We start from the raw sequence: 56,452 nt of genomic DNA, 5'->3' as shown, positions 1-56,452 counted from the left end.
GCGCACCCGGGGCTTCGGTCATGCAGTGAAAAGGTTCACCGGGCACCATGCGGCTGTGCCGCTGCAGCGGGAACGTCAGCGCCGGCAAGGCTGGCGCCAGCGCTTCATAGATCTTGTCGATGCAGCGCTCGCGGAACAGCGATTGATAGGCCGCGCGCGTTTCGGGGCGAGTGGAAAACAAAACCAGCCCCGCCGTCAGCCGATCCAGCCGATGCAACGGCACCAGATCCCGGTTACCGGTGCGCGCCACCAGCCGCGTCAGCAGCGTTTCGCGCACATGTCGCCCGGCTGGCATGACCGGCAGAAAGTGCGGCTTGTCTGCTACCAGCAGGTCCGCATCCCGATGGAGGATGGCTTCCTTGAAGGGAATTTCCGGTTCGTCAGCCACTTCGCGGAAATAGCGGATTTCCAGCCCCACCTGCCAAGGCTGCCCGGGCAGCAACGCCCTGCCCTGCGCATCCTGCACCCGGCCGCGCGCGAAACGGTCCAGCCACCGTTCGCGGGTGATGCGCGGAAACCGGGCGCAAAGCCCGTCCAGCAGGCAGGCCCAGTCACCAGGCGGCAATTGCAGGCGACTGGGAGCCGCTGCGTCAGTGGTCGATTCAAACGTGGTCATGACGCAACCATTATCATGGTGCTCTTTGTTTCTGGTGTACCCATGGCCCTCACCGCCACCATCCGCAAGGCCGAACTGCAGATCAGCGACATGGACCGCGGCTACTACGCGACCCACAACCTGACCCTGGCCCAGCATCCTTCCGAAACCGACGAGCGCCTGATGGTGCGCCTGCTGGCCTTCGCCCTGAATGCCGGTGACCGCCTGGAGTTCGGCCGCGGCCTGAGCACCGACGATGAGCCGGACCTGTGGGAACACGACTACACCGGCGACATCGCGCAGTGGATCGACCTGGGCCACCCGGACGAATCGCGCATCCGCAAGGCATGCAACCGCAGCGGCCGCGTGCAGGTCATCAACTACGGCGGCAATGCTTCCGATATCTGGTGGCAGAAGCAGAGCAAGCACCTCACCCGCTTCAACAATCTGTCGGTCCTCGACCTGCCCGGCGCGTTCGTCGAGTTGTGGAGCACCCAGATCCAGCGGGCAATGCGCTGGAGCGTGTTGATCCAGGACGGCGAGGTGCAGCTGATCAACGACCAGATGCAGCTGGATGTGATTCCGACCTGGCGCAAGCCGAAGGCGGAGTAAGCAGTCCGTGGCAAGTACGACGATCCGCTGTGACGTATTGGTCATCGGCGCCGGCGCGGCCGGGCTGATGTGTGCGCTTACCGCAGGCCAACGCGGGCGGCTGGTGCAGGTGATCGACCACGCCAACAAGCCGGGCAAGAAGATCCTGATGTCTGGTGGCGGCCGCTGCAACTTCACCAACACCGGCACCACGCCGGCCAACTTCCTGTCGGCCAATCCGCATTTCTGCAAATCGGCACTGGCGCGCTATACGCCGGGCGATTTCATCGACATGGTGGAACGCCACGGCATCGCCTATCACGAGAAGGAACTGGGCCAGCTGTTCTGCGACATCTCCTCCAAGCAGATCGTGAAGATGTTGCTGGACGAATGCACCAACGCCGGCGTGCAGGTGCGTACCGACTGCGGCGTGCAGGACATCGAGCGTGGCGCCGACGGTTTTCGCGTACAGACCGCGCACGGCCTGTTCCATTGCGCCTCATTGGTGATCGCCACCGGCGGTCTGTCCATCCCCAGCATGGGTGCCAGCGGCTTCGGCTACGAGGTGGCACGCCGCTTCGGCCATGAGGTGCTGCCGACCCGCGCCGGACTGGTGCCGCTGACGCTCAGCGGCAAGCACCAGGAACGTTTCGCCGACCTCAGCGGCGTCGCCCTGCCGGTGGAAGCGCGCTGCAATGGACAGAGCTTCCGCAACTTCATGCTGCTCACCCACCGTGGCGTCAGCGGGCCCGCGATCCTGCAGATCTCCTCGTACTGGCAACCCGGTGACGACCTGCGGCTGGACCTGCTGCCCGGGCAGGATGCCAGCGAATGGCTGCGCACGATGAAGCGCGAGCGCGGCGCCTCGGAGCTGCGCACGGTGCTTTCGGAAGTAATGCCACGCCGCTTGGCATTGCGCCTGTGCGAACAGTGGCTGGACGACAGACCGGTGCGCCAGCTCGACGAGCGCGCCCTGAAAACCACCGCCGACCTGCTCAACAACTTCCCGCTGGTGGCCAGCGGCAGCGAGGGCTACCGCACCGCCGAAGTCACCCTGGGCGGCGTGGACACCCGCAAGGTGTCCTCTTCGACCATGGAGTCCCAAGTGGTGCCCGGGCTGCATTTCATCGGTGAAGTGCTGGACGTGACCGGCTGGCTCGGTGGCTACAACTTCCAATGGGCGTGGGCCTCCGGGCATGCGGCCGGACTAGCAGTTTGAGACTGCGATCCGGTATTGCGTCGGAATTCCGGCACATCAACCGGTTCGCGCATAGACGCCACGCCCGCCCTTCGTGTATTAAACCCCGTCTCCCGGGAGTACTGAATGCAGAACGCCAAAGACATCACCTTGCGCCTGCTGATCGTTGACGACAGCGCCGAGAGCGCCGAAGCCATCGTCAGCGCGCTGCGCAACAGTGGCATCGCGGTGCGTCCTTTCCGGCCGCAGAATCCGGCGGAACTGGCCCAGGCCGTTGCCACCCAACCCATCGATCTGGTCTTGGCGGCCGCCTCCTACAGCATTCCGCAGCTGCTGCTGACCCAGCAGATCGCCGCCAGCGGCAAGGACATTCCGATGATCCTGCTGGCCGACCAGGTCGACGCCCAGAAGCTGCTGGAATCCGCCGCCAACGGCATCCGCGCCATCGCCCTGCGCCAGCAGCCGGATCATCTGCTGTCGGTGGTACGCAATGAATGGATCGACCTGCAGGCACGCCGGGGGCTGCGCCGCATCGAAGTACAGATGCGCGAGACCGAGCGCCGCTGCGATGCACTGATCTCCTCCTCGCGCGACCCCATCGCCTACATCCACGAGGGCATGCACATCCGCGCCAACGAGGCCTACCTGGACATGTTCGGGTACGAGGCGTTCGAGGACGTGGAAGGCATCTCGCTGCTGGACATGGTGGCGCCGCAGCACGTCGAGGATTTCAAGAACCTGCTCAAATCGCTGAGCAAGGGCGAAACACCGCCGCCGCAGTACGAAGCACATGCGCGCAACCAGGACGGCGACACCTTCCCGGCGACAATGGAATTCACCGCCGCCACTTATGAAGGCGAGGCCTGCTTCCAGGTCGTGTTCCGCCGCCGCGAGGAGTACGACCCCGAACTGGCGCGCGAAGTGGAAGAACTGCGCCAGCGTGACCAGGTCACCGGACTGCTCAACCGCCCGACCTTCATGGTGCACCTGGAAAACGCGGTGGCGCAGGTCAGCCGCAGCGATGGCCAGTACGGCTTCCTGCTGGTCGAGCCGGACCATTACGCGCGACTGCTGCCGGACATCGGCCTGGATTCGGCCGATGCGCTGATCGCCGCGATGGGACAGCATCTGGCGTCCACGCTGGGCGATGACGCACAGCTGGCGCGCTTCGGCGAGCACAGCTTCGCCCTGCTCACCCAGGGCCAGTACACACACACCACCGACATGGCCGAGCGCGTACGCAAAGCGTTTGCCTCGCATGTGTTCAGCATTGGCGAACGCTCGGCCACGGTCACCGTCAGCATTGGCGGTGTGCAGGTCGGGGAGAAGATCGCCAGCGTCGGCCAGGTGTTGAACCGCGCCAACGACTGCACCCGTGCGGCGGTGGAACTGGGCGGCAACACGGTCAAGGTGTTCGATCCGGGTGCGGCTGACCGCGTCGAGGAAGAACGCATCCAACGCTGGGTGCAGCGCATCCGCGAAGCCATCAGCGGTGACGGTTTCCAGCTGCGCTTCCGTCCGGTACTGAACCTGATGGGCGAGCCGCTGCAGCTGTACGACACCTCGTTGCTGATGGAAAACAACGGCGAGCTGATCGGTCCGAGTACGTTCCTGCCCATCGCCCAGGACCATGAGCTGCTGGCGCCGATCAACCGTTGGGTGGTGGCGAACGCCATCCGTGCACTGGGCGAGCGTCGCCGCGCCGGACATACGACGCACCTGATGCTGCGCATCACCCCGGAGTCGTTCTCCGATGCCGCGCTGCTGCAGGTCATCCGCGATGGCCTGCAGGCCGAGGGCGTCGATGGCGGCCAGCTATGGCTGCAGATTCCCGAGGCCAAGGTGTTCACCCATCTGCGCAACGCGCAGCAGTTCCTGGCGGCGGTGGCGGCGATGGGCTGCAAGGTGGGTCTGGAGCAGTTTGGTTCGGGGCTGGATTCATTCCAGCTGCTGGCCCACTTCCAACCGGCCTTCCTCAAGCTGGACAGCAGCTTCACCGCTGACCCGGCACTGGCCAAGGAGCAGCTGGAGAAGACGCAGGAAATCACCGCCCGGGCACAGTCGGCCGACATCCGCACCATCGCCGAGTTCGTGACCGATGCGGCGACGATGAGCTTGTTGTTCAGTGCCGGGGTCGATTACGTGGAAGGTGATTTCGTCGGGCCGCCGACGGCGCAGATGGATTTTGAGTTCAATTGAGGAGGGGTTGGTGGTTTGGTGGCTCGCTGATTTGTTGGTTTTCAGATTCGCGGATTCGCTGGCGGGAAGCTTGCCCTCCACACGGAAAACAACTCTCAGCACTGAAAGCAGCTCCAACTCCTGAAGCCCCAAACAAGAAGGCCGCGCAATGCGCGGCCTTCTTGTTTCCAGCAAAACCCGACGATCAGACCTCGACGATCCCCGGGATCGCCACATCCGGATTCACGTCGGCGTCGTAATCCACGCCGTCGATACCAAACCCGAACAAGCGCAGGAAATCCGCCTTGTAGCCGGCAAGGTCGCTGATCTCGTACAGGTTTTCGTTGGTCACCTGCGGCCACAGCTCCAGCACCTTGGACTGCACTTCCGGCGCCATTTCCTTGTAGTCCGCACGCAGGCGACCTTCGCCGTCCACCAGTGCGATCTCACGCCCCTTGCCGTCGACCAGTGCGTGGCGGATGTGGTCAGCTGCATTGCTGCTGCCCTGCGCGCCGTTGTAAAGGATGTCGTACAAGGTATCCAGCTGCTCGATGCAGCCTTCATGCGTGCCCTGCTCTTTCATCACCTTGAACAGCAGCGACAGATACAACGGCATGGTCGGGATGGCCGAGCTGGCCTGGGTCACCACGGCCTTGAGCACAGACACGCGTGCGTCACCGCCGATGGCCTGCAGCTTGCTGCGGATATCCAGCACCTTGTTGTCCAGGTCCTTCTTGGCTGCGCCGATGGAGCCGTTCCAATAAATGGCCTGGGTGATCTCTTCGCCGACATAGGTGAACGCGGTGGTGGTCGCGCCCGGGGCCAGCACGCCGGCTTCCAGCAGCGCGTCGATCCACATCTGCCAGTCTTCGCCACCCATCACCTGCACGGTGCCGGCGATCTCTTCGGCAGTGGCCGGCTGCAGCGTGGTCTCGGTCAGCACTTCCTTGTCCGTATCCAGACCACGCAGGGTGATCGGCGCGCCGATCGGCTTGAGCGTGGAGGTGATGATTTCACCGGTCTTCGGATGTTTGCGACGCGGCGCGGCCAGGCTGTAAACCACCTGATCCACCTGGCCGAGGTCGGCCTTGATGATCTCGATGACTTTCTGCTTCACCTCATCGGAGAACGCATCGCCGTTGACGCTGCGTGCGTACAGGCCGGCCTGGTGTGCGTACTTCTCGAACGCAGCCGAGTTGTACCAGCCTGCAGTACCCGGCTTGGTCTCGCTGCCCGGGCGTTCGAAGAACACGCCCAGCGTGGCGGCGTCGCTACCGAAAGCGGCCTTGATACGTGCAGCCAGGCCATAGCCGGTCGATGCCCCCAGTACCAGCACCTTCTTAGGGCCGTTGGTCAGCTTGGGCTGGGCAGCGATGTAGTCGATCTGCTCCTTGACCGCCGCGTCGCAACCGGTCGGATGGGTGGTGACGCAGATGAAGCCGCGCACACGCGGTTTGATGACCATGAAAACCTCAACTAGGTAAGCAGGAAAACAACGACGCCTGACGGCAGCAGGGATCACCGGCAGACGCTGAACCGGGAGGATCGTAGTGTGCGCCCGCAGCGAACACAACCGACGCCACCGCATGGAATTCTTCGCCGGGCCGGCTGGGCCCGGCAAAAGAAAAGCCGCGCTGGGCGCGGCTTTTCTGCGTATCGAGGGCTGAACCGTCAGGGACGACGGGCCAGCTCTTCCTCGTCGCGGGCCTTGGGCAGCAGGTCCTGCTTGCTGACCTTGAACGGGCCGATGCTCAACAACGGCACCGCCACGATGACCGAGGAAATAACCACGATCACCGCACCCACCATGTGGGTTTCGGCCAGGCCTTCCATCGACTCGCCGCCATAGATGTACAGCGCCAGTGCCGACAGGAAGAACAGCACCGCGGTGATCACCGTACGCGACAGCGTCTGGTTGATCGAGCGGTTCAGCACTTCCAGCGAATCCACGCGCAGGCTGCGGAAGTTCTCACGCACGCGATCGAACACCACGATGATGTCGTTGATGGCAAAGCCCATCACCGACAACATACCGGCCAACACGGTCAGGTCGAACTCGCGGCCGACCAACGACATGTACGCCACGGTCAGGATCAGGTCGAAGAACGCGGTGATGCTGGCCACCATCGCGAACTTCCACTCAAAGCGCGCGGCGATGTAGATCAGGAAGCCGATCACCATGAACAACGTGGCGTACACGCCGTTCATCGCCAGGTCCTTGCCCACCTGCGGGCCAACGAACTCGCCGGGCTGCACCGTGGCCACATTGTCGGCCGTGGTCACTGCCTGACGGACTTTCTCAGCCACCTGCTGCGCGGCATCGGCGGCGTTGTTGTGTTCGCCGTCCGGCTGCAGACGGATCATCACGTCGTTGCCGCCACCCACGCTCTGCACCTGCGCGTTCTCAAAGCCGGCCTTGGCCAGGCTTTCACGCACGTCATCGGCGTTGATGGTCTTTTCAAAGTGGGTACGCACCACGGTGCCGCCGGTGAACTCCAGCGCGTAGTTGAAACCCTTGAAACCAATGATCGCGACCGAAACCAGCAACAGGAACACCATCAGCGCAAGCACGGGCTTGCGGTGACGCATGAAGTCGATGTTGGTGTCGTTCGGGACGATATGAAGCGGAAACAGTTTCATGCAAGGATTTTCCTTAAAAAACCCGCACACGGATGTGCGGGCTTTTGCGAAGGGATTCGCTTTAGATCGCTACGGACTGGAGCTTCTTGCGGCGACCATAGATCAGCACCGCCAGTGCACGCGACACGGTGATCGCAGTGAACATCGAGGCGAAAATACCGATGATCATGGTCAACGCGAAGCCCTTCAGCGGGCCGGTACCAAACGCGTACAGCGCGACGCCGACGATCAGGCCGGTAAGGTTGGCGTCGAGGATGGTGCCCGAGGCCTTCTCATAACCGGCGGCAATGGCGGCCTTGGCCGGCATGCCCAACCGCAGCTCTTCACGGATACGCTCGTTGATCAGCACGTTGGCATCCACCGACAGGCCCACCGACAACGCCAAGCCGGCGAAGCCAGGCAGGGTCATCGTTGCGCCGAACATCGACATCACCGCGACCACGATCAGCAGGTTGAACAGCAGCGCCACCGAGGTGATCGCGCCGAACATGCGGTAGTAGATGGTGAAGAACACCAGGGTGAACACGAACGAGAACACCACCGCCTTGACGCCGCGATCCACGTTCTCCTTACCCAGGCTCGGGCCAATCACGTATTCCTCGACGAAGTCCATCGGTGCGGCCAGTGAACCGGCGCGCAGCAGCTTGGACAGGCTGTCGGCCTCGGTCTTCTCCAGGCCAGTGGTCTGGAACTCCTTGCCGAACACACCATTGATGTTGGCCACCGAGATCACTTCTTCCTTGACGCGGAAGCTGCGCTGCTCTTCGCCATTGACCACGGTCACCTGCGGAATGCGCTCGGTGTACACCACCGCCATCGGCTTGCCGACATTGCCGCTGGTGAAATCGAACATGCGCTGGCCGCCGACACTGTTCAGCTTGACGCTGACGGCCGGCATGCCGTTCTGATCAGTGCTGGTCGTGGCCGAAACCATCTGGTCACCGGTAACGATGGTGCGCTTGTTCAACAGCACCGGGTTGCCGTTACGGTCGCGGTACAGCTTGGCTTCCGGCGGGATGCGACCACTGGTGACGGCGTCCTGCGCATTGCCATCCACCACCGCACGGTATTCGAGCGTGGCGGTCGCACCGATCATGCGCTTGGCTTCGGCCGTGTCCTGCACGCCCGGCAGTTCGACCACGATGCGGTCTTCGCCCTGGCGCTGGATGATCGGCTCGGCAACACCCAGCTCGTTGACGCGGTTGCGCAACGTGGTCAGGTTCTGCTCGATGGCACCGGAGGCGATCTGGGTCATCTCCGTCTGCGGCACGCTGATGGTGATGCGGTCACCGTTCACCGAGTAGGTGAAGGTCGGCTGCGCCTTGGCCAGCGCAGCCCTGGCCTTGTCGGCATCGGCGGCATTGGCCAGGGCGACCTGGATGTCGCTCTCGCCGCGACGCTCCACCGAGCGGTAAGACACACGGTTGTCACGCAGCGTGGTGCGCACGTCTTCGGTGAACGCCTCGAAGCGCTTGTCCACCGCGGCTTTCTGGTCGACCTGCAGGGCGAAGTGAACACCGCCCACCAGGTCCAGGCCCAGCACCATCGGCTTGCCGCCCAGATTGGACAGCCAATCCGGCACGGTCGAAGCAAGGTTCAGGGCAACCGAGTAGTTCTCACCGGTCGTATCACGCAGCACCTGGGCGGCCTTGGACTGCGCGTCAAGCGAGGACAGGCGGACGATCAGGTTGTTCTCGCCCTCCTCTTCCACCGACTTGGGCACAACGCCAGCTTCGGTCAGTGCAGCGGTGACGCGCTGCTTGAGTGCGTCATCGACCTGCCCGCCACGGCTGGCGGTGATCTGTACGGACGGATCCTTCTGATAGATGTTTGGCAGCGCGTACAGCGTGCTGACCGCCAGGACGATCAGGATCAGGAAGTACTTCCAGCGTGGAAATTCGAGCATTGCGGATTCCTGCGTGACGCCTTCCCCGGCGTCACGACATGACGGAAAGGAAACTCAGTCTCAGGCAGCAGACTTCAGCGTGCCCTTGGGCAGGACGTTGCCGACGGAAGCCTTCTGCACGCGGATGCGGACGTTGTCGGCCACTTCCACGGTGATGAAGTTGTCGCCGATGTCGGTGACCACGCCAGCGATGCCGCCGGAGGTCAGCACTTCGTCGCCCTTGGAGATCTTTTCCAGCATCGCCTTGTGTTCCTTCTGGCGCTTCATCTGCGGGCGGATCATCAGGAAGTACATCACTGCGATCAGCGCGATCGGCAGCAGGAAGGTGCCCATGCCCGGGGCCGGAGCGGCCTGTGCGACGGGGAGGAAGATAGCCATCAGATTCATCTTGTGTCCTTGGTGTTGGGCGGCAACCGGCCCGGCCTGGGGCCGGAAGTCACCACGAAACGGGGGTCAGCCGTGAAGTATGCCACGCCCCCGGGACATCGTCCCGGGCGGCGTGAACGCGCTGCTACTCCCCCGACAACGCCGGGACGCTGGCGCCCCGGGCTGCATAGAAGGACTCGCGGAAGGCCAGGAAGGTTCCCGACTCGATGGCCGCGCGCATGTCGGCCATCAGTTTTTCGTAGTAGAACAGGTTGTGCATCGTGCCCAGCATCGGCGCCAGCATCTCGTTGCAGCGGTCCAGATGACGCAGATAGGAGCGCGTGTAACCGCTGGTGCAGGCATGGCAGCCGCAGCCCGGCTCGATCGGGTTCATGTCCCGCTCGTACTTGGCGTTGCGGATGCGGACCGTGCCGAACGAGGTGAAATAGTGGCCATTGCGGGCGTTGCGGGTGGGCATGACGCAGTCGAACATGTCCACGCCACGGGCCACGCCTTCGACCAGATCCTCCGGGCGACCCACGCCCATCAGGTAACGCGGGCGGTCGGCCGGCAGGATCGGATGCATGTGGTCGAGCATGGCGTTGCGCTCATGCTCGGGCTCGCCCACCGCCAGGCCGCCGATGGCATAGCCGTCGAAGCCGATCTGCTGTAGGCCTTCGGCCGAGCGGCTGCGCAGGTCGGTATGCACGCCGCCCTGGACGATGCCGAACAGCGCGGCGTCGTTGCCCAGCGCCTCGTGCGCGTTGCGGCTGCGCTGCGCCCAACGCAGGCTCAGTTCCATCGAGGTGCGCGCCACCGGCTCGGTGGCCGGGTACGGGGTGCACTCGTCGAAGATCATGACGATGTCCGAATCCAGCACCTTCTGGATCTTCATGCTCTCTTCCGGCCCCAGGAACACCCGGGCGCCGTCGGTCGGCGAAGCGAAGGTGACGCCTTCTTCGGTGATCTTGCGGCGATGCGCCAGCGAGAACACCTGGAAGCCACCCGAGTCCGTGAGAATCGGCCCATCCCAACGGCAGAAGCCATGCAGGCCGCCGTGGTCGGCAATGACATCCAGGCCCGGGCGCAGATACAGGTGGAAGGTGTTGCCAAGGATGATCTCGGCGCCGAGCGCGCGGACCTGCTCCGGCAGGATGCCCTTCACCGAGCCGTAGGTGCCGACCGGCATGAACGCTGGGGTCTGCACGGTGCCACGCGGGAAGGACAACTGGCCACGGCGGGCGCGGCCATCGGTGTTCTGGAGCTTGAACTGCAGTCTGGACATTGAGGTGGATAGCTATCGGATACGTGCAATTGTCGCGGATATGCGGCGCCGGGGCGAATCGCGCCCACGGCACCTAGCCCGCGAAGCGTACCGGTGCGGAATTCGTCCACCGCAGGGCAATGCTCTCCCCCGCCACCGGGGCGGTCGCCCCATTGAAATCCAGCGCCAACCGTTGCCCCCCGGGCAGGCGGACCCAACCGCTGTAGCCCGGGCCGCGGAACACCACCGACTCCAGCACGCCACGCAGGCTGCCGGCCGGATCAGGCTGCAGGTCTTCGGGCCGGACCAGCACACTGCCTTCACCCATTTCAAGCAGCGCCGCCGGCAGCACCACGCCCCGCCCGATGAAACCGGCGACGAACGCATCGCCCGGCGCCCGATACAGCTGCGGCGCCGCGTCCCACTGCAGCAGGCGCCCACCCTGCATCACGCCAATACGGTCAGCCATGGCAAAGGCCTCCGACTGGTCATGGGTGACCATCAGCACCGTCGTGCCGGTGGCCTTGAGCAGTTGCCGCAGCTCCTCGGCCAGCCGTTGCCGGGTACTTGTATCCAGATTGGAGAACGGCTCGTCGAGCAACAGCAGCTCCGGCATCGGTGCCAGTGCACGGGCCAACGCCACCCGCTGCTGCTGGCCGCCGGAAAGCTCATGCGGATAGCGGCCAGCCAGCCCTTCCAGCCCGACCTGCAGCAACAGTGCAGCGACCCGTTGCTGCCGCTTCGCCCGCACGACCCCGCGCAAACCGAAGCCAACGTTGGCGGCGACATCCAGATGCGGAAACAGCGCGTAATCCTGGAACATCATCCCGACCCGGCGCTTCTGTGCGGCCACACTGCCGGCCGGGCCATCCAGTTCACGCCCGCCAAGCACGATGCGCCCCTGCTGCAACGGCTCGAAGCCACTGATGGCGCGCAGCACCGTGGTTTTTCCACAGCCCGAAGCGCCGAGCAGGCAACCGATTTCCCCGCGCGCCAGCTGCAGCGTCAGACCATCGACCACCGGCTTGAAGCCATCGGCACCGGCATAGCCGACCTGCACCGCCTGCAACTGCAATTGCGGCAAGCCGGTCATGACCGCACTCCGTGGGCGGCACCGGCACGGGCCAGCAGAATCACCGGCAGCAGACCACTCAATACGATCAACAAGGCCGCCACCGCACCCTCCTCATAGGTTCCCCGCGCAGCCTCGGCATACAGCCAGGTCGCCAGGGTTTCAAAATTCATGGGCCGCAGCACCAGCGTGGCCGGCAGCTCCTTCATGGTGTCCACAAACACCAACAACGCCGCCGCGGCAAATGCCGGCCGCAGCAGCGGCAGGTGAACGCGTCGCAGCATGCCACCGGCACTTTCGCCCAGATTGGCCGCCGCCTGGTCCAGCGATTGCGGCACGCGCGCCAGGCCCGCCTCGATGCCGCCCACCGATATCGCCAGAAAGCGCAGGCTGTAGGCCACCACCAGCGCTATCGTCGATCCCATCAACAGCATCTGCGCCCGGCCACCGTCGATGACGGAGCGCAGTTCCGCGAACACCGCATCCAGCGCCCCCATTGGCACCAGCAAGCCGATCGCCAGCACGGTGCCGGGAATGGCGTAACCCAGCGACGTGATGCGGCTGCAGGCCGACGCCAGTCGCCCCCCTCGGCGCACCTGCGCAAGCCGCAAAGCCCAGGCCACCGCCAATCCCACGACCATCACCACCGCGGTTGCCGCCAGCGCGATGCCCAGCGTGTTCTGCAAGGCCCCCAACAACTGGGGGGAGACACCGGCATCCCGCACACGCTGCATCGCCTCCCAGGCCAGGTAGGCCGCAGGCACCACAAAACCCACCAGCACCGGCAGGGCGCCCAGTGCGAACGCCAGCGCAGCGCGGGCGCCACGCAATGTCTGCGGCTGCATGGGTCGTGGCCGCAAGGTGCTGGCATAACGTTGACGGCGCCGACCATGCTTTTCGAGCATCAACAGCACCGCCACCAGCAGCAGCATCGCCAATGCGATCTGTGCCGCCCCCGGCAGATCACCCCGACTGACCCAGGTGGTGTAGATGGCGACAGTCAGGGTCTGTACGCCCAGAAACTCGGACGCACCAATGTCGTTGAGCGCTTCCAGCAGCGCCAATGCCACGCCGACCGCAATGGCCGGGCGAGCGAGCGGCAGCGCCACCTGCCGGAACAGCTGTGCCGGCGTCGCCCCCAGGGTCCGCGCCGCTTCCAGCAGACCTGCAGCCTGGGTCATGAACAAGGCGCGGGTGGTCAGGTAGACGTAGGGGTACAACACGAAACCCAGCAGCACGATGCAGCCGGCCAGGTGGCGGATGTCCGGCAGGCGGAATTCACGTGGACTGCTGTAACCCAGCAGTTCGCGGATCAGGCCCTGCACCGGCCCCAGCGGATGCAGCACATCCAGGTAGGCATAGGCAGCGATATAGGTCGGCACCGCCAAGGGCAGCAACAGCGCCCAGCTCAACAGGCGCTGGCCGGGAAAACGGTATGCCGTCACCAACCAGGCGCTGCCGGTACCCAGCACGGTGACCAGCACGCCAACCCCCAGCAGCAGCATTACGGTATTGCGCAGCGCCACCGGCAACACATTCGCCCACAGGTGCTCCCACAAGCCCGCACTGCCCTGCAGTGCCGAGAACGCCAGGGCAACCACCGGCGCAAGCATGACCAGGGACGCCAGCACAGCCGTGACCAGCCATGGATTCCATCGACGCATCATCACGCGGCCACTCCGGAAAAAACGACGCCGATGCCCCGCTCAGGGACATCGGCTGATCGCATCACCGGGCAGCCCTCAGTTGTCGAAACCAACCTTGTCCACCAGCTCGCTGGCAAGCTTGCGATTGGCGACCACCTCGGTCAGTGGCAGCGGATCAATCTTCATCGGCCCGAAGCTGGCGACTACCGGATCCAGTTCAACGCCAGGCTTGACCGGGTACTCGTAGTTGGCGCGCGCATACAGGCTCTGCGAACCATCGCTGACCAGGTATTCCAGCAGCTTGACCGCGTTGTCGCGGTTCGGCGCATGCTTGGCCACGGCCGCGCCGGAAATATTGACGTGGGTACCGCCATCGGCACCGGCAAACACCGGGCGTACCACCTGGATGGCTTCGCCCCAGGCGCGCTGCTCGGAGCCTTCCTCGGCATTTTTCATGCGGCCGACGTAATAGGCATTGGCGATGCCGATGTCACAGATGCCTGCCAGGATGTCGCGGGCCACGTCACGATCGCCACCTGCTGCCTTGCGTGCCAGGTTGTTCTTCACCCCACGCAGCCAGGCTTCGGTTTTCTCGGCACCGTCGTGGGCAATCATCGCTGCGAACAGGCTGGTGTTGTACGGGTGCTGACCCGAACGGATGCATACCCGTCCTTTCCACTTCGGGTCGGCCAGATCCTGATAGGTGAAGCCGTCCAGCTTCAGGTCCTTGTCCGCGTACAACACGCGATCCCGCAGCGACAGCGCAAACCATTGACCATCGGCGCCACGCAGGTTGGCCGGGATGGCCGCGTTGAGAACCTCCGAAGCCACCACCTGGGTGTGGCCCGCTTCCACCACATCCAGCAGGCGGCCTGTATCCACGGTCATCAGGACATCGGCGGCGGAGCGCTCGCCTTCTGCGGCCAGACGCTCGGTCAGGCCGTCCTTGAGCAGCACGGTATTGACCTTGATGCCGGTGTCGGCGGTGAAAGCATCCAGCAGCGGCTGGATCAGGCCCGGCTCGCGTGTGGTGTAAAGATTGACCTCACCTGCTGCCGCGACGGCAGGCGTACCGCCCGCAGCAGCGGGCGCGGTGTCGGTCTTGGCGCAGGCGCCCAGAAGAATGAGGGAACACAGGGCAGCCAGATGGCCGGCGGCGCGCTTCGGATGACGCATTTGATTCTCCAGAAGTGGTCGTCGGAACCGGCTTGGTGGCCGGCAACGGTTTCAAATGAGAATTTATCTCATTTTGATTGCCACTCCTACTGCGTCAAACCGCCGCACCCTCCTGCGCGGGAAACAGCAGCATCGCGTCGCCGTAGCTGAAGAAGCGGTAGCGCTGCTCGATGGCATGCGCGTAAGCCTCGAATACCCGCTGCTTGCCGGCGAACGCACTGATCATCATCAGCAGCGTGCTCTCCGGCAGATGGAAGTTGGTGACCATGGCATCAACGCTGCGGATGCGGTAACCGGGGGTGATGAAGATCTGGGTCTCGCCGGCATAGGGATGCAGCTCGCCGTCCCGCATCGCGCTCTCCAGCGCCCGCACCACCGTGGTACCCACGCCGATCACGCGGCCACCGGCAGCACGGGTGCGCCGCACCTTGTCCACCAGTTCGGCACCGACGTTGAGCCATTCGCGGTGCATCACATGATGCGTGAGGTCATCCACGCGCACCGGCTGGAAGGTGCCGGCACCCACATGCAGGGTGATATGACCGAACTGCACGTCGCGCTCGCGCAACTGCGCCAGCAAGGCTTCGTCGAAATGCAGGCCTGCGGTCGGCGCTGCCACCGCGCCCACCTGCCTGGCGAATACGGTCTGGTAGCGCTCGCGGTCGTCGGCACCCGGTTCACGGTGGATGTACGGCGGCAACGGCAGCCGCCCTTCGTGCACCAGCCAGGATTCGAGCGGCTCGGGGATATCGAAACGCAGCACGTAGAACTCGCCATCGCGCCCCAGCACCTCGGCTTCGCCGCCCGCGTCGAGCTGAATGCGGCTGCCCGGCTTGGGCGACTTGCTGGCGCCGATCTGGGCGCGGGCCTGCTGGCCGCCGAGCAGGCGCTCGATCAGGATCTCGACCCGGCCACCGGTCGCCTTCTGCCCGAACAGACGCGCCGGGATGACCCGCGTGTCATTGAAGATCAGCAGGTCACCCGGCTGCAGCAGCTGCGGCAGGTCGCGGACATGGCGGTCATCGAACGCCTCCGGTGCCGGCGGAACCAGCAACAGGCGGCTGGCCGAACGTTCGGCCAAAGGGGCCTGGGCGATCAACGCCTCGGGCAGCTCGTAATTGAAATCGGACTTCTTCAAGGCCGGAACGTCTTGCGGGGAGCCGGCTATTGTAGCTCCGGGCGGGGTTCTGGCTTGTACGGGGATCGACAGTCAGTGACGCGGAGTGAGCGGCGAAAAGGCAGCGGGGCCCTCCCACGCGCCGCTTCAACGCTCGAACTTCGTCGACAGAATGATCGCGCTGGTGGTGCGCTCGACGCCGTCCACCGCACCGATGGCGTCGGTGACCACATCCATTTCGCTGACCCCGCCGACCACCACCATCGCGATCAGGTCGTGATTACCGCTGACCGAATGCAGCGAGCGCACCTCCGGGATATCGCGCAGGGCCTTGACCACGGCCGGCATCTTCTTGGGCAGCACGGTGATCAATATGTGGGCGCGCACCTGCCCCTGCTCGTAGTCCTCGTGGGTGCGCACCGTGTAGCCGGCAATCACCCCTTGCTGCTCCAGGCGATCGATGCGGCTCTGCACGGTGGTGCGTGACAGGCCAAGCCGGCGGGCGATCTGCGCAGTGGAAGCGCGAGCGTCTTCGCGCAGAACGGAAAGCAGGCGCTCGTCGGCAGGAGAAATCTTCACATTGCACACCCGTTTCGTCTATTCGACGAAATTAACCGAAAAATCGTCGAGATCACAGCTGCCATGTGTCCAGAATCTCCAGATAATGGCTATACAAGAAAATTCTGGAGATGAGCATGACCGTACTCGGCCCCCTTGCCCCGCTTCGCGCGCACGCCGGCACCCGCCTTACCCAGGGTCTGGACGATGCCAGCGTCGAGCGCCTGGCCATTGCCCATCCCGACCTGGCCAGTGCCATCGAGGCCGCTGGCAACGAATACACGCGCGTCAAAGCTGAAGTCGCCGATCTGCTGGACCTGGACGAGAAAGACCAGATCGACGCGATGCAGGCAGGCTTCGTCAATTTCTACGCCGATGACGCGGTGGTGCCGTACATCGCGCTGGCCGCCTGCGGCCCGTGGGTGATCTCGCTCAAGGGCGCGGTGCTGTACGACGCCGGTGGCTACGGCATGCTCGGTTTCGGTCACACCCCGGCCGACGTGATGGCCGCTGCGGCAAAACCGCAGGTGATGGCAAACATCATGACCCCGAGCCTGGCCCAGCGCCGCTTCACCCAGGCAATGCGCCAGGAAATCGGCCACAGCCGTGGCGGTTGTCCGTTCTCGCACTTCATGTGTTTGAACTCCGGCTCCGAAGCCGTCGGCCTGGCCGCACGCATCGCCGACATCAACGCAAAGCTGCAGACCGACCCAGGCGCACGCCATGCCGGTGCCACCATCAAACGTGTTGTGATCAAGGGCAGCTTCCACGGCCGCACCGATCGCCCGGCGCTGTATTCGGACTCCAGCCGCAAGACCTACGACCAGCACCTGGCCAGCTATCGCGGCGAGAACAGCGTCATCACCATCGCGCCGTATGACGAGGCGGCGTTGCGCAAGGTGTTTGCCGACGCTGAAGCCAACCACTGGTTCATCGAAGCGGTGTTCCTGGAGCCGGTGATGGGCGAAGGCGACCCGGGCCGTGCGGTACCTGCGAGCTTCTACAAGCTGGCACGCGAACTGACCCGCGAACACGGCAGCCTGCTGCTGATCGATTCCATCCAGGCGGCACTGCGCGCGCACGGCACGCTTTCGTTCGTCGATTACCCTGGCTACGAGATGCTGGATCCGCCGGACATGGAGACCTACTCCAAGGCCTTGAACGGTGCACAGTTCCCGCTGTCTGTGCTGGCCGTCACCGCACACGCCGCCGGCCTGTACCGCAAGGGTGTGTACGGCAACACCATGACCACCAACCCCCGTGCGCTGGATGTGGCCTGCGCCACCCTCACCCGCCTGTCGCCGGCCGTGCGACAGAACATCCGCCTGCGCGGCGAACAGGCCGTGCAGAAGCTGGAAGCACTGAAGGCAAAACTGGGCGGCCTGATCACCAAGGTGCAGGGCACCGGCCTGTTGTTCTCCTGCGAGCTGGCACCACAGTTCAAGTGCTACGGCACCGGCTCCACCGAAGAATGGCTGCGCATGCACGGCGTCAATGTGATCCATGGCGGCGAGAACTCGCTGCGCTTCACGCCGCACTTCGGCATGGATGAGGAAGAGCTGGACCTGCTGGTGGAGATGGTTGGCCGTGCGCTGGTTGAAGGCCCCCGTCGTGAACAGGCCAACGCGGCCTGATCCGGATTGCCGCATGGGTGAATCGAAAGAGGCGGCCATCTGGCCGCCTCTTTTTTTGGGGAACTGGAAGATGCCGGCTCCCTCCAGCCCCTCTTCCGCGAGGGGCCTGGAACTACGCTTCTGGCATCGGCGACGCCTTGAGCCCCCCTCCCCTCGCGGGAGAGGGGTTGGGGAGAGGGGCCCGCTGACATCACTTCACTTCGATTTACGGCAACGCCGCCACCGACTCCGCCGACTGCACACCACCGCCCAGCGCCTTGTATACGGCCACCACGTTGACGTTGACCGTTGCCTCGGCCGCAGCCAACGCATCATCGGCAGCCAGCTGATTGCGCTGTGCATCCAGCAAGGCAAGGAAATCCTCCGAGCCTTCGCGGTAGCGGATCTGCGCCAGGCTTGCCGCACGACGTGCCGCCTGTGCCTGCTCGGCAATGATCGCCAGGCGCGCCTGTTCCTTGGCATAGCGTGTCAGCGCGTTCTCGGTGTCCTCCAACGCCAGCAGCACCGCCTGCTCGTACTCGGCAGCCGCACCGTCGGCCTGCGCCTTGCTGGCACGCAAACGCGCGCGCACGGTACCGAAATCGAATGCAGCCCAACTGATCGACGGGGTCAGTGACCATGCCTTGTTGCTGCCGTTGACCAACCCGTTCGCATCGCCGCCGAGGAAGCCGACGAAACCACTCAGGCTGATCCGCGGAAACAGATCCGCAGTCGCCACGCCAACACGCGCGGTCGCCGCCGCCAGACGACGCTCGGCACTACGCACATCCGCGCGCTGACGCAACAGATCGGTGGTGTCGCCCAGCGGCAATGCCTTGGCGAACGCCGGCACTTCGCGTGGCTGCAGCAGTGTGTTCAACGCATCAGGGCGTTCTCCCAGCAACACCGCCAGGCGATGCCGTGACTGCACCTGCGCCACCTCCAGCAACGGAATGTCGGCTTCAATCGCCTTCAAGCGCGCGCGACTGCTCTGCACGTCCAACTCACTGCCGGCGCCCAGTTCCCACCGTGTTTCGGTGAGCTGCTGGGTGTCGCGCAGGTTGATCAACGTCTGCTGGGCCACTGCGATGCGCTTCTGCGCACCACGCAACTCGAAGTAGTTGCGGGCAACTTCGGCAGCAACCGTGACCTGGGCATCGACCAGGCCGTCCCGCTCCGCGCCGAGGTCGGCACGCGCGGCCTCCGCGGCACGACGCTGGCGACCGAACAGATCCAGCTCCCAGCCGGCATCAAAGCCGAGCTGGTAGCTCTCGCTGTAGGCACGTTCCCCACCCTGGGCAGGGTCGGGTTGCTTGCGGCGATCCTGACTGCCACCGGCAGTCACATGCGGCGCCTGATCCAGACGTTGCTCGGTGAAGACCGCGCGTGCTGCACGCACCCGCGCCATGGCGACCTGGAGATCAAGGTTTCCGGCCAGTGCGCCGTGCACCAGTTGCGTCAACACCGGGTCGTCGAACTGCGACCACCAGTTGGCAACCGGCGAGGCGGTACTGAAGGAGGGATCAGCACTGCCCTGCAGCTGCACCACCTGCGGCGGCGGCGCCTTGTAGTCGGGGCCGACACTGACGCAGCCGGCCAGCAGCGCGCTGGCAACGGCGGCGGTCAACATGCGTATCACCACGGCAGCACCTCGCCGAGATAAGTGAAGCTGCCGGTCGGGCCGTCACTACCGATCAACGCCATCTGCACGCTGGAACGCGCGCCGTCAGCGATCTCGATCTCACCTTCGCCACCGTTCATATCGGTTTTGACGTAGCCCGGATGCACGGTGTTGACCTTGATCGGCGTAGCACGCAGCTCATAGGCCAGACTCAACGTCCAGCTGTTCACTGCCGCCTTGGAGGCGTTGTAGGCCGGAATCTTGAAATCCCAGATATCCGACGTGGGATCGGCATGCAGCGTCTGCGAGCCCAACACGCTGGACACGTTGACGATGCGCGCGGCATTGGACTTCTTCAGCAATGGCAGGAATGCCTGGGTCACTGCCACCAGCGCGAACACGTTGGTATCGAAAGTGCTGCGCCAGGCATCCAGTGACTGTGCCGATGGCGCCAGCGCCGGATCCTCCAGCAGTACGCCGGCGTTGTTGACCAGGATATCGAGACGGCCATGACGTTCGGTGACGTGCTCGACCGCGATGGCGATGCTGTCCGCATCGGTCACATCCAGCTGCAGCGCTTCCACAGGCAGGCCTTCGGCTTGCAGCTTCAACGCCAGCGCCACCGCCGCCTCACGCTTGCGCCCGGCCAACAGCGTGTGCACGCCGGACTGCGCCAGCTGGCGTACGGTCTCGGCGCCAATGCCACGGGTGGCGCCGGTAACCAGCGCGATCTTTTCGTTGTGATTGCTCATTGGATAGTTCTCATGGGGGAGTATTTGGGATGGCTGCAGACCACTTCCGGATCGTCACCCCCGCCTTTGGCGGGAGGGAAAACCCTGGAGCGGGAGCGAAGAGCAGGAGATTCCCCACTCTTCGCCCATTGCTCCTGCCTCAGTGATGCAGGGTCGGCTCACCATGCAGTGCCAACTTGCCGCCACCGTTCCGGGTAACGAACTTGCGCAACGCGACGTAGAACACCGGCGTCAGGAACAACCCGAACAACGTTACGCCTAGCATGCCGGCGAACACCGTGATGCCGGTGACCGAACGCACCTCGGCACCCGCACCGTGAGACAACACCAGCGGGATCGTGCCGGCGATGAAGGCGATGGACGTCATCACGATCGGACGCAGACGCAGACGGCAGGCTTCCAGTGCCGCTTCGACAATGCCCTTGCCACCCATTTCCAGTTCGCGGGCGAACTCGACGATCAGGATCGCGTTCTTGCATGCCAGGCCCATCAACACCACCAGACCCACCTGCACGAACACGTTGTTGTCGCCTCCGGTCAGCCACACGCCGAACAAGGCGGACAGCAGCGTCATCGGCACGATCAGGATCACCGCCAGTGGCAGCGACCAGCTTTCGTACAGCGCAGCCAGCACCAGGAACGCCAGCAGGATCGCCACCGGGAACACGATGAAGGCGGCCTTGCCCTGCGTGGCCTGCTGGTAGCTCAGGTCGGTCCACTCGGTGGTCATGCCCACCGGCAACACCTTGCCGGCGATATCGGTCAGCTTGTTCATCGCCTCGGCCGAGGACAGCATGCGCGGGTCGGCTTCACCTGCCAGATCCGCTGCCGGGTAACCGTTGAAACGCAGCACCGGATCCGGGCCGTAGGTTTCCTTCACGGTCACCATCGAGCCGATCGGCACCATCTCGCCGCGATCATTGCGGGTGCGCAGCTTGCCGATGTCTTCCACGCTGTCACGGAACTGACCGTCGGCCTGTGCGATCACCTGCCAGGTACGACCGAACTGGTTGAAGTCGTTGACGTACGCCGAACCCAGATAGGTCTGCAGCGTGTCGAACAACTCCGTCAGCTGCACGCCCTGGGCCTTGGCCTTGACGCGATCCACTTCCGCATCCAGCTGCGGCACGTTGGCCTGGTAGCTGGTGATCGGGTATGCCATGCCCGGCGTCTGCGCTACGGCACCCTGCATCGACTGCACCGCGTTCTGCAACGCGCCATAGCCAAGGTTGCCACGGTCCTGGATGAACATCTGGTAGCCATTGCCGTTGCCCAGACCGAGGATCGGCGGCGGCATCATCGCGAACGCGAAGCCTTCCTGCAGCCCGGCGATCTTCTGGTTGATCTCGGCATTGATCTGCGCTGCGGTGCGGCCATGGCGCTCGTTGAACGGCTTGAGCGGGATGAACGCCACGCCGGTGTTGGGCGTATTGGTGAACTGCAGCGCATTCAAGCCGGGGAACGAAATGGTGTGCGCAACGCCATCGGTTTCCTGGGCGATCTTGGCCACCTTGCGCAGCATTTCATCGGTCCGGGCGATGGACGAACCTTCCGGCAACTTCACACCGGCGATCAGGTACAGCTTGTCCTGGGTCGGAATGAAGCCAGGCGGCACCAGCTTGAAGATCACACCGGTGCCCAACAGCAGGATCGCGTAGACCACGAACACCGCACCGCGACGGCCCAGGATCTTCGACACACTGCTTTCGTACTTCTCCGAACTGGACTTGAAGAAGCGGTTGAACGGACGGAATACCCAGCCGAACAAGCGGTCGATCAGACGGCTCGGGCCATCCTTCGGTGCACCGTGCGGCTTGAGCAGGCGCGCGGCCAGTGCCGGCGACAGAGTCAGCGAATTGATTGCCGAGATCACCGTCGAGATGGCGATGGTGACGGCGAACTGCTTGTAGAACTGGCCGGTCACGCCGGACAGGAACGCCATCGGCACGAACACCGCACACAGGACCAGCGCGATGGCGATGATCGGCCCGGACACTTCCTTCATCGCTTGGTGCGCCGCCGCCGTCGGCGACAGGCCTTCCTCGATGTTTCGTTCGACGTTCTCCACCACCACGATGGCGTCATCCACCACGATGCCGATCGCCAGCACCAAACCGAACAGGCTCAGCGTGTTGATCGAGAAGCCCAGCATGTACAGCGCCGCGAATGTACCCACGATCGACACCGGCACTGCGATCAACGGAATGATCGAGGCACGCCAGGTCTGCAGGAACAGGATCACCACCAGCACCACCAGCGCGATGGCTTCCAGCAGCGTGGTCACCACGGCCTTGATCGAATCGCGCACGAAGATGGTGGTGTCGTACACCGCTTCATACTTCACGTCGGCCGGGAAGGTCTTCTGCATGTCGTCCATCGTCGCGATCACCGCGTCGCGGATCTCCAGTGCGTTGGCGCCTGGTGCCTGGAAGATGCCGATGCCCACCGCGTTCTTGCCATCGAGCTGCGAACGCAGCGTGTAGTCGCCCGCGCCGAGTTCGACGCGCGCCACATCCGACAAGCGCACCACTTCACCATCGACACCGCTCTTGAGCACGATGTCCTTGAACTCCTGCTCGCTGCGCAGGCGGCCCTGGGCGTTGATCAGGGTCAGGAACTGGCTGTTGGGCATCGGCTCGGCGCCGAGCTGGCCGGCCGAAACCTGCACGTTCTGCTCACGCATCGCACGCACCACGTCGCTGGCGGTCAGCCCGCGTGAGGCCACGCGGTCCGGATCCAGCCACGCGCGCATGGCGTAATCACCACCACCGAAGATCTGCGCGTCACCTACGCCCTGGATACGCGCCAGTGCATCCTTGACGTGCAGGCGTGCGTAGTTGCGCAGGTACAGCGTGTCGTACTTGCCCTGGGGGGAGGTCAGGTGCACCACCATCAGGAAGGTCGGCGACTGCTTCTGCGTGGTCACACCCTGCCGACGCACGTCCTCAGGCAGGCGGGCCTGCGCCTGGGCGACGCGGTTCTGCACCTTCACCGCCGCCTCGTCCGGGTCGGTACCCGGACGGAAGGTGATGGTCATCTGCAGCACGCCGTCGGAGCCGGCCACCGACTTGAGGTACATCATGCCCTCGACGCCGTTGATCGCTTCTTCCAGCGGCGTGGCCACGGTCTCGGCGATGACCTTGGGATTGGCGCCCGGGTACACCGTGCGCACCACCACCGAGGGCGGTACCACTTCCGGGTATTCACCGATCGGCAGCATCGGAATGCTGATCAGGCCTGCGGCAAAGATCACGATCGATAGCACCGCCGCGAAGATCGGTCTGTCGATGAAGAAACGGGAAAAATCCATAGGGGGAAGTCCTTGAAAGGGCTGACGACGGCAAGCAGCCACCCTGCCCTCGCCCTTTCGGGCGAGGACCTGGAGCCGGCACCACGCCGGCATCAAACGAAGTGGATCAGTTCAGCGACGCGGTCTTGGCACCGGCGGCCGGCACTGGCTGCATCGCCACCGGCTTGGCCTGTACCGGCATGCCTGGCATGAACACCTTCTGCACGCCATCAACAATCACCTTGTCGCCGGCGGCCAGGCCCATTTCGACAATGCGCAGGCCTTCCGCGGTGCGACCCAGCTGCACATCCTTGCGCTGCGCCTTGCCGTCCTTGTCCACCACGTACACGTACTTGCGGTCCTGGTCGGTGAGCACGGCCTTGTCGTCGATCAGTACGGCCTGGAACTCACCACTGCCGAGCAGTCGCACGCGGGCGAACAGACCCGGCGTGAACAGACGCTCACGGTTGTCCAGCAACGCACGCACGCCGATGGTGCCGGTGCTGCGCGCGACCTGGTTGTCGAGGAAGTCGACCTTGCCGTCATGCGGGAAACCTTCTTCGCCGCTGAGGCCGACCTTCACCGGCAGCGCCTGGTCACGCTCGCTCGGGCGCTCGCCCTTGCGTGCCATCTGCGCGTAACGCAGGAAGGTGCTTTCGTCGGCATCGAAGTAGACGTGCACCGTGTCCAGCGACACCAGCGTGGTCAGCACGCTGGCCACATCACCGGCCGTCACCAGGTTGCCGGCGGTGACCATCGCGCGCCCGGCACGGCCATCAATCGGCGCGCGCACCTTGGTGAACTCAAGGTTCAGGCGCGCGGCATCCAGTGCGGCCTGTGCCGCCATCACCTGCGCACCGGACTGATCGGCAGCAGCGCGACGCTGCTCGGCCGTTTCCGCTGCGATGGCCTGCTGCTCGGCCAGGCGGCGGGCGCGCTCGGATTCACTGCGTGCCAGTGCCGCCTGCGTGCGAGCGCGCGCCAGTTCGGCCTGTGCGCGGTTGAACTCAGCCTGGTAACTGCGCGCATCGATGGTGAACAGCACGTCGCCCTTCTTCACCTCCTGGCCTTCGACGTAATTGACCTTGTCGATGTAGCCGGACACACGCGGGCGCAGTTCAACACTCTGCACCGCTTCGACGCGGCCGCTGAACTCGTCCCATTGGCTGACCTGCTTGACCAGCACCGGCGCGGCGCTGACCTCGGGCGCTGGCGGCATGCCGGCTTCTTCGGCGTGACCGCCACTGCAGGCGGCGAGGACGGCAAGGGCAAGCGCGGACATGCCGAAAGTGGCAATGCGCCGCGTGATGCGGGAGGGGAAGGAGATACCGTTCATGTCATGCATCCATGGGGGAGTGGAAGGAAAACGAAAGTCCAAATCGAGCGGGTATGCAGCCATGCGCGGCGCAACATTCCGGGGCACTGCCGCGCAGCGCTGCGCACGCACCCTTGAAAGCGACGTTGCGGAATCGCTGAATACGCGGGAGCAGTGTCCCGCTCACGGAAATTTTTCTCCCACTGATGGGACAAAGAACCGCAGGCAACGCACCAGACCATCCCGAATCACGCCCTCACCCACGCGCTTGGCGGCCACTTCGGAATCCTTGAAAAGGCTTTCAAAGTTCAATGGATTCAGGTTGTTGACCGAAAAACGGTAATTGGAATTACCAGAGAACGCCGGAGTACGGCGGGTCTGACGGAACGGGGCGAGGTGGCGCAGGCGCATGGCTGCAAATCCGGACTTGGCGGAGGACGAAACAGTAATCCTCTAATCCAGACTTGATTAGTACGAATTCAAGGGAATAATCATCCCGTCGCCGGCACAATCCCGCTGCCGCTAGAGCGCCCCCCATGGCCAACGATCTCAATGACACCCTGATCTTCGTGAAGGTGGTCGAACAAGGAAGTTTCACCGCAGCCGCCCGCCTGCTTGGGCAGCCCAAGACCACCGTCAGCCGCAAGGTGCAGGAACTGGAAAGCCGGCTCGGTGCGCGCCTGTTGAATCGAACCACCCGCCGCCTCGGCCTGACCGAAGCCGGCACCGTCTACTACGAACATTGCCAGCGCATTGCCCGTGAACTGGAGCAGGCCGAAAGCGCGGTGAGCCAGCTGCAGTCCGGCCCACGCGGCTGGTTGCGCTTCACCGTGCCCTACTCGATGGGCACGATGTGGATCGCACCATTGCTGAACCAGTTCCAGGCGCAGTACCCGGAAATCCGTGTCGACATGCATCTGGGCAACGAGAAGCTGGACCTGATCGCGGGCGAAACCGACATGGCCTTGCGGGTCGGGCCGTTGCCCGACTCCAACCTGGTCGCGCGCAAGCTGGGCCGGCTGCGCAGCCAGGTGTTCGCCAGCCCCGGTTACATTCAACGTTACGGCGAGCCGCGCCATCCCAGCGAGCTGCAGTTCCACCGCACGCTGGCGGTACGCAAGGCCCACAACCACAACAACCGCTTCAGCTGGACGCTGGCCGAAGCCGGTGGCGAGATGCAGGAATTCATCGTCAACCCGGCACTGGTCGCCAATGACCCAGCCGCGTTGAACACCATGCTGGTGGCCGGTGAGGGCCTGATGTTGAGCAGCGACGTGATGGCCAAGCCGTTCGTCGAGTCGGGCATGCTGCGTCGCGTACTGGCCGGTTGGACCGGGCCGGAGTATGACTTCAACGCGGTCTTCGCCGGTGGCGGCATGGTGTCACCGAAAGTGCGCGCGTTCATCGACTTCCTGGTCGACAAGCTCAATTTCGACGTCAACTACATGATGCTGCAGTGCCCGAACGCAGGGCGCCTGGCCGAGCTCATCGAGACCCAGCAACGTCCGCAAGGCCTCAAGTTGCCCGATGGCCGCCTGCTGGAAGTGCTCAACGCCTGAGCACCCTCGGCACATCATGCGACGCTCACTGAGCGTCGCATCGTGGACTTCTCCTGGTTCGGGACAGCGGGCTGTCCCTGACTGTGCTACAGCTGACTGCTACAGATAGCGCCCTGCTATCGACAGCGTCAGCTTCACGGCGGACAACGGCCGATTCATTCGTGCGCGATACCGCTCAGTAACCTGAGCGGTAATACGGCACTACGGGCACCACGGGTACCAGCGGCACGTATTGCACTTCGCGGCAACCATCGTAGCGGCTGCAGCTACCGAAATAGCCCGGCCCCCAATAGCGCTGGCGCGCATCGCGGTTGTAGGGGCTGTTGTAGAAATCAGGACGGGCCAGATGCCCGGAGCCGTAATAGCGGTAGGGCGTGGCACCCAGCGAGCCGCTATCGCTCACGCTCTGCGATGCAACCGCATCGCCATCGTTGTCGACATAGCCCTGCTCGTTGTCGTAACGCACCATGCGGTAGTACACCGTTTCCCCATCCTGCTTGCGGCTGTGCAGGCGCTCCAGCCTGCCGCCACCGGCGTCGGCGTAGGCCTGCCCGCCCTCGAACACCACTTCGCTCGGATTGACGAATTCTTCCTGCAGCGGCGCCTGCTGTGCCGTTGCGCCCCAGGAGACGGCAACCAGCAACAGCGCCGCCCCAAACCCCATCAACGTCTTTCCTGCATGCATGACAACTATCCTCCGTGATGACAGCCGGCATCGCAGCAACTGCCGGACTGTCCAAATGATCAAGATCTTCTGCAGAGCAGCTCGCCTTGGCGGCCATGGCAGACTCCAATGCCAACCTCCGCTGCCAGCACTCTGCGACCGACACGCCCGCCGAGTATAAGTCGAGCAACTGATGCAGGGGGTGAAACCGGCTCCCCCTCCTGCCATGGCGATGCTGCCCAGGACCACCGGCCGTCGATCAGCTCTGCCGGCGAACCCGGATGGAATCGCGCATGCCTTCCACGCGCATCTCGTAGTGGCCGTAGTCGCGGAACAGGTAGACACGCGGACTGCGCATGCGGGTGCGCTCGCTCTTGCCATCGGTCTGCAGCCACACCTGCCCGTTCTCCATCCGGAACACCGTGTCACCTTCCCAGCCTTCGAAGTCGCCGGCGATGCGGGTCTCGATGACGGCATCGAAAGCTTCAACGTACGGCCGTGCGTCCGCCGGTACGCCCCAGGTAAAGGGAAGCGCTTGGCCTGCCTTGGGCCGGGGTGGCGGTTCGGTCACGTAACCGGTCGCCGGGTCGTAACGGACCCAGCGGTAGTAGATCGTCTGACCGCTCTCTCTGCGCGTCTGCAGGCGCTCGGGCACACCATCGCCCAGGTCGATGTACGGCTTGCCGGCGATGAAGATCACCTCACTCGGGCTCACCTGCTCCTGCTCACGCGGCGGCAGCGCCGCCGCCGTGGCGGTGACCGCCACCGCCAGCAGCGTGAGAAAAATCCTGCTTGATACAACACCTGCGCGCATGCCTACCCCTCACAAGTATCACGCAACGAGCAAAGCCATCAGCCAGCAGCCAAACGCCCCTCGTTGAGCACAGGAGTATCGCATCCCCCCTGTCCTTGCGGCTCGCCGTGGTGATCCCCACTCCCCCGCAGATGTCGCCAGCACCCGACCGGATCAGCGGATGGCAGACTGGGTTCGGAACTTTTCCAACGCCGCGCGGATCACCTGCCGCGCCTCGGCAGCATCGCCCCAGCCATTGAGCTGGATATCACCGCCGTCTGGCAGCTGTTTGTAGACGCGGAAGAACGCTTCGATGCGCTGCCGCTCCATCGTCGGCAAGTCGTCCAGACTGCGCATGTCGCGGTACGTAGGATCCACCGCGTCCACCGGCACACCCACGATTTTCTCGTCCGCCTCGCCGCGATCGACCATGCGCAGCACGCCCAGCGGACGGAAGCGGATCACCGCGCCCGGCTGCACCGGGAAGCGGGTCAATACCAGGGCGTCGAGCGGGTCTCCACCGCCTGCCAAGGTACGCGACATCGAACCGTAGTTGGCCGGATAGGCAACCGGCATCGACAGAAAGCGGTCCACCCGCAGTTCGCCACCTTCGCCCATCTCATACTTGATCGCTCCACCAGCCGGAATCTCCACCACCAACAGCGCTTCCTCCGGCGCACCGGCAGGCTGCGCAAGCTGGAACGGATGCACCACACCCGACGCGGCACTTGCAGCGCACGGCAACAGGCACAAGAGCATCGCGACAGATCGCAGTTTCATACGCACTCCTTGGGAGTGAACCCGGTCATTCCCAGCACCGGTCGTCGCGCCCCTTGGGCGATACCGGACGCGGGCAATCACGCGGGGCAATGCGGCCTTCGCGCAGCTCCGTGAACTGCTTGCGGCCCTTGCCGTCACGACTGATCTGGAAGGCGTCATACAGCCGACCGGTGGCGGTGCGTGCTTCGTAGCGCAACTGTTTGCCGTCGATATGCAGCACCTGGAACAGCTGCGTATCCTCGGCCACCGGCTCCATCGTGGCCCGTGCCTGCGGCGACAACCGGTACTGTTTGGGGCCGGCCACCGACGAGATGTACTGCGGCAATGCAGCGTTGTCGTCGGCACGTCGCCCGTAGGTATGGTCATGGCCCTGCAGCACCAGATCGACGTGATGCCGCTGCAGTACCGGTCGGATCTGCGTGGCCAGCACCGAGGTATCGCGCTCGGCACGCAGTGGGTACAGCGGCTGGTGCACCACCACGATGCTCCACGGCTGCTGATTGTCCGCGAGCACGCCATCAAGCCATTGCGCCTGCGCCTGCGCGGTGCCCAGATCGAGCGCCGAGGTGCCATCCAGCACCGCCACGCGCACGCCCTGGTAGTCGAACCAATACGTGGTGTTGGCAGTTGCCACTGCACCATTGCCCGGCAACGCGAAACTCACCGGCCAATGTCCGCCCAGCACACGTCGCTCCTGCGGCGTGTCCTCGAACTCTTCGAAGTACTCGTGGTTGCCGGCAGCGGGTGCGACCGCCATCCCCGGCAGCAGCCAGCCACCCGCAGCGAACCATTCGCCCCATTCGCTGTCATCCATGCCGTCACCGCCGCTGACCAGATCGCCTGCGAACAGTGCCAACCGTGCATCCGGCGCGGTCTGCCAGCCCTGGCGGATCACCCGGCTGACGTGACTGAGGTTCTTGTTCTGGGTATCACCGAAGTACAGCAGCGTCAGCGGTTGCCCGGCGGCACCCGCGGTACGGAAGTGATTCCAGGCGCTCCAGGTACCCTGCCCCTGCACGCGATAGGCATACAGCGTATCCGGCTGCAGTCCGTCGATATCTGCACGATGGTGCTGCGACGTGCCGTTCTCGCTCTGCAGGATGCGGCTGTTTGCCGTGATCTGCCGCAGCCTGCCCATGTCCGGCGAATCGCCGGCCAGCGCCAGTTCCAGCAGCGGTGGCGCCGACAACGTCGAAGTGCGCCAGGCGACCGCAAACCCGGTGGCAGCATCCTGTGCCGGCGAGGCGACGATACGGTCCGGGAAGTCACTGGCCGCGTAATGCCGGCTCCCCGCCGGCACCTGCGTATTGGGCTCCGCGGCCGGAGCGACCCCCATCGCTCCGACCGCCACCATCGTGGCTGCCAACAGCAGCCACTGCCTCTTACCCCTGGACATCACAGCGCGCAGTCCTGCGGCAGCGACAAGGCCTTGGCGATGTCGCGCCAGTCAAACGCAACCACCCCCTGATCGTCGTGGACCGCGTACAGAGCCCCCTGCGGGAATCGCGCCGACGGCTGCTGGCTGTTCCAGATGCCGTCGGTGTTGGCCACGGTGTTGCCGTGGAACGCACCCACCGGCGCCAGCGTCTTGCGGTCGAACAGATGGAACACGCTGCGATCCTTGCCCTGCTCGGTGGTGATCCACCAGCCGCCATCGCCGCAGGTCCGCAGCATCACGCCCTCGGCCTGTGCTTTGAACATTCCGTTACCGAACGTATTGCCGGTGAAGTCCCCGCCCAGCGTGTAGACCTTGAACTCGCTGGCGTAGGTTTCATCTTCTTCGGCCACCAGCAGACGATCATTGGCCGGATCGCCCCAGATCGACTCGACCACCCGCAGCGCGCCCTTCGGCGTGGTGTCGCCGATGCTGCGCAGCAGGCGGGCCTGCACGCCGCTGCCATCAAGGGTGACGTGGTAGCGGCGCACGCGCTCGTTCAAGCGCTCCAGCGCCGGCAGGATGTCGTTGCCGGCGGCATCTTCGCCATCATCGTAGGAGTCGGTGACGTAAACGTCGTAGCCGCCCTGCGTCGGGTTCACCCACAGGCCGTAAGGCTTGCGCAGATCCGCACCGGCGAACACGCCCAGGGGCTTGAAGTCCGGCAGCTGCAATACCTGCACGCGGTGGTTGTCACGCTCGACGATGAACAGCAGATCGCCCGTCACCGCGATACCGTTGGGACGATCAAACTGTCCCGGCGCCTTGCCCGTGCTGCCCACGTCACGCAGGTGCTTGCCGGTCTGGCCGTCATAGACGACCAGTTTGTCGGTGGCCTTGGCGGTGGCGATCAGCCACAGCTGGCCATCCGGCGCCCGCCAGCTGGCCGGCGAGTCGATGTTGTCGACCGGCGTCATCGGCGTCAGGAACGCCTCGGCAACCACCACCGGCGGCGCAGCGACCGCACCTTCGGCGACATCGGCAGCGGTCGGCGGGTGCGAAGCCTTTGGTGCCGGCTGGCAGGCCGTCAATACCAACGCGACGGCAGTGCCCAGCAGCGCGGCCCTCACAGGGCCACCTTCAGGCCAACGGCGTAGGTGCGACCGTATTCTTCGTTCTGCAGGGTGCGCGAACGCACGCCCTGGTAAAGCTCCAGCGGTTTGTCGAGCAGGTTGGATGCCTCGAAATACACACTCATGTTCTTGCTGAACTTGTAGTCCAGGCTGAAGTCCAGCTGCGTGTGCGGCGCGACGTAGATGTCATAGGCACTGTTCTTGCCGATGGTGTCCAGATATTCACTGCGGTATACGCCGGCCAGGCGAGTGCTGAAGCCTGCCCATTCGTAACCGACGTGCGCGCTGTACACATTCTTGGACGCACGCGGCAGGGTGAAATCGTCGTTGTGACGACCGGCGATGCCGGGGTCGTAGTCGGTATCCAGCCAGGTACCGCTCACGCCCACCAGCAGGCCCGACCAGGCGCCCGGCAGGAACGCCAGCTGCTGCTGCCAGTTGAATTCGGCACCGAACACCTTGGCCTTGTCGCCATTGATCGCGCGGGTCACATCGAAGCCCGGGTACTCGGCGTCCTCGTCAGTGATGGTTTCCACGATGTAACCGTCGATGGACTTGTTGAACAGGCCCAGCGAAACGATGCCGCTGTCGCCCAGATAGCGCTCGATCGAGAAATCCAGGTTGGTGGATTCGTACGGATCCAGCATCGGGTTGCCGACTCGCACTTCCATGTCGTCACGGTTCACGCCCAGGCGCGGCGACACATCACCGAACGACGGGCGCGCCACGGTCTTGTTGACGGCGCCGCGCAGCACCCAGTTGTTGCTGGTGTCGTAGCGCAGGTGCAGGCCCGGCAGCACGTTGGTGTAGCTGTTGCTGGCGGTACGCGGGGTGACGACCGCGTTCTTGCCGTCCGCATCGATGTCCACCTGGTTGCCGGCGGCTTCGAACTGGGTGTTCTCAACGCGCACACCGCCGATCACGCGCAGTGCGCCGATATCCCAGGTGCCCATCGCATAGGCGGCCAAGATGTCTTCGTTGGCGGTGTAATCCTCTTCCAGCGATGTCATCACATTGCCCGCCACTTCCTGCGGTCGTGCGCTGTACAGGTTGCCGTTGGCCGCCCACCACCTGCGCATGGCCGCCGAGCTCATGCCCTGCCCCAGCGGGCCACCGCGATGATCCAGGGTTTCGCCGTTCCACGTGGTCAAATCGACTGCCGGGCCTTTGCGCAACTCGGCCTCGTCCACGTTCACCGCACGTTCGCGCCAGCGGCCGAGCACGCCGAACTTGTAACTGGCATGATCACCATCGAAGCGGATATTGACCTGCGCGCTACGCTCGCTGTCGTCCACCTGCTTGGGTGCGAGCACCACGCGATCGAACTTGTAGTTGGCGCTGTCGGTCCAGCCGTTGTCGCTCAGTGACAGCCCCGGAATGCCGCTGTTCTGGTCGATGGTGGCCGACAGGTCATCACCGTCATATTTGAAGCGCGTTTCCATCTCATCGTTCACACGCTCGCGGGTCTTGGTGTAACCCAGGCGGTAGTCGAGCACGGCATTGGTCAGGCGATTCTCACCGCCGAGACTGGCGGCGAAGGTGTTCTCTTCCTTGGTGCGGTAGCGCATGCGCTTGGAAATGGCGTCGGCCGGCAGATCATCCACCTGATAACGGCCGTTGCCCAACGCGCTGATGCTGCCGTCTTCAAGCCCGAACACGGTCCGCTGGCGGGTTTCGGCATCGTCGAAACGACTGTACAACGTGCGCAGGTAGTAGCGATTGTCATCGTCCGGATGCCAATCCAGATTGAGGTTGGCACCGGTGCGTTCGCGTTCGATGGTGTACTTGCGGCGCTGCAGTTCGGTGACCACCAGGTCATCGTCCGCACCACCGTCGAACGTGTCATAGGCGGCTTCGGTGTTGTCCGACTCGAAAGTGCGCTTCTGGTAGTTCACGCCCAGCGCCACACCGAAGGTATCGTTGAACACTTCGCTGTAATTGAAGGCGGCCTTGGGGCTGGTTTCACCGGACAGCTGCTGATGGCTGGCTTCGATCTTGCCCTTCAGCGAGCGCCCGTCGCGGTCGAATGCCGAGGCAGACTCCACCACCACGCTGCCGCCGATGGCATCGCCCGGCATGTCCGGCGTGGCCGACTTGATCACCCGCAGGCGCTCGGTCGAATCGGTGGGAATCACATCCAGCGGCGCGCCACGCGATGAATCCTCCGGGGTGCCCACGGCGATGCCGTCGATGCTGACGCTGTTGAGTGCCGCATCCAGGCCACGCACCACCACGAAGCGACCTTCGCCCTGGTCGCGGGTGACACTGACGCCCGGCAGACGCTGCAGCGATTCGGCCACGTTCATGTCCGGATAGTCACCCATGGAATCCGACGCAATGCCGTCCTGGATCCCATTGGCATCGCGCTTGAGCTCGACCGCGCGGGTCTGCGCTTCCAGCTGCGGACGCACCTCGATCCGCTCCAGGTCCACCGCGCCTGCGGCAGCGGCAGCCACCACCGATCCGTCCGGTGCCACCTGCTGCGCCCCCGCCGGCGCAGCGGCCATGCAGGCCACCACGGTCGTTACTGCCACCACCAACACGCTCTTGCGCACACCTGCCCCCGGAACTGTGTAAAGGATGGGTGTGCACGTTATGTCCGTTGGGTTGCGCCCCCATGACAGCGTCGAGGCGGGAATATTTCAGCGGCGTACTGGCCGAGTACAGAACGCCTGCGGCAAACTGTGGCATCTCCCCAGCAGCTCCCGCCGCCATGAAAATCGTTGAAGTCCGTCACCCCCTGGTCCAGCACAAGATCGGCCTGCTCCGCGATGCGGCCATGAGCACCAAGGATTTCCGTGAAGTGGTCAACGAATTGGGCACGCTGCTGGCCTACGAGGCCACGGCCGACCTGGATACCGAGACCCATACCACCGCCGGTTGGGCGGGCCCGGTGCAGGTACAGCGTATTGCCGGTGCCAAGATCACCGTGGTGCCGATCCTGCGCGCCGGCCTGGGCATGCTCACCGGCGTGCTGTCGCTGATCCCCGCTGCCCGCGTTAGCGTGGTCGGCCTGCAGCGCGACGAGGAAACCCTCGAAGCCGTGCCTTACTTCGAACGCCTGACCGGTCGCCTGGAAGAGCGCGATGCACTGATCCTGGACCCGATGCTGGCGACCGGCGGCACCCTGATCGCGACCATCGACATGCTCAAGCGAGCCGGCGCGCGTCGCATCAAGGGCATCTTCCTGGTTGCCGCGCCGGAAGGCCTGCAGGCCGTGGAAGCTGCTCATCCGGACGTGGAAATCTATACCGCCGCCATCGACGAACGCCTCAACGACAAGGCCTACATCCTGCCCGGGCTGGGTGATGCCGGTGACCGCATTTTCGGTACGCGCGTTGGCTGATCGCCTTCCTGCGACAGACGGTCGCTGGCATATCCCAGCGATCGCGTCGTCACGTCCCGATCACCGTTCACGCCATTAGATGAGTCGGCCTTGCAGCTTGAGCAATTGGCATTCCGTTCCTGCATCGCCACGAATATGACTAGCGTAGGTAGGCTGCACATGCGCTCCTCGCCCCCTTCCCATGACATCAGCTGAAGGCTTCGGCATGCACCGGAAGCGTGCAGGAGCGATCCAAACGGCACCCTTGTTCAGTATTGAACGCAGGGCGGTTGCCGCACGGCTTTCCAGCAGAACCGAGTATCTCCATCACCCCGCTGGACAACCTCCCCGCCCTGCAATCCCACAGCATCGAGGGCTTTACATGAAACGCAGCATCGCCATCACGCTCGCCACTTTGCTGGCCTGCAGCGCCGTCCCGGTCAACGCCGGAGACAAGGTCACCACCACGCCTGTGCATTTCAGTCGGGGCAGTAGCAGCGCCACGCTGTCCGGCAGCTTCGGCGGCTATGACAGCGTCAACTACACGTTGTCCGCGCGCGCCGGCCAGACGATGCGGGTAAGCATCAGCGGCAGCAGCAATGCCAATTTCAACGTCTTCGCTCCCGGCGGCGTGCCGGGTTCAGCGACCGCGCTGGGCAGCGGCACTGTCGGACAGGATTGGAACGGCCCACTGCCCGCCAATGGCACCTACACGGTGCAGGTCTATCAGATGCGCGCTTCGGCGCGACGGGGCGGAAAGGTGCCGTATCACATCACCTTCAGCATCCGCTGACCCAGCACAGCCCTGCCTTGTGGATACAGCAGGGCTGCCGACGTTCATACGAAGTGGAAGCCCCTCGCGCCCTGGGGTCGGCTTGCCCCGATTCGTCGGCACCTGCGCACCGCGCGCGTTCGTGCAGAAAGATTCAGCGCCGCAACCACTGCTCTCCGTCCGCTGGCGGGCCGGCCAACAGCTCGCGCGCGCTCGCGTTGCCCAGCAGCTCGGCTCGAAGGAAAGCAGTACCCAATTGCTGCGCACGCACGAACAACGCTTCCGGCTCACCGCCGATCAGGTTGTGGTCGCCGCCACTGAGCACCACTGCTGTCTTGTCGCCGGATGGAGCGGTTTCCACGGCATAGATGTGATCGGCAGGGTTGGTCACGAAACCCGGAACCATGTCCTTGTCGCCCGTGACCAGCAGCAGCGGTACGGACAATGATGCGTAGGACTCCGGCCCAATCAGGCCGGGGATTTTTCCAGGTGAGGAGAAACCCAATACCGCGACCACCGTGGGATCACGCAATGGACCCAACGTGGCCAACGCGCCACCCAGCGCGGCCGATATCAATGTACCCAGGCTGTGCCCCGCCGCCGCCACCGGAACACCCGACCAATGCGCGGCCGCATAGTTGCTTGCTGCCCGCATGTCGGCGAAACGTTCGCCCAGACTCTGCTGCAATGAGAACTTCTCGCGCTCCGGATACTTCACCGAGTCCACATGCAACGGTGCCAGCACGACAAAACCGGCATCGGCCCAGGACTGCAGCAGACGCTCGTAGCGTTCCGGCCACGCACCGTGACCGCTGGAGAACAACACCACGCCACGCACCTGTGCAGGCCTCCAAACCGCCATTGTGGTAGCGCGATCGGGGCTGACCTGCAGTGATGCTACTTCGGTAGGTGCTGCGATCGCTGACGCCGCTGACACCAGCAACAGCGCGCACACGGCCATGGCGCGGCACAGCAAGGAGGGACATTTCATGGGTGTGGATCTCCAACAGATGAGGCGAGCAATGTCGCTGCATACGCCTGCCGGATTCAGTGCCGGAAGTCAGTTTCTGCAGAGTCAAAGGTCAGCACTGGAACCTGGCAGGTGCCCCGACGCACGGCCGACGATAAAGAATTTCATCGACGGTTGACGAATATTCACTCCCTCACGGATGGATGCTCGCCCCGCCACCGGCGAAGGAGCCACTCCATCTCCATGTACCGCACCGCCCTGCTCGCCTGTTGTTGGCCACCGCACTACCCCTCGCTGCCGCCACTCCCGCCGCCACACGTACCCCGCAACAGCAACGCATGGCTGATTGCTCGGCCAAGAACAAAGGCATGAAGGGCGACGCCTACATGCAGGCTCAACGCAGCTGCCTCACCATCCACGCTCCCCGGCTACAGCAGCTGGGCCAGCCATGGCTGCACATCCGGCGATGACAGCGCCTTCGCCAGCCACACCGCAACCGCACCGGTCACACCGCAGCAGCGCATGGCCAGTTGCAACGCCGATGCTGCAAGCAGACAGCTGGCCGGCGATGCCCGCACGACCTTCATGAGCAGTTGCCTGCGCACCCACTGAACGTCACCGGCAGGCAACGAAAAAGAGCGGAACCTTGCGGCTCCGCTCTTTTACTTCGCACCCCGGACTGCTTTCTGCGCTCAGGCTGCCAGCGTGCGGGCCTTCAACTCCCCGACTTCGTGCGTGGTGCCGAAGCGGCCCTTCTCGTCGCGTACCACCTGCGCCATCGCGCACTCGGGGTCGTGGGTGAAGAACAGATGCACGTTGCGGGCAAGCTTGTCTTCGAGGAAAGCACGCTTCTCGTCGATCAGCAGCTCGGCATTGCGGTCGTAGCCCATGGTGATCGGCACATGCACCCAGGAACGCCCCGGGATCAGATCGGCGCAGAACACCACGCCGCCGCGCGGCTGCCCGTTGACCCGCTCCGGGCCAACGATCTCGGCCAGCATCAGGCCCGGCGTATGGCCATCGCTGTAACTGAAACGCACGGATTCCCCCAGTGTCTTCGAATACTCCCCGGCGACTACTTCCAATCGCCCGCTGGCCTCCAGCAACCCCGGCAATTCGGGGATGAAGCTGGCCCGATCGCGTGGATGCGGATGCCGCGCGCGCTCCCAATGCGCTGCGCCAACCACGAAAGTGGCATTGGGAAACAGCAACTCCGCCTCGCGCCCTTCCGACCACGGCGCCAGCAGACCACCGGCATGGTCGAAATGCAGATGGCTGAGCACCACCACGTCGATGTCTTCGTGTTCGAAACCTGCCTCACGCAGTGAATCGATCAGGATATGACGCGGCTCCTGCACGCCGAAACGCTCGCGCATCTTCGGTTCGAAGAACGCACCGATGCCGGTTTCAAACAGCACCGTCTTGCCACCCAGCGGGCTGGCGAGCAACGCGCGACATGCCAGTTCAATGCGATTGAGATCATCCGACGGCGACCATTTTTCCCACAACGCCTTGGGAGCATTGCCGAACATTGCGCCGCCATCGAGTTTTTGCGAATTACCGCGGATCGACCAAAGTTTCATATGAAAAATTCTACCCGGCGCGCGTTAAATATTCGCAATTTATAACCGCCGGATAATTGACACCCGCAGCAACGATTGGTCTGGAATATCCCGAAGCCGAAGCCTCGATGAAAAACAGCGAACACCAGCGCCCCGCGATGCTCGACAGGGCCTTTCCGGAAAGTGCCTGCGCGGAGCACGACGCCGTGCTGCATGAACACCGCAGACCACGAACACCATAAACAGAAACCCCGCTCGAAAGCGGGGTTTCTGTTGTTCAATCTCAGTTGGCCTTTTCCAGCACCACCACCCGGGCACTACCCACCGGATTACGTGGATCGCTGCCACCATGCAGCGTATTGGTCACGCGATCCCATTCAACCGTCTGCAGGTTGCCCCAGACATGGCTGGACCCCCGACCACCTGCGGCCGTGTCGCCCGGCAGGTCGATCTTGTGCCCCATGGCCTGCAGCTGCTTGACGGTGTCTGCGTCGAATGCATCGTTCTCGGCATCGATCAGGTCCGGCAGCCACTGGTGGTGATAACGCGGTAGCGCAGCGACCTGCTGCGCGGTCAGGCCGTCGTCGTAACCCAGGATGCCCAGCAGCACCATGGTGATGATGCGGCTGCCGCCCGGGGTGCCGATCACGATGACCTTGTCCGCATTCTCCATGAACGTCGGGGTCATCGAACTGAGCATGCGCTTGCCCTTCTTCGGCGCGTTGGCGGCATAGCCCATCACCCCGAAGGCATTGGGCGTGCCCGGCTTCAGCGCGAAGTCGTCCATCTCGTTGTTGAGCAGCACACCGGTGCCGGCCGGGATCAGACCCGAGCCATAAAGCAGGTTCACCGTCTGGGTGCCGCCGACGCGGTTGCCTTCACTGTCGATGATCGAGAAATGCGTGGTCTCGTCATCTTCCAGCGGCGTCGGGTTGCCCGACAACATGTCACTGGGGGTCGCCTTCTCCGGATGGATGGTCGCGCGCAGGCCCTGCGCATAATCGCGACTGGTCAGCACCTTCTGCGGGATATCGACAAAATCCGGGTCGCCCAGGAAGAAAGTGCGGTCGCGATAGGCGCGCCGCATCGATTCCACCACCAGGTGGGTACGGTGCGCGGCGTCCATCTTGCTCAGGTCCCAGCCTTCCAGGATCTGCAGCATCGCTGCCAGCGCGATGCCACCGGAGGACGGCGGCGAGGCAGTGGTGATCTTCCAGTCACGGTAGTTGAAGACGATCGGCTCACGGGTCTTGACCGTGTAACCGGCCAATTCCTCGGCGGTCCAGCGGCCGCCGGCCTGCTTCACCCCCGCCAGCAGCTTGCGGCCGGTTTCACCGCGGTAGAAGCCGTCGAAACCCTTCTCGGCCAGCAGCTGCAGGGTGCGGGCCAGCTCCGGCTGGGTGAACAGATCGCCTTCGGCGATCGGGCGGCCATTGCGCAGGTAGACCTCGCGCGTACCGGGGTAACGCTCCATCACTTCACGACGTGAGGCATAACCTCGCGCCATGCGCTCATATACCGGGAAGCCATCGGTGGCCACACGGATGGCCGGCGCCAGCGAATCGGTCAGCGGCAGGCGGCCATGCTCACGGGCCATCTGTACCAGCGCCGCCGGCAGTCCGGGAATACCGGCCGACCACGGACCATTGACCGAACGGTCACGGTCCAGCTCGCCCTTCTTGTCCAGGAACTGCTCGGGCGTGGCCGACTCCGGCGCGGTTTCGCGCGCGTCCAGCATTACGTCCTTGCCGGTCCTGACATCGTGCAGCAGGAAGAAACCACCGCCACCCAGGCCTGAACTGATCGGCTCGACCACCGCAAGCGTCGAAGACACCGCGATGGCCGCGTCGAACGCGTTACCGCCCTTGGCAAGGATTTCCATGCCGGCATCGGTGGCCAGCGAGTGACCGCTGGCAATCACCGCGCCATCGGGATGCGACGCGCGCGCCTGCGGCGCGTCGGCCGCCCACGCAGCCGGCGTCATCACCAGCGCAAACAACATCAGGGAACGGGCAACGATCTTCATGCCGACGGATTCTCCGGTTCGTAAAGTTCGGGGTGATCGCGCTGCAGACCATGCAATTTGGCCAGCAGCTGATCCTGGGTTTCGGGAATGTCCGGGTCCGGGTCGATGCACTCCACAGGGCACACCACCACGCATTGCGGCTCATCAAAATGGCCGACGCACTCGGTACAGCGGGCCGGGTCGATCACATAGATCGTCTCGCCCATGGAAATGGCCTGATTCGGGCAGGCGGGCTCGCAGACGTCACAGTTGACGCAGAGCTCATTGATTTTGAGTGACATGATTACTGCCTTCCCGTCAGGGCGGGCTTTCAACCGGATAGGCCGGTTGATTTCCGGAGTCATCGCAGGAGCGGCTTCAGCCGCGACGCTGGCAATGGTTCCGATTGGGGGTCTGCAATTGCAATCCTGCTGACAGCTGTTGTTTCCGTTGCATTGCGGCTGAAGCCGCACCTTGAAAAGCAAGGCAGGGCCGCTACGCGGCCCTACCCGGTCCCCGCCTGCGCGGGGATGACAGCGTGGCAACCGCGTGGCCGCGTGCGGCCACGCGCCACTGCATTACTTGGCTTCGACGAAGATGTAGTCGGCACCGGTCGGCTGGACAATGGTCTGCACGCGGGCATTGTCAGCGGCATCGCCAATGAACACCACGCGCACGCCCTTCATCGAGTCGGCCTGCACACCCTTGAAGCCGGCTTCGATCATGTCGGCCATCTTGGCCGAGGCCGACGAGCCGAAGGCCAGCATGTTGCCCGGCTGGATGCCACGGCTGATGGCAGTGGTGGCGCTCTCAACCTGACGCTCGTACTTGGCAGCGAACTCCGGATCGGACTCCGGCGGGAGGTAGTACAGGAACGGGCTGGCAGTGATGGTGCCCATGTTCTGCACGGCTACGGCCTGCAGGTACTTCTTCCAGCCTGCATCGTCATCCTTGGCCGGGGCGACCAGCGCCTGCTGGGCTTCAGCCACCGGGGCGGCGTCTTCCTTCTTGCAGGCCGTGAAGCCCAGCACCATCGAAGCGGCAAGCATCACGCGCATCGTGTTCTTCATGTTTCTTCTCCCTTTTGAGGTTCTGTACAACTGTTCGGAGGGTTTACTTGCCCGCGCGGGCTTCGCGGGCGTTACGCAACGCTTCCAGCACGGTGGCCGGTACGAAACCGGACACATCTCCCCCCAGCCGGGCGATTTCACGCACCAGCGAGGAGGAAATGAAGCTGTGCTGTTCGGACGGGGTCAGGAACAGGGTCTCGACCTCCGGAATCAGATGGCGGTTCATACTTGCCATCTGGAATTCATATTCAAAATCGGACACCGCGCGCAGGCCGCGCAGCAACACGCCGCCGTGGCAGGCACGGACGAAGTGGGCCAGCAGGGTGTCAAACCCCACTACTTCCACGTTGTCGAGGTGCTTCAGCGCTTCAGCGGCCAGCGACACACGCTGTTCCAACGGCAGTGTCGGGCCCTTGGCCGGGCTCTGGGCCACGCCCACCACCACTTTTTCGAACAGCGGCGCAGCCCGGTTCACCAGGTCGATGTGACCATTGGTGATCGGGTCGAACGTACCCGGGTAAACGGCAATGCGGCGATTGGCTGTAGTCATGCGGGTTCAGGCGCGTTCATGTCGCCGCGAAGTGTAGCAGCGGCTTGTCGATACAGGGCATAGCTCACATCGCGGGTGCTCCCCTCGCGGTGCAGGCTCCAGCCGGCCGGCAATCGCGGCGCCGCACCGGACGGCGCTTCCACGTACAACCAGGCGCCGGGGGCCAGATGCCGCGGCAGCCGTTCGATCACCTGCTCCCAGAGCCCGGCCGCGAATGGCGGGTCCAGGAACACCAGATCGGCCTGCGCGGGTACAGCGCTGTCCAGCCACCGCACCGCATCGCCCGGGATCACCTGCACCTGCTCTGCCGCACCCAACTTGCCGACCACCCCGCGCAATGCCGCAACCAGCGCCGGGTCCCGCTCGACCAGCTGTGCCGAGGCTGCGCCGCGCGACACCGCCTCCAGCCCCAGCGCGCCGCTGCCCGCGAACAGATCCAGTACCCGTGCGCCCGCCAGCCTGGGCATCAGCCAGTTGAACAGGGTCTCGCGGACGCGGTCGCTGGTGGGCCGCAAGCCCTGCACCTGCGGCACTTCCAGCCGCGTATTGCGCCAGCGGCCACCGATGATCCGTACCTGGCCGACGCCTGCCGGCGCACCGCCGTGCCCGCGACTCATGCCGCCGCAGCCGGCAGAACCATCAACAACAGCTGGCAAATCAACAACATCGGCGAAACACCCGGCAGCAATCGAAACAGGCCGCAGATGATAGACCAGCACCCCGTCGCGCAGTGCACACCTTGAAATCGGCCGGTTCACCCTTACCCCTGTGTCAGCCGCCGCGCTGGGCGCGGCACGTCAGCCAGGGAGCACCACCGACCGATGAACGCACAGAGCCACAAGGAAACCCGCGGTTTCCAGACCGAGGTGAAGCAGCTGCTGCACCTGATGATCCACTCGCTGTACTCGAACAAGGAAATCTTCCTGCGCGAGCTGGTGTCCAATGCCGCCGACGCCAGCGACAAGCTGCGCTTCGAAGCGCTGACCCAGCCCGAGCTGCTGGAAGGTGGCGCGCCGCTGCGCATCCGCATCGAGGCCGACCCGGCCGCGCGCACCCTGACCATTGACGACAACGGCATCGGCCTGAGCCGCGATGAAGCCATCGCCCACCTTGGCACCATCGCCAAGTCCGGCACCGCCGAGTTCCTGAAGAACCTGTCCGGCGACCAGAAGAAAGATTCCAACCTGATCGGCCAGTTCGGCGTGGGCTTCTACTCGGCCTTCATCGTCGCCGACCAGGTCGACGTGTACAGCCGCCGCGCCGGCCTGCCGGCCAGCGAGGGCGTGCATTGGTCCTCACACGGCGAAGGCGAGTTCGAGGTGGAAACCATCGACAAGCCCGAGCGCGGCACCCGCATCGTGCTGCACCTGAAGGAAGGCGAAGAAGGCTATACCGACGGTTGGCAGCTGCGCAGCCTGATCAAGAAGTACTCCGACCACATCGGTCTGCCGATCGAGCTGCAGAAAGAACACCACGGCGAGGAAGCCGACAAGCCGGCCACGCCGGAATGGGAGACCGTCAACCGCGCCAATGCGCTGTGGACCCGCTCCAAGTCCGAGATCACGGATGAGGAATACAAGGAGTTCTACAAGCACATCGCGCATGACCCGGCCGACCCGCTGGCGTGGACCCACAACAAGGTCGAAGGCAAGCTGGAATACACCTCGCTGCTTTACACGCCGGGCCGCGCACCGTTCGACCTGTACCATCGCGACGCACCCAAGGGCCTGAAGCTCTATGTGCAGCGCGTTTTCATCATGGACCAGGCCGAACAGTTCCTGCCGCTGTACCTGCGTTTCATCAAGGGCGTGGTCGATTCCAACGACCTGCCGCTGAACGTCTCGCGCGAAATCCTGCAGTCCGGCCCGGTGATCGACTCGATGAAGTCGGCGCTGACCAAGCGTTCGCTGGACATGCTCGAGAAGCTGGCCAAGGACCAGCCGGAAGCCTACGCCGGCTTCTGGAAGAACTTCGGCCAGGTGTTGAAGGAAGGCCCGGCAGAAGATTTCAACAACCGCGAGAAGGTCGCCGGCCTGTTGCGCTTTGCTTCCACGCATGACGCCAGCGGCGAGCAGAGCGTGGCGCTGGCCGACTACATCGGTCGCATGATCGAAGGCCAGGACAAGATCTATTACCTGACCGGCGAGAGCTTCCAGCAGGTCAAGGACAGCCCGCATCTTGAGGTGTTCCGCAAGAAGGGCATCGAAGTGCTGCTGATGACCGACCGCATCGACGAGTGGCTTATGAGCTATCTGCACGAGTTCGACGGCAAGTCGTTCGTGGACATCGCGCGTGGCGACCTGGACCTTGGCAAGCTGGAGTCGGAAGAAGACAAGAAGGCACAGGAAGAAGTCGCCAAGACCAAGGAAGCCCTGGTCACGCGCCTGAAGACCGCGCTGGGCGAAGACGTCGCTGAAGTGCGCGTTTCGCACCGCCTGACCGACTCCCCGGCCATCCTGGCCATCGGCGAGCAGGACCTGGGCCTGCAGATGCGCCAGATCCTGGAAGCCAGCGGCCAGAAGGTGCCCGACTCCAAGCCGGTGTTCGAGTTCAACCCGGCGCATCCGCTGATCGAAAAGCTGGACGCTGAAGCCGACTCCGGCCGCTTCAATGACCTGGCCCACGTGCTGTTCGACCAGGCTGCACTGGCCGCTGGCGACAGCCTGAAGGACCCGGCCGGTTACGTGCGCAGGCTGAACAAGCTGCTGTTGGAGTTGTCGGCCTGAGCAACAAAGCGGGAGCCAGAGGGGACGACCTTCCGGCTCCCGTCGCCGTAGGAGCGGCTTCAACCGCGAAGCCAGGGAAGCCGTGGTGGCGAGGATGCATGCGATTGCACACGCCCCTGCGACAAGCATCGACATCGACTTCGTGGCCAAGGCCGCTGCTGCACCCCGGCCCTGCATGCTTTCCCCTTTGACCGCCGGCCCAGCACAGGGCTGGCGAGCGATAGTTTTCGAAACCGTCACCTGGCTCGTCACGCCCGGCCGCATCGGCACCGGTGTTAGCATATGCAGCTGATTTAAGGCCACTTTCCCCCATGTTCAGCTTTTTCCGCCGCAAGAAGACCGACGACGCCGTACAGCCTGCAAAGCCGTCCACGCTGAGCGCGGAAGACCTGGCCGCCGCATTCCCGAAGGCGCCAGCCGAGGCCACCCCACAAGTCGATATCAGCGAAGCGTTCGCGCCGCCGGTTGTCGAAGCGCCGGTCGCCGAGCCTGTCGTCATCGAAGTCGCGCCGGTTGCGGCTCCCGCCGTGCTGGAGGAAGCACTGCCGACTACGGTCATCGCCGAAGCAGTGATCGAAGCCCCGGTAGCGCTGCAAGCCGCAGTTGAAATCATTGAAGCCGCCCCTGCCCCGCAGGCAGAAGCACAACCCGAAGTCGCCGCACCCGTTCCGGCACCCGCGGTTGCCGAGGTCATTCCGGCCCCGCCTGCGCAGAGCGACGACGCACTCATTCCCGCAAACGCCGCCCCGGCCGCCGCATCCGGCAAGCTCGGCTGGCGTGAGCGCCTGCGCAACAGTACTTTCGCCCGCAGCTTCGGCGGCCTGTTCTCGCGCAACCCCAAGCTCGACGACGACCTGCTCGACGAGATCGAAACCGCGCTCATCACCGCCGACGTCGGCGTGCCGGCCACCACCGCGTTGATCGAAGATCTGCGCAAGCGCATGAAGTCGCGTGAATTCGCCGATGCCAATGCCCTGCTCGCTGCATTGCGCGCCGATCTCATCGCGCTGTTGCAGCCGGTCTCCAAGCCGTTGGTCATCGACACCAACGCCAAGCCATTCGTGATCCTCACCGTCGGCGTCAACGGCGTCGGCAAGACCACCACCATCGGCAAGCTCGCCAAGCGCTTCAAGGATGACGGTCACAGCCTGATGCTGGCCGCCGGCGACACCTTCCGCGCCGCCGCCGTGGCACAGCTGCAGATCTGGGGCGAACGCAACGGCGTGGCCGTGGTCGCACAGGGCCAGAACGCCGATGCCGCGTCGGTGGCGTTCGACGCATTGCAGGCCGGCAAGGCGCGCGGCACCAGCGTGCTGATCGCCGACACCGCCGGCCGCCTGCACACGCAGACCGGCCTGATGAACGAACTGAGCAAGATCCGCCGCGTGCTGGGCAAGATCGACGACACCGCTCCGCACGAAGTGCTGATGGTCATCGACGGCACCACCGGCCAGAACGCGCTGTCGCAGTTGCGCCAGTTCCACGCCGCAGCTGGCGTGACCGGCCTGGTGGTGACCAAGCTGGACGGCACCGCCAAGGGTGGCGTGGTGTTTGCCTTGGCGCGCGAGTTCGGCATTCCAATCCGCTTCGCCGGCATCGGCGAGCGTCCGGAAGACCTGCGCATGTTCGACCCGGAAGCCTTCGTCGACGCGCTGCTGCCGCAGGCGCTGGGCAGCCAGGGCACCTAAGCTCCCAAAGCCCCTCTCCCGCCCGCGGGAGAGGGGTTGGGGTGAGGGCCAGTCAGCACTCCGCAGAACACGATTCCCGAGGCTTCACACCCCACCCTCATCCGCCCCTGCGGGGCACCTTCTCCCTGAGGGAGAAGAGCTCCAAAGCCGCCAGCCTCTGCGAGCCCATGCCCAATTTTCCAAGCCAACTCCTCAGCTGGTTCGACCAGCACGGCCGCCACGATCTGCCTTGGCAGCATCCGCGATCGCCGTACCGGGTGTGGCTATCGGAAATCATGCTGCAGCAGACCCAGGTGGTCACGGTCATTCCGTACTTCCACCGCTTCATGCAGGTGTTCCCGACGCTTGCCGACCTGGCCAGCGCCGACAACGACACGGTGATGGCCAACTGGGCCGGGCTTGGCTACTACGCACGCGCCCGCAATCTGCACGCAGCCGCCAAACAATGCGTTGAGCTGCACGGCGGCGAGCTGCCATGCGATTTCGATGCCCTGCTTGCTCTGCCCGGCATCGGCCGCAGCACCGCAGGTGCCATCCTCAGCCAAGCATGGAACAAGCCATTCCCGATCCTCGACGGCAACGTCAAGCGGGTGATGACCCGCTACCACGGCATCAGCGGTTTCCCGGGCCTGCCGGCCGTCGAGAAACAACTCTGGGCGCTTGCCGCCGAGCACGTGGCCCATGTGCCGCAAGGGCGCATGGCCGACTACACGCAGGCGCAGATGGATTTCGGTGCCACCTTGTGCACGCGGGCAAAGCCGGCCTGCATTCTGTGCCCCTTGCAGTCCAGCTGCGTCGCGCATGCGCAAGGCCTGGCCGATTCACTGCCGACCCCCAAGCCGAGCAAAATCCTGCCCGAGCGCGAGGCCACGGCGCTGCTGCTGGAAGATGCACAAGGCCGCATCCTGCTGCTCAAGCGCCCGCCCACCGGCATCTGGGCATCGCTGTGGACGCTGCCACAGGCCGATACCGACGGCGACATGCGCGACTGGTTCGCCGGCAACATCAAGGGCGATTACGACAACAGCGAAGAACTGCCGCTGATCGTCCACACTTTCAGTCATTACCGCCTGCACCTGCAGCCGCTACATGCGCACAAGGTCGCCCTGCGAGCCAAGGTTGGCGACAATGAAAACCTGCGCTGGGTCACACGTGCCGAACTGAGCGACCTCGGCCTGCCAGCCCCGATCCGCAAACTGCTTGAGCGCCATCCGGCGCGCTGAACCCACAGGATTACGTCATGCCCCGTTCCGTCTTCTGCCAGTACGAACAACGCGAAACCGAAGGTCTGGATTTCGTGCCCTACCCCGGCGAACTGGGCCAGCGCATCTTCGCCAACATCGGCAAGCCGGCCTGGGCCGCGTGGCTGGCGCACCAGACCATGCTGATCAACGAAAACCGGCTCTCGCCGCGCGACCCGAAGCACCGCGCGTTCCTGGAGGAAGAATTGGTCAAGTACCTGTTCTCCGGTGGCGCGGAAAAGCCGGCAGGCTACGTCGCACCCGAATCAAACTAAGCCACAGCACCGCCATTGATGCAGCAGCACCCTGCGGAGCGCAGCATTGCTCTGCAACCTGGGATGACATCCCGGCATCCCAGACAACCGGACTCCCAGTTGCCGGGATCAGGCTGCTTGCCATCCCGGCGCAGGCGCCACGTTCCATGCCTGATAGCGTGCGCCGTGCTCGGCAGGCGCCTCACGGGTGACGCCCAGAGCGGAGCATGGCTCCGCTCTACTGCGGCGCAACTCCCAACTCAGTTCCCGCCGTCACCCTGCTCTTCCGTACGCGCGGCGAGCTTGGCTTCGCGCAGCTGCCTTTCCGACTCACGCAGCGCCTTCACATCCAGCGGCTGGATCGTATCGATGCGGCAAGGGACGTGCATCATCGGTCCATTGCCGTGCACGATCACCCGATCAAACTTGGCCGACACCTGGCCCATCATGTTGGTCACGGTGATTGCCGGGGCAAAGGACAGGTCCAGGCACGGACCACTCAGGTTCAGTAGCCACGCCTCGTTCGGCTTGGTCCACACCGCCAAAGCGCTGTCGCCCAGCTCGGTCCAGCCATTGAGCGAACCGAAATACCTGAAATCCTTGACCGGCTCTCCGGCGTGGGCACGGTACAACGCCAGCCGTTCACCGCTGGTCAGCTTGCCCGCCGTGGCGCAGCCGGCCAGTACCGCAGCGGCCATCAATGCAAGAAGCACCTTCTTCATGACACCACTCCTGTTGGCCTGGAAAACCCCAGCACTGCCGGGGAACCTGTCGATCATCCGCCGCCCTGGGTGAAATCCAGGGCAATGCGACGGCCAGCAACCGCGATCAAACCTCGTTGCGGGTCAGCTCGTGCAGCTTGCCTTCACGCAGCTCCAACACCCGGTCCAACCTGCGGGCCAGGCTGCGGTCGTGTGTCACCAGCACCAGGCTGGTGCGCTGGGCGCGGTTCAACTCCAGCATCAGTTCGAACACCGTGGCTGCGGTCTTGTCGTCCAGGTTGCCGGTGGGTTCGTCGCCCAGCACGCACGCCGGTTGGTTGACCAGTGCGCGCGCAACAGCAGCACGCTGGCGCTCGCCACCGGACAGCTCACCGGGCTTGTGCTCCAAGCGATGCCCCAGCCCCACCGACTCCAGCAAGGTCTTAGCACTGCGGCTGGCTGCAACCGCGCTGGCGCCACCCAGCATCACCGGCATCATCACGTTCTCCAGCGCGGTGAACTCCGGCAGCAGGTGATGAAACTGGTAGACGAAGCCCAGCGAGCGGTTGCGCAGATGGCCACGCTCGGTATCGGACAGCGCCGACATACGATTGCCAGCCACATACACCTCGCCGGCGGTGGGCGTGTCCAACCCGCCCAGCAGGTGCAGCAAGGTGCTCTTGCCCGCGCCGGACGCGCCCACGATGGCGACGGTTTCACCGGCATCCACACGCAGGTCCAGACCATCAAACACCGGCGTATGCATCTTGCCTTCGGCGTAGGTCTTGCCGAGGCCTTCGGCGCTGATCACAGCTTGCATCAGGGCGTTCTCATTCATAGCGCAGCGCCTCCGCCGGTTGGGTGCGGGCTGCACGCCACGCCGGGTAAAGCGTTGCCGCAAAGCTCATCAGCAGCGCGATGACGGTGATGACGACGATATCGCTGGTCTGCATGTCGGTCGGCAGACCGGTGATGTAGTACACATCTTCCGGCAGCAGCTTGATGCTGAAGACCGATTCGATCAGGCCGAGGATGCGCTCAAGATTGAGCGTCAAGGTGATGCCGCCGATGACGCCGGCAATCGTACCGAACACGCCGATCAGCGTGCCCTGCACCATGAACACCTGCATCACCCCACCCGGCGTCAGCCCCAGCGTGCGCAGGATGGCGATATCGGCCTGCTTGTCGGTGACCAGCATCACCTGCGAGGACACCAGATTGAATGCACCCATGGCGATGATCAGCGACAGCAGGATGCCCATCACCGTCTTTTCCATCTTCAACGAGTGGTAGAGATTCGCGTTCTCCTGGGTCCAGTCGCTCACCCGGTAGTAACCGTTGAGATTGACTGCAAGGTCGCGCGCCACCGTATAGGCCTGATCCATGTCGTGCATCTTCAAACGCACGCCGGTCACCCCATCCACGCGCAGCACGCGCTCAAGATCACTCATGTTGACGAAGGCAACACCGCGATCCACTTCATTGGAGCCGGCCTCGAAAATGCCGCTGACCTTGAAGCGTTTGGTTCGTGCCATCGCACCGACCGGCGTGCCCTGGATTTCCGCCAGCGTGGCGACCACGTTGTCGCCCACATCCACGCCCAGCCACAGCGCAAGTTCCTTGCCCAGCAGAATGTTGAACTCGCCGGGCTTCAAGCTGTCGAGCGAACCCTTCTTCATCTTCTCGCCCAGCACCGACACCTTCGGCTCCTGCGCAGGGTCGACGCCCTGCACGATGGCGCCCTGGACGCGCGTACCGGCCAGCATGCCTTGGATTTCGATGTACGGCGCCGCACCGGCGACACGCGGATCCTTCATTGCAACGTCGACCGCATGCTGCCAGTTCGTCATCGGCTCGCCGTCGGCACTGACGGTGGCGTGCGCTGACATCTGCAGCAGACGATCACGAATCTCCTTCTGGAAACCACTCATGACCGCCAGCGTCGTGATCAACACGGTCACCCCGAGCGCGATGCCGAGGATGGATGCCATGGAAATGAAGGAGATGAAACCGTTACGGCGTTTTGCACGCAGGTAACGCAATCCGATTGCTACAGGTAAGGGTTTGAACATGCGCGTGTGCCCGGGGACTGTCGCTATGGTGCCACTGTCTCCGCTTTGCGGGAAACGGCGTGGGCGCGAACGGCCAGACGCAGTTCACGTCGGCGTCCACGCGGCAAGGTATCCGGCCAGAACAGCAGCACCCCATGCCCTTCGCTGGCACGCCAACGCAGCACCAGCAAGGGCCCACGCTCAAGCAGTTCCAGGGTTTCCAGCGGCATGCCATCAAGCCGGGCAGGACTCGGCGCCTGGGGAATCAACAGGTTTCGCGGTGGCCGGCGCTGTTCTCTGCGCAGCAACACGCCCGCCCACGCTACCGATGCCATGGCCAGCGGCCAGGCCTGGCGCAACTCAAGATCACAGTTGAGGGCGGCAATGGCGCCCAGTGTTCCCAGCAGGATGATCGCGCCGGACAGCCAGCGCGATGGCGTCCATTCACACCGGAAGGGAGCGGATGTATTCCAGGAGTTGTGCCTGCTGCGCATCCGGACAAGCCTCGTAGCCCATCGACCAGCGCCACAACTTATCGTCCTCGGTCTCCAGCAACTGCAGGAAAACCACCCGCTCGGCCTCGGGCGCTTCCACCCAGCGGCGGTCCAGATAACGGCCGAACAGCTGGTCAAGCTCACGCATGCCGCGCCGGCAACGCCAACGCAGCTTCTTCAACAGGATTTCGTCTTCGGTCTGCATGGCTTCAAGCTTAAGCCCCTCTCCCGCAAGGCGGGAGAGCGGTTGGGGTGAGGGCCGCTTTTGGAGGGATTCCTCCAGAGCGGCACTCTGAGTGCAGCAAGGGCAACTTCAAAAGCTCCCCTCATCCGCCCCAGCGGGGCACCTTCTCCCGCTGGCGGGAGCAGAGAGATCAACTGCAAATCAACAGCTGATGCCCCGGCTCGCACCGGGACAGCCTCCGCATCAAGCGCGGCGCGCCATCATCAGTTTCTTGATCTCGGCAATCGCCAGCGCCGGGTTCAAGCCCTTCGGGCAGGTCCGTGCGCAGTTCATGATCGTGTGGCAGCGATACAGCTTGAACGGATCTTCCAGATCGTCCAGGCGCGCACCGGTGTCCTCGTCACGCGAGTCGATGATCCAGCGATAAGCCTGCAGCAGGATTGCCGGCCCCAGGTAACGCTCGCCATTCCACCAGTAGCTCGGGCAGCTGGTCGAGCAGCACGCACACAGGATGCACTCGTACAGGCCGTCGAGCTTCTTGCGGTCTTCCGGCGACTGCAGGCGCTCACGGTCCGGCGGTGCCGGAGTCTGGGTGCGGATCCACGGCTTGATCGATGCGTACTGCGCGTAGAAGTGGGTCAGGTCCGGAACCAGATCCTTGACCACGTCCATGTGCGGCAGCGGATAGATCGGCACCTCGGCCTTGCCGCAATCGGCAATGGCGCGGGTACAGGCCAGCGTGTTGGTGCCGTCGATGTTCATCGCGCACGAACCGCAGATGCCTTCGCGGCAGGAGCGACGGAAGGTCAGGGTCGGATCAATCTCGTTCTTGATCTTGATCAGCGCGTCCAGAACCATCGGGCCGCACGCATCGAGATCGATCTCGTAGGTGTCGGTACGCGGATTCTGGTCGTCGTCCGGGCTCCAGCGGTAGATCTTGAAGGTACGCGTGTTCTTGGCACCGCCCTTGACGGGGAAGTGCTTGCCCTTGGTGATCCGGGAGTTCTTCGGAAGTGCAAATTCAGCCATGTTCGTAGGTTCCCCGGATCAATAGACGCGCGGCTTCGGCGGCACGACGGACACGTCATCACTGAGCGTGTACATGTGCACCGGACGGTAGTCGAAGCTGCACTTGCCCTTGTCGTCGACGGTGACCAGCGTGTGCTTCTGCCAGTTGACGTCGTCGCGGTCCGGGAAGTCCTCGTGTGCGTGAGCGCCGCGGCTTTCCTTGCGCTGCTCGGCCGAGTTGATGGTCGCAACGGCGTTGAGCAGCAGGTTGTTCAGCTCGTAGGTTTCGATCAGGTCCGAGTTCCAGACCAGCGAGCGGTCGGAAACCTTGACGTTCTGGAACGAATCGAACACTTCGGCCATCTTCTGGCAGCCCTCTTCCAGCGTCTTGCTGGTGCGGAACACGGCAGCATCGTTCTGCATGGTGCGCTGCATGTTGTCGCGGATGACCGACGTGGGCGTGTCGCCATTGGCATGACGCAGCTTGTCGAGCAGGCCCAGTGCCTTGTCACAGGCGTCGGACGGCAGGGTCTTGTGGGTAGCACCCGGCTTGATCGTCTCGGCGCAGCGGTTGGCCACGGCACGGCCGAACACCACCAGATCGAGCAGCGAGTTGGAACCCAGACGGTTGGCACCGTGCACCGACACGCAGGCTGCTTCGCCGATGGCGTACAGGCCCGGCACGACCGCATCGGGGTTGTCGCCGACCTTGCGCACGACTTCACCGTGGTAGTTGGTCGGGATGCCGCCCATGTTGTAGTGCACGGTCGGAATGACCGGGATCGGCTGCTTGTGCACATCGACGCCGGCAAAGATGCGGGCGCTTTCAGCGATACCCGGCAGCTTCTCGTCGATCACGCCCGGGCCCAGGTGGGTCAGGTCGAGCAGGATGTGATCCTTGTGCTCGCCGACGCCGCGGCCTTCGCGGATTTCGATGGTCATCGAACGCGACACCACGTCACGCGATGCCAGATCCTTGTAATGCGGTGCGTAGCGCTCCATGAAACGCTCGCCACTGCTGTTGCGCAGGATGCCGCCCTCGCCTCGCACACCTTCGGTGATCAGGCAGCCGGCACCGTAGATGCCGGTCGGGTGGAACTGCACGAATTCCATGTCCTGCAGCGGCAGACCGGCACGGGCCACCAGGCCACCACCGTCACCGGTACAGGTGTGCGCCGAGGTGGCGCTGAAGTAGGCACGTCCGTAACCACCGGTGGCCAGCACCACGCCCTGCGAACGGAACAGATGCAGGGTGCCTTCGGCCATGTCCAGGGCGAGCACGCCGCGGCAGACGCCTTCGTCGTCGAAGATCAGGTCGAGTGCGAAGTACTCGATCATGAACTGCGCGTTGTGCGCCAGCGACTGCTGGTACAGGGTGTGCAGGATGGCGTGGCCGGTACGGTCGGCGGCGGCGCAGGTACGCTGCGCGGACGGGCCTTCACCGTACTTGGTGGTCATGCCACCAAACGGACGCTGGTAGATCTTGCCTTCTTCGGTACGCGAGAACGGAACGCCGTAGTGCTCCAGCTCGATGATGGCCGGGATGGCCTCACGGCACATGTACTCGATGGCGTCCTGGTCGCCCAGCCAATCCGAACCCTTGATGGTGTCGTAGAAGTGGTAACGCCAGTCGTCCTCACCCATGTTGGCCAGCGCGGCGGAGATGCCACCCTGCGCTGCAACGGTGTGCGAGCGGGTCGGGAAGACCTTGGTGATGCAGACGGTCTGCAGGCCCTTCTGGGCCAGGCCGAAGGTTGCACGCAGGCCAGCGCCACCGGCGCCGACGACCACCATGTCGACCTTGTGTTCTGTGATGTTGTAAGCGGACATGTATCAGTTCCCAAACACGATGCGGGCGACCGCAAAGATGCTGACGATCGCACCGAGCACGGCGATGAACTTCACCGTGGTCTGCAGGGCAAGCGCCATCAGCGAATTGTGGATGTAATCCTCCAGCACGACCTGCAGGCCAAGCTGGGCGTGCCAGAACATGGCGACCAGGAAGCCAACCAGCAGGATCGCGTTCCACGGCTTGGAAACGGTGTCCACGGCGGTGACGTAATCGGCGCCGATCAGGCTCAGCACCAGACACAGGAACCAGATGGTCAGCGCGACCAGCGCAGTGGCGGTCAGGCGCTGATGGATGAAGTGCTCGGTGCCGGACTTGGAGCTGCCCAGGCCGCGCGCGTTCTTGAGCGGGGTACGGTACTTGCTCATGCGGCGGCTCCCATGCAGACGTAGGCCCAGATCGCGGCGGTGACGACCAGCGATGCGATCACCGACAACCAGCCGCTACGGACGAAGGTTGCCTTGTCGTAGCCGATGGCGAAGTCCTGCACGATGTGGCGGATGCCGTTGCACAGGTGATAGGCGAAGCACCAGGTCCAACCAAACATGATCACTTTCCCGTACCAGGCGCTGACATGGGTGGTGAAGCAGTTCCAGGACTCAGGGCCCATCATCAGGGCGAGCAAACCGCCCGCGATGATCAGGGCGCCGACAGCCAGAATGATGCCGGTGGCTCGATGCAGGATCGAGGTGGCCATCTGGATCTGCCAGCGGTACACCTGCAGGTGCGGAGAAAGGGGGCGGGGTCTGTTCGCCATTCGCTGACTCGATATCTCGGCTGGGCGGCTCAATGCCGCGTTGGCTCAACGCTGCTCAAAAATCGATGCAGCGCCCGTTTTTTTCCCAATCGCCATATCGCACCGGATCGAGTCCGCCGCGACCACCGAATTCCTCCGGCACCGTTCCGGCCTCGGGAAGCGGCTGCTTCTCGGGTACCAGCGGGGCTTCAGGTTCGGTCTCGGGAGTGGGGGTTGTTTGTCCTATCATTGTCGGTCTCGCAACGCACAAATTTTAGTCCTCACACTCGTGTCTGACAACCTCGCCCCAGCTTTCAGCGGTTTCCGCACACTGTCCTCACCGCAGCTTGTGAGCCTTTCCGGTCCGGATTGCGTCGCATTCGCGCAGGCGCAGTTCTCCAGCGACGTGCCCGCCCTGGCTGACAACCATTGGCAGTGGAGCACCTGGCTGAGCGCCAAGGGCCGCGTCCTGTCTATCTTCCAGCTGCTGCGGGTGGATGCGCAGAACCTGCTGCTGGTCTGCCACGACGGCGGCGCCGAAGCCATGACCGAACAACTTCGACGCTTCGTGTTCCGCCGCAAGGTGGTCATCAGCCATGCGACGACTTTGGCGGTACGCGGCGCACTGGTTGCGCCGATTGCCGCACGCGGCGCGGCAATGCACACCCTGGAAGACGGCGTGATCGAGCTGGATGTTGGCAGCCCCGCGCTCGCCCGTACGCTCCATATCGGCCCGGCATCGGATGAAGCCCACGACCCTGCGGCCGAACTGGCCTGGCGCCAGAGCGACCTGCGCCTGGGCTTGCCACGCCTGGTGGAAACCCAACGCGAGACGTGGACACCACAGCAGCTGGGGCTGGACCGACTGGCCGCTTACAGCGTCAAGAAGGGCTGTTACCCCGGCCAGGAAATCGTTGCCCGCACGCACTTCCTGGGCAAGGCCAAGCGCTCGGTCGCGCTACTGGATTGCGCCGCAGCGGCCAACGCGGGCGACGCGGTCCAGCATGCAGACAGCACTATCGGCAGCGTGGCCAGCACCGCAGGCAATCTCGCCTTGGCGGTACTGCCATTGGATTTGCCCGAAGGCCCACTGCAGGTCAACGGCGCTATCGCCCGTGTCGAGCCCTTGCTGGATGGGCTGGCACGCTGATCCCCCGTCAGTGCCGAGCCATGCTCGGCACTGGGTTTCCGACCCGGCCGGAGCGGAGCACCGCCCCACTCTTCCACCCAGACGTCAGGCTCCGATTCTCTGGCCGCTGGCTGGGTCGAAGAAGTGCAGCGCCGCCGATGCAACCGCGACTGGCATCTCCTGCCCCAGCGCCGGCAACGCCTGCGGCGCCACACGGATCACCAACGCCTGCGCACCATGGCGCAGATTCACGAAAATCTCGTTGCCGACCGGCTCCAGCCCCTCGATCCGTGCGCGGAACGACGCATTCCCCGTCGCCGGCTGCAGATGCTCCGGGCGCACCCCGACCACCAGCTCGCGACCCAGCCACTGCTCCGGCACCGCGGCAGCACCCAGTGGCACGTCCAGCCCGTCATCCAGGCGCAGCAACACTTCGCCATCATCGCCCTGACGGGCAACGCCGCGCAGCATGTTCATCGCGGGACTGCCAAGGAACCCGGCAACGAAGAGATTCGCCGGCCGGTCGTAAAGTGCCATCGGCGTGTCGATCTGCTGGATCACACCCTCGCTGAGTACCACGATGCGTTGCCCCAGCGTCATCGCCTCCACCTGGTCATGGGTGACGTAGATCATCGTGGTGCCAAGCTTGCGGTGCAGCTGGGCGATCTCAGTGCGCACCGAATGCCGCAGCTTGGCATCCAGGTTCGACAGCGGCTCATCCAGCAGGAACACCTCCGGTTCGCGCACCAGTGCCCGCCCCAGCGCAACGCGCTGACGCTGCCCGCCGGACATCGCACGCGGCAACGTATCGAGCATGGAGGTCAGCCCCAGCGCCTCGGCCGCGCCTTGCACCCTGCGCTGCACCTCGGCCTTTTCGTGGCCGCGCAGCTTCAGGCCGAAGGCCAGGTTCTCGGCGACGGTCATATGCGGGTAAAG

The 56,452-nt window shown here is 64.2% G+C and carries 54 protein-coding genes (2 of these 54 only partly in view); 14 read left to right on the top strand and 40 right to left on the bottom strand.

What is annotated here, in order from left to right:
• On the bottom strand, positions 1-616 hold the 5' portion of the coding sequence (locus ABB26_RS01855; protein ID WP_057631871.1) for a pseudouridine synthase. 284 nt of this gene lie to the left of the window's left edge; 616 of the gene's 900 nt are visible here — the first part of the coding sequence; it begins with the start codon at positions 614-616; the stop codon falls past the left edge of the window.
• A 42-nt stretch (positions 617-658) separates the two neighbouring features.
• Between ABB26_RS01855 and ABB26_RS01850 the strand changes: the two genes are divergently transcribed.
• The 3 genes from ABB26_RS01850 (at position 659) to ABB26_RS01840 (ending at position 4,583) form a co-directional block, all read left to right on the top strand.
• Complete coding sequence (locus ABB26_RS01850; RefSeq protein ID WP_057631870.1) at positions 659-1,207, top strand: YaeQ family protein; 549 nt, start codon at positions 659-661, stop codon at positions 1,205-1,207.
• Between the two features lie 67 nt (positions 1,208-1,274).
• Positions 1,275-2,405 (top strand): BaiN/RdsA family NAD(P)/FAD-dependent oxidoreductase, encoded by a 1,131-nt coding sequence (locus ABB26_RS01845; RefSeq protein WP_057632014.1) that lies wholly within the window; start codon positions 1,275-1,277, stop codon positions 2,403-2,405.
• Positions 2,406-2,510: 105 nt separating this feature from the next.
• Positions 2,511-4,583 (top strand): GGDEF/EAL domain-containing response regulator, encoded by a 2,073-nt coding sequence (locus tag ABB26_RS01840; protein WP_057631869.1) that lies wholly within the window; start codon positions 2,511-2,513, stop codon positions 4,581-4,583.
• Positions 4,584-4,767: 184 nt separating this feature from the next.
• Here ABB26_RS01840 and fabV read toward each other — a convergent pair whose 3' ends face one another.
• From fabV to ABB26_RS01790, 10 genes are all read right to left on the bottom strand, one after another.
• Positions 4,768-6,027: an enoyl-ACP reductase FabV gene (fabV, locus tag ABB26_RS01835; RefSeq protein WP_057631868.1), complete on the bottom strand. Its 1,260-nt coding sequence runs from the start codon at positions 6,025-6,027 to the stop codon at positions 4,768-4,770.
• Between the two features lie 206 nt (positions 6,028-6,233).
• Positions 6,234-7,202 (bottom strand): protein translocase subunit SecF, encoded by a 969-nt coding sequence (secF, locus tag ABB26_RS01830; RefSeq protein ID WP_057631867.1) that lies wholly within the window; start codon positions 7,200-7,202, stop codon positions 6,234-6,236.
• A 61-nt stretch (positions 7,203-7,263) separates the two neighbouring features.
• Positions 7,264-9,108, bottom strand: coding sequence for a protein translocase subunit SecD (secD, locus tag ABB26_RS01825; protein ID WP_057631866.1), 1,845 nt, complete (start codon positions 9,106-9,108; stop codon positions 7,264-7,266).
• 60 nt (positions 9,109-9,168) lie between these two features.
• The gene (gene yajC / locus ABB26_RS01820) at positions 9,169-9,495 is read right to left on the bottom strand and encodes a preprotein translocase subunit YajC (protein ID WP_057631865.1); all 327 of its coding nucleotides are present in this window, start codon (positions 9,493-9,495) and stop codon (positions 9,169-9,171) included.
• A 124-nt stretch (positions 9,496-9,619) separates the two neighbouring features.
• Positions 9,620-10,759 (bottom strand): tRNA guanosine(34) transglycosylase Tgt, encoded by a 1,140-nt coding sequence (gene tgt, locus ABB26_RS01815; RefSeq protein WP_057631864.1) that lies wholly within the window; start codon positions 10,757-10,759, stop codon positions 9,620-9,622.
• A 73-nt stretch (positions 10,760-10,832) separates the two neighbouring features.
• Positions 10,833-11,831, bottom strand: coding sequence for an ABC transporter ATP-binding protein (locus tag ABB26_RS01810; RefSeq protein ID WP_057631863.1), 999 nt, complete (start codon positions 11,829-11,831; stop codon positions 10,833-10,835).
• Positions 11,828-13,477 carry an ABC transporter permease gene (locus ABB26_RS01805; RefSeq protein WP_057631862.1) on the bottom strand — a complete coding sequence of 550 codons (1,650 nt, stop codon included), beginning with the start codon at positions 13,475-13,477 and terminating at the stop codon, positions 11,828-11,830. The genes ABB26_RS01810 and ABB26_RS01805 overlap by 4 nt, the downstream gene beginning before the upstream one ends.
• A gap of 75 nt (positions 13,478-13,552) precedes the next feature.
• The gene (locus ABB26_RS01800) at positions 13,553-14,632 is read right to left on the bottom strand and encodes a Fe(3+) ABC transporter substrate-binding protein (protein WP_083490631.1); all 1,080 of its coding nucleotides are present in this window, start codon (positions 14,630-14,632) and stop codon (positions 13,553-13,555) included.
• Between the two features lie 94 nt (positions 14,633-14,726).
• The gene (queA, locus tag ABB26_RS01795) at positions 14,727-15,770 is read right to left on the bottom strand and encodes a tRNA preQ1(34) S-adenosylmethionine ribosyltransferase-isomerase QueA (RefSeq protein ID WP_057631861.1); all 1,044 of its coding nucleotides are present in this window, start codon (positions 15,768-15,770) and stop codon (positions 14,727-14,729) included.
• Positions 15,771-15,896: 126 nt separating this feature from the next.
• Positions 15,897-16,328: an Lrp/AsnC family transcriptional regulator gene (locus ABB26_RS01790; RefSeq protein WP_057632012.1), complete on the bottom strand. Its 432-nt coding sequence runs from the start codon at positions 16,326-16,328 to the stop codon at positions 15,897-15,899.
• A gap of 116 nt (positions 16,329-16,444) precedes the next feature.
• On the opposite strand from ABB26_RS01790, the gene ABB26_RS01785 reads away from it, so the two are divergent.
• Complete coding sequence (locus ABB26_RS01785; protein WP_057632011.1) at positions 16,445-17,941, top strand: aminotransferase class III-fold pyridoxal phosphate-dependent enzyme; 1,497 nt, start codon at positions 16,445-16,447, stop codon at positions 17,939-17,941.
• Between the two features lie 205 nt (positions 17,942-18,146).
• Here the strand turns inward: ABB26_RS01785 and ABB26_RS01780 are convergent, their stop codons facing one another.
• The 5 genes from ABB26_RS01780 to ABB26_RS01760 form a co-directional block, all read right to left on the bottom strand.
• On the bottom strand, positions 18,147-19,550 hold the full coding sequence (locus ABB26_RS01780; RefSeq protein WP_425477229.1) for an efflux transporter outer membrane subunit: 1,404 nt from the start codon (positions 19,548-19,550) through the stop codon (positions 18,147-18,149).
• 5 nt (positions 19,551-19,555) lie between these two features.
• Complete coding sequence (locus tag ABB26_RS01775; RefSeq protein ID WP_057631859.1) at positions 19,556-20,293, bottom strand: SDR family oxidoreductase; 738 nt, start codon at positions 20,291-20,293, stop codon at positions 19,556-19,558.
• A 139-nt stretch (positions 20,294-20,432) separates the two neighbouring features.
• Positions 20,433-23,603 carry an efflux RND transporter permease subunit gene (locus tag ABB26_RS01770; RefSeq protein ID WP_057631858.1) on the bottom strand — a complete coding sequence of 1,057 codons (3,171 nt, stop codon included), beginning with the start codon at positions 23,601-23,603 and terminating at the stop codon, positions 20,433-20,435.
• A gap of 106 nt (positions 23,604-23,709) precedes the next feature.
• A complete protein-coding gene (locus tag ABB26_RS01765) occupies positions 23,710-24,864 on the bottom strand; it encodes an efflux RND transporter periplasmic adaptor subunit (protein ID WP_245626118.1) in 1,155 nt (384 codons plus the stop codon).
• A 216-nt stretch (positions 24,865-25,080) separates the two neighbouring features.
• Entirely contained in the window at positions 25,081-25,308 is a 228-nt protein-coding gene (locus ABB26_RS01760) for a hypothetical protein (RefSeq protein WP_057631857.1), read from the bottom strand.
• A gap of 125 nt (positions 25,309-25,433) precedes the next feature.
• Here ABB26_RS01760 and ABB26_RS01755 point away from each other — a divergent pair, with 125 nt between their 5' ends.
• Positions 25,434-26,456: a LysR family transcriptional regulator gene (locus tag ABB26_RS01755; protein WP_057631856.1), complete on the top strand. Its 1,023-nt coding sequence runs from the start codon at positions 25,434-25,436 to the stop codon at positions 26,454-26,456.
• 175 nt (positions 26,457-26,631) lie between these two features.
• Here ABB26_RS01755 and ABB26_RS01750 read toward each other — a convergent pair whose 3' ends face one another.
• The 6 genes from ABB26_RS01750 to ABB26_RS01725 all read right to left on the bottom strand — a co-directional run bounded on the left by ABB26_RS01750 (position 26,632) and on the right by ABB26_RS01725 (position 33,708).
• Positions 26,632-27,141 (bottom strand): hypothetical protein, encoded by a 510-nt coding sequence (locus tag ABB26_RS01750; RefSeq protein ID WP_083490629.1) that lies wholly within the window; start codon positions 27,139-27,141, stop codon positions 26,632-26,634.
• A gap of 238 nt (positions 27,142-27,379) precedes the next feature.
• Complete coding sequence (locus ABB26_RS01745) at positions 27,380-27,934, bottom strand: hypothetical protein (RefSeq protein WP_057631854.1); 555 nt, start codon at positions 27,932-27,934, stop codon at positions 27,380-27,382.
• 153 nt (positions 27,935-28,087) lie between these two features.
• Positions 28,088-28,693 carry an inorganic diphosphatase gene (locus tag ABB26_RS01740; RefSeq protein ID WP_057631853.1) on the bottom strand — a complete coding sequence of 202 codons (606 nt, stop codon included), beginning with the start codon at positions 28,691-28,693 and terminating at the stop codon, positions 28,088-28,090.
• A 25-nt stretch (positions 28,694-28,718) separates the two neighbouring features.
• Complete coding sequence (locus ABB26_RS01735; RefSeq protein ID WP_083490628.1) at positions 28,719-30,089, bottom strand: purple acid phosphatase family protein; 1,371 nt, start codon at positions 30,087-30,089, stop codon at positions 28,719-28,721.
• Positions 30,089-31,198, bottom strand: coding sequence for an NHL repeat-containing protein (locus ABB26_RS01730; RefSeq protein WP_057631852.1), 1,110 nt, complete (start codon positions 31,196-31,198; stop codon positions 30,089-30,091). Before ABB26_RS01730 ends, ABB26_RS01735 begins: the two co-directional genes overlap by 1 nt.
• Complete coding sequence (locus ABB26_RS01725; RefSeq protein WP_057632008.1) at positions 31,195-33,708, bottom strand: TonB-dependent receptor; 2,514 nt, start codon at positions 33,706-33,708, stop codon at positions 31,195-31,197. The genes ABB26_RS01730 and ABB26_RS01725 overlap by 4 nt, the downstream gene beginning before the upstream one ends.
• 206 nt (positions 33,709-33,914) lie before the next feature.
• Between ABB26_RS01725 and upp the strand changes: the two genes are divergently transcribed.
• Together upp and ABB26_RS01715 are read left to right on the top strand one after the other, a co-directional pair.
• Entirely contained in the window at positions 33,915-34,547 is a 633-nt protein-coding gene (upp, locus tag ABB26_RS01720) for a uracil phosphoribosyltransferase (RefSeq protein ID WP_057631851.1), read from the top strand.
• A gap of 361 nt (positions 34,548-34,908) precedes the next feature.
• Positions 34,909-35,319, top strand: a complete 411-nt coding sequence (locus tag ABB26_RS01715; protein ID WP_057631850.1) for a hypothetical protein — start codon at positions 34,909-34,911, stop codon at positions 35,317-35,319.
• A 133-nt stretch (positions 35,320-35,452) separates the two neighbouring features.
• Here the strand turns inward: ABB26_RS01715 and ABB26_RS01710 are convergent, their stop codons facing one another.
• The gene (locus ABB26_RS01710; protein WP_152982505.1) at positions 35,453-36,289 is read right to left on the bottom strand and encodes an alpha/beta hydrolase family protein; all 837 of its coding nucleotides are present in this window, start codon (positions 36,287-36,289) and stop codon (positions 35,453-35,455) included.
• Between the two features lie 182 nt (positions 36,290-36,471).
• On the opposite strand from ABB26_RS01710, the gene ABB26_RS19650 reads away from it, so the two are divergent.
• A complete protein-coding gene (locus ABB26_RS19650) occupies positions 36,472-36,738 on the top strand; it encodes a PsiF family protein (RefSeq protein WP_152982504.1) in 267 nt (88 codons plus the stop codon).
• 52 nt (positions 36,739-36,790) lie between these two features.
• Positions 36,791-36,880, top strand: coding sequence for a PsiF family protein (locus tag ABB26_RS19645; RefSeq protein ID WP_152982503.1), 90 nt, complete (start codon positions 36,791-36,793; stop codon positions 36,878-36,880).
• An 80-nt stretch (positions 36,881-36,960) separates the two neighbouring features.
• Here the strand turns inward: ABB26_RS19645 and ABB26_RS01705 are convergent, their stop codons facing one another.
• The 6 genes from ABB26_RS01705 to rsmD form a co-directional block, all read right to left on the bottom strand.
• Complete coding sequence (locus ABB26_RS01705; RefSeq protein ID WP_057631848.1) at positions 36,961-37,851, bottom strand: MBL fold metallo-hydrolase; 891 nt, start codon at positions 37,849-37,851, stop codon at positions 36,961-36,963.
• A gap of 262 nt (positions 37,852-38,113) precedes the next feature.
• A complete protein-coding gene (gene ggt, locus ABB26_RS01700) occupies positions 38,114-39,856 on the bottom strand; it encodes a gamma-glutamyltransferase (RefSeq protein WP_057631847.1) in 1,743 nt (580 codons plus the stop codon).
• Positions 39,853-40,137, bottom strand: a complete 285-nt coding sequence (locus ABB26_RS01695) for a YfhL family 4Fe-4S dicluster ferredoxin (protein WP_057631846.1) — start codon at positions 40,135-40,137, stop codon at positions 39,853-39,855. The genes ggt and ABB26_RS01695 overlap by 4 nt, the downstream gene beginning before the upstream one ends.
• A 276-nt stretch (positions 40,138-40,413) precedes the next feature.
• Positions 40,414-40,905, bottom strand: a complete 492-nt coding sequence (locus tag ABB26_RS01690) for a hypothetical protein (protein WP_057631845.1) — start codon at positions 40,903-40,905, stop codon at positions 40,414-40,416.
• A 43-nt stretch (positions 40,906-40,948) separates the two neighbouring features.
• Complete coding sequence (coaD, locus tag ABB26_RS01685) at positions 40,949-41,455, bottom strand: pantetheine-phosphate adenylyltransferase (RefSeq protein ID WP_057631844.1); 507 nt, start codon at positions 41,453-41,455, stop codon at positions 40,949-40,951.
• Entirely contained in the window at positions 41,452-42,072 is a 621-nt protein-coding gene (gene rsmD, locus ABB26_RS01680; RefSeq protein WP_057631843.1) for a 16S rRNA (guanine(966)-N(2))-methyltransferase RsmD, read from the bottom strand. Before rsmD ends, coaD begins: the two co-directional genes overlap by 4 nt.
• A 204-nt stretch (positions 42,073-42,276) precedes the next feature.
• Here rsmD and htpG point away from each other — a divergent pair, with 204 nt between their 5' ends.
• The 4 genes from htpG (at position 42,277) to ABB26_RS01660 (ending at position 47,385) form a co-directional block, all read left to right on the top strand.
• Positions 42,277-44,181, top strand: a complete 1,905-nt coding sequence (gene htpG / locus ABB26_RS01675; RefSeq protein WP_057631842.1) for a molecular chaperone HtpG — start codon at positions 42,277-42,279, stop codon at positions 44,179-44,181.
• A gap of 311 nt (positions 44,182-44,492) precedes the next feature.
• On the top strand, positions 44,493-45,869 hold the full coding sequence (gene ftsY / locus ABB26_RS01670) for a signal recognition particle-docking protein FtsY (RefSeq protein WP_057631841.1): 1,377 nt from the start codon (positions 44,493-44,495) through the stop codon (positions 45,867-45,869).
• Positions 45,870-46,036: 167 nt separating this feature from the next.
• Entirely contained in the window at positions 46,037-47,092 is a 1,056-nt protein-coding gene (gene mutY / locus ABB26_RS01665) for an A/G-specific adenine glycosylase (protein ID WP_057631840.1), read from the top strand.
• Positions 47,093-47,109: 17 nt separating this feature from the next.
• Complete coding sequence (locus tag ABB26_RS01660; RefSeq protein WP_057631839.1) at positions 47,110-47,385, top strand: oxidative damage protection protein; 276 nt, start codon at positions 47,110-47,112, stop codon at positions 47,383-47,385.
• Between the two features lie 239 nt (positions 47,386-47,624).
• On the opposite strand, the gene ABB26_RS01655 is transcribed toward ABB26_RS01660, so the two are convergent.
• The 10 genes from ABB26_RS01655 to ABB26_RS18490 form a co-directional block, all read right to left on the bottom strand.
• On the bottom strand, positions 47,625-48,086 hold the full coding sequence (locus tag ABB26_RS01655; RefSeq protein WP_057631838.1) for a DUF6491 family protein: 462 nt from the start codon (positions 48,084-48,086) through the stop codon (positions 47,625-47,627).
• A 106-nt stretch (positions 48,087-48,192) separates the two neighbouring features.
• Complete coding sequence (gene lolD / locus ABB26_RS01650) at positions 48,193-48,885, bottom strand: lipoprotein-releasing ABC transporter ATP-binding protein LolD (RefSeq protein ID WP_083490647.1); 693 nt, start codon at positions 48,883-48,885, stop codon at positions 48,193-48,195.
• A 10-nt stretch (positions 48,886-48,895) separates the two neighbouring features.
• On the bottom strand, positions 48,896-50,137 hold the full coding sequence (locus tag ABB26_RS01645; protein WP_057631836.1) for a lipoprotein-releasing ABC transporter permease subunit: 1,242 nt from the start codon (positions 50,135-50,137) through the stop codon (positions 48,896-48,898).
• A gap of 23 nt (positions 50,138-50,160) precedes the next feature.
• Complete coding sequence (locus tag ABB26_RS19380; protein WP_245626110.1) at positions 50,161-50,346, bottom strand: hypothetical protein; 186 nt, start codon at positions 50,344-50,346, stop codon at positions 50,161-50,163.
• Positions 50,347-50,560: 214 nt separating this feature from the next.
• Positions 50,561-50,815, bottom strand: coding sequence for an FAD assembly factor SdhE (locus tag ABB26_RS01635; RefSeq protein WP_057631834.1), 255 nt, complete (start codon positions 50,813-50,815; stop codon positions 50,561-50,563).
• Positions 50,816-51,037: 222 nt separating this feature from the next.
• Positions 51,038-51,823, bottom strand: a complete 786-nt coding sequence (locus ABB26_RS01630) for a succinate dehydrogenase iron-sulfur subunit (RefSeq protein WP_057631833.1) — start codon at positions 51,821-51,823, stop codon at positions 51,038-51,040.
• Positions 51,824-51,841: 18 nt separating this feature from the next.
• Positions 51,842-53,632, bottom strand: coding sequence for a succinate dehydrogenase flavoprotein subunit (gene sdhA, locus ABB26_RS01625; protein WP_057631832.1), 1,791 nt, complete (start codon positions 53,630-53,632; stop codon positions 51,842-51,844).
• 3 nt (positions 53,633-53,635) lie between these two features.
• A complete protein-coding gene (gene sdhD / locus ABB26_RS01620; RefSeq protein ID WP_057631831.1) occupies positions 53,636-54,019 on the bottom strand; it encodes a succinate dehydrogenase, hydrophobic membrane anchor protein in 384 nt (127 codons plus the stop codon).
• Positions 54,016-54,408, bottom strand: coding sequence for a succinate dehydrogenase, cytochrome b556 subunit (gene sdhC, locus ABB26_RS01615; RefSeq protein WP_057631830.1), 393 nt, complete (start codon positions 54,406-54,408; stop codon positions 54,016-54,018). The genes sdhD and sdhC overlap by 4 nt, the downstream gene beginning before the upstream one ends.
• Positions 54,409-54,463: 55 nt before the next feature.
• Positions 54,464-54,637, bottom strand: a complete 174-nt coding sequence (locus ABB26_RS18490; protein ID WP_083490627.1) for a DUF1674 domain-containing protein — start codon at positions 54,635-54,637, stop codon at positions 54,464-54,466.
• Between the two features lie 39 nt (positions 54,638-54,676).
• Here ABB26_RS18490 and ygfZ point away from each other — a divergent pair, with 39 nt between their 5' ends.
• Positions 54,677-55,537, top strand: coding sequence for a CAF17-like 4Fe-4S cluster assembly/insertion protein YgfZ (gene ygfZ / locus ABB26_RS01610; RefSeq protein ID WP_057631829.1), 861 nt, complete (start codon positions 54,677-54,679; stop codon positions 55,535-55,537).
• 84 nt (positions 55,538-55,621) lie between these two features.
• Here ygfZ and ABB26_RS01605 read toward each other — a convergent pair whose 3' ends face one another.
• Positions 55,622-56,452, bottom strand: the 3' portion of a protein-coding gene (locus ABB26_RS01605; RefSeq protein WP_057631828.1) for an ABC transporter ATP-binding protein. Its footprint extends 258 nt past the window's final position; 831 of the gene's 1,089 nt are visible here — the last part of the coding sequence; its start codon lies off the right edge, out of view; it ends in the stop codon at positions 55,622-55,624.

The sequence above is a fragment of the Stenotrophomonas humi genome (genome assembly GCF_001431415.1).
In the GTDB taxonomy this organism is placed as follows: Bacteria; Pseudomonadota; Gammaproteobacteria; order Xanthomonadales; family Xanthomonadaceae; genus Stenotrophomonas; species Stenotrophomonas humi.
The sequence above is the reverse complement of the archived record's forward strand: the minus strand, read 5'-3'. Positions and strand labels throughout refer to the sequence as shown.

What these genes read in the sequence shown, in the direction of transcription:
- ABB26_RS01760 (WP_057631857.1), bottom strand. Translation starts at nt 25,308, where the DNA reads ATGCGCCTGCGCCACCTCGCCCCGTTCCGTCAGACCCGCCGTACTCCG.
- tgt (WP_057631864.1), bottom strand. Translation starts at nt 10,759, where the DNA reads ATGTCCAGACTGCAGTTCAAGCTCCAGAACACCGATGGCCGCGCCCGC.
- ABB26_RS18490 (WP_083490627.1), bottom strand. Translation starts at nt 54,637, where the DNA reads ATGATAGGACAAACAACCCCCACTCCCGAGACCGAACCTGAAGCCCCG.
- ABB26_RS01785 (WP_057632011.1), top strand. Translation starts at nt 16,445, where the DNA reads ATGACCGTACTCGGCCCCCTTGCCCCGCTTCGCGCGCACGCCGGCACC.
- ABB26_RS01740 (WP_057631853.1), bottom strand. Translation starts at nt 28,693, where the DNA reads ATGAAACTGCGATCTGTCGCGATGCTCTTGTGCCTGTTGCCGTGCGCT.
- ABB26_RS01850 (WP_057631870.1), top strand. Translation starts at nt 659, where the DNA reads ATGGCCCTCACCGCCACCATCCGCAAGGCCGAACTGCAGATCAGCGAC.
- ABB26_RS01765 (WP_245626118.1), bottom strand. Translation starts at nt 24,864, where the DNA reads ATGTCCGCGCTTGCCCTTGCCGTCCTCGCCGCCTGCAGTGGCGGTCAC.
- ABB26_RS01645 (WP_057631836.1), bottom strand. Translation starts at nt 50,137, where the DNA reads ATGTTCAAACCCTTACCTGTAGCAATCGGATTGCGTTACCTGCGTGCA.
- ABB26_RS19645 (WP_152982503.1), top strand. Translation starts at nt 36,791, where the DNA reads ATGGCCAGTTGCAACGCCGATGCTGCAAGCAGACAGCTGGCCGGCGAT.
- htpG (WP_057631842.1), top strand. Translation starts at nt 42,277, where the DNA reads ATGAACGCACAGAGCCACAAGGAAACCCGCGGTTTCCAGACCGAGGTG.
- ABB26_RS01690 (WP_057631845.1), bottom strand. Translation starts at nt 40,905, where the DNA reads ATGAAGAACACGATGCGCGTGATGCTTGCCGCTTCGATGGTGCTGGGC.
- ABB26_RS01755 (WP_057631856.1), top strand. Translation starts at nt 25,434, where the DNA reads ATGGCCAACGATCTCAATGACACCCTGATCTTCGTGAAGGTGGTCGAA.
- ABB26_RS01770 (WP_057631858.1), bottom strand. Translation starts at nt 23,603, where the DNA reads ATGGATTTTTCCCGTTTCTTCATCGACAGACCGATCTTCGCGGCGGTG.
- coaD (WP_057631844.1), bottom strand. Translation starts at nt 41,455, where the DNA reads ATGACTACAGCCAATCGCCGCATTGCCGTTTACCCGGGTACGTTCGAC.
- mutY (WP_057631840.1), top strand. Translation starts at nt 46,037, where the DNA reads ATGCCCAATTTTCCAAGCCAACTCCTCAGCTGGTTCGACCAGCACGGC.
- secD (WP_057631866.1), bottom strand. Translation starts at nt 9,108, where the DNA reads ATGCTCGAATTTCCACGCTGGAAGTACTTCCTGATCCTGATCGTCCTG.
- ABB26_RS01710 (WP_152982505.1), bottom strand. Translation starts at nt 36,289, where the DNA reads ATGAAATGTCCCTCCTTGCTGTGCCGCGCCATGGCCGTGTGCGCGCTG.
- ABB26_RS19650 (WP_152982504.1), top strand. Translation starts at nt 36,472, where the DNA reads ATGCTCGCCCCGCCACCGGCGAAGGAGCCACTCCATCTCCATGTACCG.
- sdhA (WP_057631832.1), bottom strand. Translation starts at nt 53,632, where the DNA reads ATGTCCGCTTACAACATCACAGAACACAAGGTCGACATGGTGGTCGTC.
- sdhC (WP_057631830.1), bottom strand. Translation starts at nt 54,408, where the DNA reads ATGGCGAACAGACCCCGCCCCCTTTCTCCGCACCTGCAGGTGTACCGC.
- ABB26_RS01800 (WP_083490631.1), bottom strand. Translation starts at nt 14,632, where the DNA reads ATGCGTCATCCGAAGCGCGCCGCCGGCCATCTGGCTGCCCTGTGTTCC.
- ABB26_RS01750 (WP_083490629.1), bottom strand. Translation starts at nt 27,141, where the DNA reads ATGCATGCAGGAAAGACGTTGATGGGGTTTGGGGCGGCGCTGTTGCTG.
- ABB26_RS01705 (WP_057631848.1), bottom strand. Translation starts at nt 37,851, where the DNA reads ATGAAACTTTGGTCGATCCGCGGTAATTCGCAAAAACTCGATGGCGGC.
- ABB26_RS01780 (WP_425477229.1), bottom strand. Translation starts at nt 19,550, where the DNA reads ATGTTGACCGCCGCCGTTGCCAGCGCGCTGCTGGCCGGCTGCGTCAGT.
- ABB26_RS01745 (WP_057631854.1), bottom strand. Translation starts at nt 27,934, where the DNA reads ATGCGCGCAGGTGTTGTATCAAGCAGGATTTTTCTCACGCTGCTGGCG.
- ABB26_RS01805 (WP_057631862.1), bottom strand. Translation starts at nt 13,477, where the DNA reads ATGATGCGTCGATGGAATCCATGGCTGGTCACGGCTGTGCTGGCGTCC.
- ABB26_RS01715 (WP_057631850.1), top strand. Translation starts at nt 34,909, where the DNA reads ATGAAACGCAGCATCGCCATCACGCTCGCCACTTTGCTGGCCTGCAGC.
- ABB26_RS01655 (WP_057631838.1), bottom strand. Translation starts at nt 48,086, where the DNA reads ATGAAGAAGGTGCTTCTTGCATTGATGGCCGCTGCGGTACTGGCCGGC.
- ftsY (WP_057631841.1), top strand. Translation starts at nt 44,493, where the DNA reads ATGTTCAGCTTTTTCCGCCGCAAGAAGACCGACGACGCCGTACAGCCT.
- sdhD (WP_057631831.1), bottom strand. Translation starts at nt 54,019, where the DNA reads ATGAGCAAGTACCGTACCCCGCTCAAGAACGCGCGCGGCCTGGGCAGC.
- ABB26_RS01845 (WP_057632014.1), top strand. Translation starts at nt 1,275, where the DNA reads ATGTGTGCGCTTACCGCAGGCCAACGCGGGCGGCTGGTGCAGGTGATC.
- ABB26_RS01775 (WP_057631859.1), bottom strand. Translation starts at nt 20,293, where the DNA reads ATGAGCAATCACAACGAAAAGATCGCGCTGGTTACCGGCGCCACCCGT.
- ABB26_RS19380 (WP_245626110.1), bottom strand. Translation starts at nt 50,346, where the DNA reads ATGCCGCTGGAAACCCTGGAACTGCTTGAGCGTGGGCCCTTGCTGGTG.
- ABB26_RS01810 (WP_057631863.1), bottom strand. Translation starts at nt 11,831, where the DNA reads ATGACCGGCTTGCCGCAATTGCAGTTGCAGGCGGTGCAGGTCGGCTAT.
- ABB26_RS01725 (WP_057632008.1), bottom strand. Translation starts at nt 33,708, where the DNA reads ATGGCCGCTGCGCCGGCGGGGGCGCAGCAGGTGGCACCGGACGGATCG.
- fabV (WP_057631868.1), bottom strand. Translation starts at nt 6,027, where the DNA reads ATGGTCATCAAACCGCGTGTGCGCGGCTTCATCTGCGTCACCACCCAT.
- secF (WP_057631867.1), bottom strand. Translation starts at nt 7,202, where the DNA reads ATGAAACTGTTTCCGCTTCATATCGTCCCGAACGACACCAACATCGAC.
- ggt (WP_057631847.1), bottom strand. Translation starts at nt 39,856, where the DNA reads ATGAAGATCGTTGCCCGTTCCCTGATGTTGTTTGCGCTGGTGATGACG.
- ABB26_RS01660 (WP_057631839.1), top strand. Translation starts at nt 47,110, where the DNA reads ATGCCCCGTTCCGTCTTCTGCCAGTACGAACAACGCGAAACCGAAGGT.
- ABB26_RS01695 (WP_057631846.1), bottom strand. Translation starts at nt 40,137, where the DNA reads ATGTCACTCAAAATCAATGAGCTCTGCGTCAACTGTGACGTCTGCGAG.
- upp (WP_057631851.1), top strand. Translation starts at nt 33,915, where the DNA reads ATGAAAATCGTTGAAGTCCGTCACCCCCTGGTCCAGCACAAGATCGGC.
- ABB26_RS01630 (WP_057631833.1), bottom strand. Translation starts at nt 51,823, where the DNA reads ATGGCTGAATTTGCACTTCCGAAGAACTCCCGGATCACCAAGGGCAAG.
- yajC (WP_057631865.1), bottom strand. Translation starts at nt 9,495, where the DNA reads ATGAATCTGATGGCTATCTTCCTCCCCGTCGCACAGGCCGCTCCGGCC.
- ABB26_RS01735 (WP_083490628.1), bottom strand. Translation starts at nt 30,089, where the DNA reads ATGTCCAGGGGTAAGAGGCAGTGGCTGCTGTTGGCAGCCACGATGGTG.
- ABB26_RS01840 (WP_057631869.1), top strand. Translation starts at nt 2,511, where the DNA reads ATGCAGAACGCCAAAGACATCACCTTGCGCCTGCTGATCGTTGACGAC.
- ABB26_RS01635 (WP_057631834.1), bottom strand. Translation starts at nt 50,815, where the DNA reads ATGCAGACCGAAGACGAAATCCTGTTGAAGAAGCTGCGTTGGCGTTGC.
- rsmD (WP_057631843.1), bottom strand. Translation starts at nt 42,072, where the DNA reads ATGAGTCGCGGGCACGGCGGTGCGCCGGCAGGCGTCGGCCAGGTACGG.
- lolD (WP_083490647.1), bottom strand. Translation starts at nt 48,885, where the DNA reads ATGCAAGCTGTGATCAGCGCCGAAGGCCTCGGCAAGACCTACGCCGAA.